Consider the following 45,170-nt stretch of genomic DNA (forward strand, 5'->3'; position numbering starts at 1 on the left):
CAGTGAAGGTGGCGTTGTCCGAAGACGATTCCCACTGGTAGACCAGGGGCAGGCCGGCGTCGCTGGAGCCCCCGACCGTGCTGGTAAGCAGGGCTGGCGTGGTGCCCGCGCACAGGGCCTGGGGGGCACCAATGCTGCCCGGCTCGGGCAAGTTCGGCACCCGAATGATGAGCGTGGTTTCCCGGCAAAAGCAATCAGTAGTAATGCGCAGGGTGACGCGGTAGTCACCGGGTGCTGGGTAAGTGCGAACAGGGTTCTTCAGTGACGAAGTAGTACCGTCATCAAAGGTCCACAAATAGGACAGTGGGCTGAAATCAAGGGAGGGTGGCTGAAAGCTTATCTGCCGGCAAGCCGTGATTCGATACCCGAAACCGGATCTAAGCAAAGAGCTTTGATTGAAGTTGACCAGGCCTAGGCCACTCAGGCGGCCGCCCAACTGCAGGCTATCATCGGCGTAGAGCACTTTTGCTCCTACCGAATCGGGGTAGGCGATGAATCCCAGCGCAGGCTGGTTGTTGCGGGCTATGTAAATCTTATTGTCCGGAGCGGCCTGCATGGACCCCAGCTCGACGGGTGTGGTTTGGTTGAGCGGAATGTCCTCCTTAGCGGGTCTGCCGGGAGTACTGGGAGCGCTGATATCAAATTGCAATAACTTGGGTGGGCTCATCACCGTGGCGTATAACTTACTGCCGGGTACAAACTCCACACCGTAGTATTTGCCTTCGCCGCTATCAACTATAAAAGGGATATCCGGATTTTCAGTCACATTACCCGTCTCCGTATCAAAGTTGAATAGCTCCACGGTGCTGCTGCTGTCGCCCACTACTTCGCTATAGCGGGACACAGCCAGCTGACCGCCATCGGGCGTTATTTTCATCTGGCCCTTGTAGCCCACCGGCGATACGCTCTCTGCGTGCAAGCTGCCCACAGACGAGATGACGGGCGCGTCGATAAGGACTGGGCCTACACCACCGGCTACCAACCGCACACGGTAGGCCAGAAAGGCGTCGCCGCGGTTATCGTTGCCGGATGTCGCATTGCCCCAGCCGTGCGTGATAACCCAGATGTCGCAGCCGTTTTTATGGAATACGCCCGTTAGCTTCTCCGCCGTGCCGCGGGCCAGGGGCGTGTTTTTGGCTACTACCGTGCCCGGGCCCCCACCGGCCGGAATCACAATTTCCGAATAGCTCAGCCCCACGGTGCTATTCAGCGTGAAGAGAAGGTAGCGCGTCTCCCCGCCCGGCGTCGTCGGGGGAGGGCTGCCAGGCAGCCTGATGGGGAGGGGGCCGTCAGTGTTGAAGCGGTTGCCAGCCAGGCCCGTGCCGTTGGTCATCACAGTACCGTCGCCGTTCCAAACGGTTTCGCCATTGCTGTAGAACAGGATTTCGCCGTTGCCATCCGACATTACTCCGGAACCAGCTGGGGCATCCATCGCGCTGTTGGTGAGTACCGTGGGCGGAATGGAATCAGTGGCTTGGTTGAAGTCCAGCCCTGCCTTAAAGCCGAAGTACCAGGTGTTGGCAAACTTTTCATCAGCCGCGCACTCCGGGGGCGGGGTTCCCTGGGCCCAGGCCGGGGTGAGCGCCCCGCTCAGCAGCACCAGCAGCACGAGCAGCCAACCCACCCCGAGCCGGGCCCGCCAGCTTAAGGGCCAGCGGACGCCCGCGAGCGGGCCTGACTTAACAGCCAGGAAGGAAGAAATAGCAGGAGCAGATAAGATAGGACGCGGTAACTCTGCGGGCATAGTGGAGCAGGTAAGAGGCGGACAATCAAGCGGGTAGTGAAGCTCCGCTCGCCGTCCTTTAGGAACGGAGCCGGCGGGCTAGTTATTGCTGCGCACAATACGCGGCCCGCGGGTTTCAGTAAAGCTAGTCACTGCCAGCCAGTTTTGTACCAGGCAATGCCCGAATAGTGCCGTTGGCCGGCAACTGAGCCGGGGAAGCGACGCAATACCGCTGGCCCAAGCCAGGGTCCACCCCTGACCTGAATGCTGCGGGAGAAGTTAATCTGCCCTTTCCCCGCGCTAGCCCGCAGCCCCGGGGCGGGTTGCAGGTTAACCCGCGGCGGTCAAGCTTGGCAGCTTAGAGCGGCCGAGCCCCCGCCCCCCCCCCTGAGCGCTACCCGCCAAAAAACATCTGCCGTCGAGCTGGCGGCGGCCTTGTTTTTTATCCGAGTAAGACAAGCCCTGGGAAAACGAAAAATGCCCCCCAGCGCCAAAATATCCTCCTCCCGGGCTTGTGCCCTAAGCGCTAAAACCCAGCTAACCTCTTCCCTAGACCCAGCGGCTACCCGGGAAAAAAGCTTGCATTACCGGAAAAAGGAAGGATAAATTGGCCAACCATACACCCTATGCGGAGCGCCGGCTGATCGTGAATAGGCAGCTCAGGGTCGGTAGGGCCGCCCCGCGCGCCGGCCCCGGTCGCGTGCTGCTCTCTGCTCCCCGGTACGCCCGCTTCCTCTCCCCTTCCCTACCTAATTTCCTCTATGACCTCTCGCCGTTCCTTTGTGAAGTCCGCCGCCCTGCTGTCCGCCGGCGCCCTGGTTGCCCCCGCGTTGCTGGCCGCGCCCAGGTCCTATATTGGCCTGCAGCTGTACACCGTGCGGGCGGCCATGCAACAGGACCCGGCGGGCACGCTGGCCCGGGTAGCTAAGCTGGGCTACAACTCGGTGGAAGGCGCCACCTACACGGGCAGCCAGAAGTTCTACGGCCTGACGCCCCCGGCATTCGCCGGCCTGCTCAAGCAGCATGGCCTCATTATGCCCAGCAGCCATTACCGCTTAGGCGAGGAGCAGGAAAAAGGGCAGCCCGTGCCGGGCACCATGCTCCACGGCTGGGACAAAGCCGTGGATGATGCCGCCCAGGCGGGCGTCAAGTACATGGTATGCGCTTACCTGTCGGAAGCCGAGCGCGGGGGCCTCGACCACTACAAATACGTGGCCGACCAGCTTAGCAAGGCCGGGGAGCGGGCCAAGAATGCCGGCATCCAAATGTGTTACCACAACCACGACTTCGAGTTTGCCCCCCAGAATGGCCAGGTGCCCTACGATTTGCTGCTCAGCGCCACGGATAAGGGGCTGGTGAAGATGGAGCTGGACTTGTACTGGACCGTGAAAGCGGGGAAAGACCCGGTGGACCTGTTTCAGCAGCACCCCGGCCGGTTTCCGCTCTGGCACGTGAAGGACATGGACAGCACGCCCAAGCAGCACTTCACGGAAGTCGGCAGCGGGGTCATCGACTTCAAAAAAATCTTTGCCCAGGCCGGCAGGGCGGGCCTGAAGTACTACTTCGTCGAGCAGGACCAAACGCCCGGCTCCCCCTTCGACAGCATCCAGAAAAGCATCACCCACATCAAACGCACCCTGGTGTAGCCCCGCCCAGATTCCTGCTTCCATTCCTCTACCCCTTCCCCTATGGAAAAGAAAACCTACGATGCCATCGTCATCGGGTCCGGCATTTCGGGCGGCTTGGCCGCGAAAGAGCTGACCGAGAAAGGCTTGAAGACCATTATGCTGGAGCGGGGCCGCAACGTAGAGCACGTGAAAGACTACGTGAACGCCAACAAGGCGCCCTGGGAATTGCCGCACCGCGGGGGGAAAACCCAGCAGATGATAGAGGACTACCCGGTACTGCAGCGCGACTACACGCTGAACGAGAGCAACCTGGACTTCTGGGTAAACGAGAAGGAAAGCCCCTACGTGGAGGTGAAGCCCTTCGACTGGTTTCGGGGCTACCAGGTGGGGGGGCGCTCTCTGACCTGGGGCCGGCAGTCGTACCGCTGGAGCGACTACGACTTCGAGGCCAATGCCAAGGACGGCATAGCCGTGGACTGGCCCATCCGCTACCAGGATCTGGCGCCCTGGTACAGCCGGGTGGAGAAATTTGCCGGCATCAGCGGCAACCGCGACGGCCTGCCCCAGCTCCCCGACGGTGAGTTTATGCCCCCCATGGAGATGAACTGCGTGGAGAAGGACGTGGCGGCCCGCATCAGGAAGAACTTCAAAAACCGCCACATGGTCATTGGCCGCACGGCCAACATCACCCAAAGCCATAACAACCGCACCAGCTGCCAGTACCGCAATAAGTGCTGGGTGGGCTGCTCGTTTGGCGCTTACTTCAGCACGCAGTCGGCCAGTTTGCCCCCCGCCCTGGCTACCGGTAACCTCACGCTGCGGCCGTTTTCCATCGTCACCAAAATCCTGTACGACAAGGACACCAAGCGGGCCAAGGGCGTGGAAGTGCTCGACGCGGAAACCAACCAGACCTACGAGTACTTCGCCAAGATTATCTTCCTGAACGCCTCCACGCTGAACTCGGCCTGGGTGCTGATGAACTCCGCCACCGACGTGTGGCCCGAGGGCCTGGGCAGCAGCAGCGGGGAGCTGGGCCACAACCTGATGGACCACCACTTCCGGGCGGGCGCCCACGGCACCATGCCCGGCTACGAGGATAAGTACGTGTACGGACGCCGGGCCAACGGTATTTACGTGCCGCGCTTCCGCAACCTGTTTGGCGACAAGCGCGACTACATCCGCGGCTTCGGCTACCAGGGCGGCGCCGGCCGCGAGGGCTGGAGCCGGGAGATTGCCGAAATGAGCATCGGCGGGGACTTCAAGGATGCCCTCACCGAGCCTGGCCAGTGGACCATGGGCCTGGGTGCCTTTGGCGAAACCCTCCCCTACCACGACAACCGCGCTTACCTCGACAAAACCCAGAAGGACAAGTGGGGCCTGCCCGTGCTGGCCATCGACGCCAGCATCCGCGACAATGAGCAGAAAATGCGCATCGACATGATGCAGGATGCGCAGGAAATGTTGGAAAAGGCGGGCCTGGAAAACGTAAAAACCTACAACAACGGCTACAACATGGGCGGCGGCATCCACGAGATGGGTACCGCCCGCATGGGCCGCGACCCCAAAACCTCCGTGCTCAACCAGCACAATCAGGTGTGGGATGCGCCCAACGTGTACGTCACGGACGGGGCCTGCATGACCTCGGCGGCCTGCCAGAACCCCTCGCTAACCTACATGGCCCTGACTGCGCGGGCCGTAGATCACGCGGTAGGGGAGTTGAAAAAGCAGAACATCTAATTCATCATCCGCCGCATTATGAATAGAAGAGACGCATTAGGCCGGGTAGCCCTCATCATGGGCGGCACCATTATCGGCGCCGATTATTTCCTCACCGGCTGCTCCGCCCCGAGCCAGGAAAAGGAAGTCAAAACAGCGAAAAAAAGCCCCCCCGCGGCCAAAGAAGTCAAACCAATTCTCAATCAGGAGCAAGTCGCTTACCTGAATGAAGTGGGCGACACGATTCTGCCAACGACCTCATCCCCAGGCGCCAAAGCCGCCGACGTGGGTGGTTTTATGGCCGTGATGGTGCGCGACTGCTACCAGCCGAAGGATCAGCAGATATTTTTGAAGGGGCTGACGCAGCTGGAAGAAGCTTCCAAGAAGCAGAACGGCAAAGGTTTTCTGGAATCGGACGCTGCTCAGCGCACTGCTCTGCTCACGTCCCTTGATGCCGAGCAAAAGAACTATGGCAAGACCAAAACGCCGGGGGCGCCCAACCATTACTTCCGCATGATCAAGGAATTGACCTTGCTGGGGTACTTTACCTCCGAGGTCGGCAGCACCAAAGCCCTGCGCTATACCCCCGTGCCGGGCAAGTACGATGGCTGCGTACCCTACAAAAAGGGCGACAAAGCCTGGGCTACCACTTAATCTGCGACCTTGGAAGGCATGAAACTACGACTAGGCATGATTGGTGGTGGCCAGGGGGCGTTTATTGGCGCCGTGCACCGCCATGCCGCCGCCCTTGATGGCCTCTACGAGTTGGTAGCTGGCGCCTTCAGCAGCAACCCCGACACCTCCCGCGCCAGCGGCCATCTCCTGGGCCTGTCCGCCGACCGCGTGTATGGGTCGTATCAGGAATTGATCGAGCGGGAGAAAGCCCTGCCAGCCGACGAGCGCGTGCAGGTCTTGTCCATCGTGACCCCCAACCACCTGCACTTCGCCCCCGCCAAGCTGGCCCTGGAAAACGGCTTTCACGTTATCCTAGACAAGCCCATGACCTTTTCGCTGGCTGAAGCCAAGCAGCTGCAAGCGGTGGTCGCCGCCAGCTGCGGCCGGTTCTGCCTAACCCACACCTACACCGGCTACGCCATGGTGAAGGAGGCGCGGCAGCTAATAGCCGCCGGCGAGCTGGGCCCCGTGCGCAAAGCCTACGTGGAGTACCCCCAGGGCTGGCTGAGCAACTTCGCGGAAGGCGCCGACAACAAGCAAGCCGCCTGGCGCACCGACCCCGCCCGCAGCGGCGTGGCCGGCGCCATGGGCGACATCGGCACCCACGCCTTCAACCTGCTGGAATACGTCACTGGTTTATCCGTCACCCAGCTTTGTGCCGATATCAACACGGTAGTACCGGGCCGCCAGCTCGACGATGATGGGGCCGTGCTGCTCCGCCTATCGGGTGGGGCCAGCGGCATGCTGGTAGCTACGCAGGTAGCGGCGGGGGAGGAAAACAACGTGCGCCTGCGAGTGTACGGCGACCGAGGCGGCCTGGAATGGCAGCAGGCCGACGCCAACACTCTCCTAGTAAAGTGGCTGGATCGACCCACGGAAATCCGGCGGACCGGGGCGAGCTACCTGAGCTCCTCCGCCCGCCACAACACCCGCACGCCGGCCGGGCACCCGGAAGGCTACCTCGAAGCCTTTGCCAACCTCTACCGCAACTTCGCCCTGAGCCTGCAAGCCGAGCTGGGAGGCCAAGCGGCCCCGCCCGAAGCCCTCGATTATCCCGGTATTGAGGAAGGCGTGCGGGGCATGGCCTTCATTGAAAACGTCATTGCCTCGGGACGCTCCAATCAGAAGTGGACTGAGTTTACCGTCTAGCCGCCCATGAAAACCATCCAAGGCCCCGCGATTTTCCTGGCGCAATTCATTTCGGATCAGCCGCCCTTCAACAGCTTGGCTTCCATCTGCGAATGGGCCAAAGGTCTGGGCTACCAGGGCGTGCAGCTGCCGACGCTGGATTGCCGCTTTATCGATCTACAAAAAGCCGCCGCAAGCCAAACCTACGCCGACGAGGTGAAAGGCATCGTGCAGGCCGCGGGGCTGGAAATCACGGAGCTTTCTACCCACTTGCAGGGCCAGCTGGTCGCCGTGAACCCGGCGTACGACTCGCTCTTTGATGGGTTTGCGCCCGCTGCCGTGCGCGGCAACCCCCAGGCCCGGCAAGCATGGGCCGTGCAACAGCTAAAGTACGCCGCCCAAGCCTCCCAGAACCTGGGCCTGACAGCCCATGCCACCTTTAGCGGGGCCTTGCTCTGGCCCCTGGTCTACCCCTGGCCCCAGCGCCCCGCCGGCTTGGTCGATTCGGGCTTCGACGAGCTGGCCCGCCGCTGGCTGCCCATCCTGCAAACCTTCGATGAGTGCGGGGTCGATGTGTGCTACGAGATTCACCCCGGCGAGGACCTGCACGACGGCATCAGCTACGAGCTGTTCCTCGACAAGGTGCAGCACCACCCCCGGGCCTGCCTGCTCTACGACCCGTCCCACTTTGTGCTCCAATGCCTGGATTACCTGGCCTACCTCGACATCTACCACGAGCGGATTCGGGCCTTTCACGTCAAGGATGCGGAGTTCAACCCGACGGGCCGGCAGGGCGTGTATGGGGGCTACCAAAGCTGGGTGAACCGCGCCGGCCGCTTCCGCTCCCTGGGCGACGGGCAGGTAGATTTCAAGGCCGTTTTCAGCAAAATGGCCCAGTACGACTTTCCGGGCTGGGCCGTGCTGGAGTGGGAGTGCGCCCTCAAGCACCCCGAAGACGGGGCCCGCGAAGGCGCCGCCTTCATCCGCGACCACATCATCCGCGTCACCGACAAAGCCTTCGATGATTTCGCCGCCGCCGGCACCGATGAAGCCCATAACAAAGCCTTATTAGGTCTTTAACTACCCCGCCCTATCTCCTATGAACAACATCTTGCTGCTCCTGAGCTTGGGCGCCGCGCTCGCGGCCTGCAGCTCCGACTCCCCTAGAGCCTCCCGGGAGAAATACACCCTGGCGGAACCCGCAGAAACCATGAACACCGACAGCACCACGGGCGCCAACGTCAGTGCCGTCGCCCACCAGCCCCAGATAGATACCAGCGTCACCAAAATCGGGACCGGGCCTACCGGGGGAGCGCTGGCCAAGGGCGCCAAGCTCATGGAAAGCAGCGACTGTGCCAGCTGCCACCGCGTAAATGAAAAGCTCCTCGGCCCCGCTTACCAGGCCGTCGCCCAGAAATACCCGGCCACGGAAGCCAACATCACCATGCTGGGGGGCAAAATTATCAACGGCGGCAAAGGCAACTGGGGCGATATCGCCATGACGCCCCACCCCGCTATATCGAAGGCTGATGCCGAGGAAATGGCCCGCTATATTCTTACCCTAAAGTAAGATAAGACCTAGTTCATCATACAGAGCGCAGCATCTCGCATGCTGATGTTGCCAGAGTATTTATTTAAAAAAGTTGTCATCCTGACGAAGGAAGGACCTTCTCACCGCAGCACAAGTCATTGCTATGCTAGTCGTTCATCGGCCATAAGGTCCTTCCTTCGTCAGGATGACAAACGGGGTGAGTAATGTGCTCCGCCTCTACGTGACGCGCTAAAACACATAAGGCATTACAAGCCGCTTCATTTCCTAACCCCACCACCAAACCTTCCCAGCCATGAATTCCTCCATCCGGATTAAGCTGTCCATCATGATGTTCCTGGAGTTTTTCATCTGGGGGGCGTGGTTTGTGACCTTGGGCACCTACCTGCTGCGCAACCTCAGCGCGACGGGTACCCAGGTGGGGGTAGCCTTTTTGACGCAGTCCATCGGCGCCATTGTGGCCCCGTTCATCATTGGCCTGATTGCCGACCGGTTTTTCTCGGCCCAGAAAATTCTGGGGGTGCTGCATCTGGCCGGGGCGCTGCTGCTCTGGCGCGCCTCCTCCTCGCCAGACTTCGGTTCTTTTTACCCCAACATCCTGACATACATGATTCTGTACATGCCCACGCTGGCCTTGGTGAACTCTATTGCTTTCCGGCAAATGCAGAATCCGCAGAAGGAGTTTGCCACCATTCGGGTGCTGGGCACGCTGGGCTGGATAGTAGCGGGCCTGACCATCGGCTGGCTGAACTGGGAGCAAAGCGGCAGCCTGCGGGCCACTTTTCTCATGGCGGCCAGCGCCTCAGCCCTGCTGGGTTTGTTTAGCTTCACCCTGCCAGCCACCCCACCCGTAAAACGTGGTCAGTCCACATCCCTCGGCGATATGCTGGGCCTGGATGCCATCGGGCTGCTGAAAAACCGCTCCTACCTTATTTTCTTTCTGGCTTCCATTGCCATCTGCATTCCGCTGGCTTTTTACTACGGCTTTACCAACCCGTTTCTGAATGAGGTTGGCATGAAAGCCGCCGCCGGCGTGCAAAGCCTGGGGCAGGTTTCGGAGCTGCTGTTTATGCTGCTGATTCCGTTTTTCTTCACCCGCCTGGGAGTAAAAAAAATGCTGGCCATTGGCATGCTGGCCTGGGTGGTGCGCTACGTATTCTTCGCCTACGGCGACGGGCAAAGCAACTACTGGATGCTGATTGCCGGCATCGTGCTGCACGGTATCTGCTACGACTTCTTCTTCGTCACGGGCCAGATTTATACCGATAACCTGGCCGGGGAGCGGTTTAAAAGCTCGGCTCAGGGTTTTATCACCCTGGCCACCTACGGCGTGGGCATGCTGATCGGCACGCTGCTTTCGGGGCGCATTTTTGATAATTACCAGCTCTCCGAGGGCGTGCATGACTGGCGCATGATCTGGCTGATTCCGGCCAGTATCGCCGGGGCAGTGGTGGTGCTGTTCCTGCTCTTGTTCAAGGACCGCCCGCAGGCCCCGGCTACGGAGCCCGCCCCCTACGATGCCGCCCTCGAGCTGGCCCAAGCTAAATAACTGATTGTATGGCCCTCTGGAACCGACGAACTGCTTTGAAAGGCCTCCTCACCAGCACTGCCGCCGTCGGTACGCTGGGCATAGCCAGCGCCGGCACGACCGATGAAAAGCCCCCCGGACAGCATACCCCGGTGAAAAACAACCTCAAACAGTCGGTGTGCCGATGGTGCTTCCAGGATTTGCCGCTCGAAAAGCTTTGCGCGGCAGCCCAGGAAATGGGCCTCCAAGGCATCGACCTGGTTGGCCCCCAGGACTGGCCCACGCTCAAAAAGTATGGGCTGGACTCGCCCATGTGCAACGGGGCCGAAATCAACCTGACCGACGGCTTCAACGACCCGCAGTTTCACGCGCGCCTGCAGCAGCAGTACGCCACCATGATTCCCTTGGTAGCCCAGGCCGGCTACCAGAACCTGATTTGCTTTAGCGGCAGCCGCCGGGGCCTGACGGACGAAGCAGGCTGGACGAACTGCGTGCAGGGACTTCGGCCGCTGGTCAAGCTGGCCGCCCAGCATAAAGTGGTGCTGGTAATGGAGCTGCTCAACAGCAAAATCGACCACAAAGACTACCAGTGCGACCGTACAGCCTGGGGCGTGGAGCTGACCAAGCGGCTGGGCTCCGAGAACTTCAAGCTGCTCTACGACATCTACCACATGCAAATCGATGAGGGCGATGTGATCCGTACGCTCACGGAGTATCACCCCTACATTGCTCACTACCACACGGCCGGGGTGCCGGGCCGCCACGAGCTTGACGAAACCCAGGAGCTGAACTATCCGGCCATTATGCGCGCCATTGTGGCCACGGGCTACAAAGGCTACGTAGCCCAGGAATTCATCCCGCAAAAAGCTGATAAGCTCGCTTCCTTACGCCAGGCCGTTCAGCTTTGCGACGTATAACCGTCATCTTTCTACTTCACCAAGCATTCTATGCGCCTTGCTGTCCTCGCTTCCGCTCTCCTTTTCAACTCTTCATTAATGGCTCAGCAACCGGCAAAACCAAAACCAGAAGACACGGAGGTGTGGGGGCCAGTGCCCAAAGCAGTAGCCGCCAGCCCGCAATTCCTCCCTCCGCCCTCGGATGCGCTGGTGCTGTTCGATGGCAAGGACTTAACGCAGTGGGTTTCGGCCGATGACCGCAACATACCCGCTAAGTGGAAGGTTGCGGGGGGCATTTTTACCGTGGATAAAGCCGCCGGCAACATCGAAACCAAGCGCACCTTCACCAACTACCAGCTGCACCTGGAGTGGCGCGTGCCGGCGGGTATTACCGGTACGGGGCAGGAGCGCGGCAACAGCGGCGTGTTTCTGGCTTCGCTGGGCAAAGGCGACCTGGGCTACGAGCTCCAGATTCTGGACTCTTACCAGAACAAGACCTACGCGAATGGCATGGCCGGCAGCATCTACAAGCAGTTGATTCCCCTGGCGAACCCCACCCGTAAGCCCGGCGAGTGGCAGTCCTACGACGTGCTCTGGACAGCGCCCACCTTTAAGGCCGATGGTTCGGTGCAGTTTCCCGCCCGCGTGACGGTGATTTTCAACGGGGTAGTGGTCCAGAACAACGTCGCTTTGGCCGGTCCTACTATTTATGAAGGCAAGCCCAAGTACCAACAACACGGCCCCGCCCCCATTAAACTGCAGGCCCACGGCGACCCCAGCGAGCCCATCAGCTTCCGCAACATCTGGGTTCGGGAGTTATAAGCTTCTTGGGGGCAAATGTTGGATTACTTGGATGGCTGGTCGCTGAAATACTTGGCGTACTCGGCCGGCATAGCATCCAGGGGCTTGATCATGATGCCCTTGTAGTACACTTCGGCGGCTTCGCTCTGCAGCTGAATTTTGCCGTGCGTGAGTGGCAGGCGCTGGCCATCTTCCGAGTAGCCCGAGTTGTTGACGGCCAGCACTACCCGGCCATTCACGATGTGGACGCTCTTGCCGTTTACATGAATGAGTTCCAACTCATCCCACTGCCCCCTAGGTACGCCGTTGTTGGCTGAGGCCTGGCAAAAGCCGGGGCCTCCCCGGCCGAAGGTGACAGGTACCGCGGTGGGGTCGTATTTCAGCCCGTCCTTGGTTTCGTTTGGCGTGGCCCTAATGTCGGCCGTAGAGTTGGCGATGCACCAGAAGTCGCCCATAGCCTTGCCCTTCGCGTACTCGGATACTTGAAATTCTTGGCTCAGCATCCAGCTATGCCAGTAGTCTACGCCGCACTCGCCCTGGCTGTTGTAGAGAATGCCGCTGTCGCGGGGCTCGTCGATGCGGGGTACCCACTTCTTCTCTCCCCACTTTACTTTCAACTTGAGGGCGTAGTTAGTAAAGTCCTGCTTGGTGAACACGCAGCCGTAGATCTCCCCGCTTATGCGCAGCACCGGCTCGCCCTCCTGCAGCACGACTGAGAAGACGTTTGCCTCGTTTTTGTCGTAGCCCAGGGGCGCAATTTCCTTGCCCTGGGCGTCGGTGGGTTGCTTACCTTTGTAGTCGACCTGGTGGCGGTAGCTTTGGAAGGTCCGCCACTTACTCAATTGCTTATCGAGCAGCGGCTCCCAGCCGCGCGGCGCCGTAGATGAAGTGGAAATAAACAGCAGCGTAGCGCCTAGCACCAGGGTTATGTATTTTCTCATGATACGAAGCACTGCGCAGAGTCTAGGAGGAAATCAAAGCTACTCTTTTGTGGCGCCTAGACAATACCTAGTATTGAGGCGTCCGACCTGATTGTAATGCCGGAGCATCTGGCTTCCAACCTGAAGCACGGCCGCTTCCCCTGGTACGCTGGCTGAGCCGCTAAAAGTAGCCAGTACCCGCAAGCGCACCGGGGCTGCGCTGGGGCGAATTTGCTCGCAGCTATGACACGCCCCGGCACCCTTGCCGAACTGCCGCCGCGGGCTCAGGTGCTCCAGGTGGCGTAGCAGGTGCCTTACCGGTACCCCCGGCCCTGCCTGCTCCTACGCCAAGTCCAGCTGAGCGAACCGCTGCGTCAGCAAGGTGTGGTACTGTACCTGCAGCGCGGGGGGCAAAAAGCTTTGGTCGATGAACGCGTGCCAGGCCGGCCGGGCCTTCACCAGCCGCGTGAGTACCCCCGTCATTACTTTGTCGTCGACCCCGGCCCGCTGGGCGGCCTGCCGAAAATCCAGCTGCCGCAGCCGCTTCTTTTTGCCGTTCAGCGTCAGGGCCAGCTCCTCGGGGTCGGCCGGGTTTACCAGGGCCGTGGCCACCAGGTCATAGGCGGGCGCCAGGCCGTAGCCCAAACTGGGCGTCTGCAGCAAAGAGAAGTTCTTTAAATGCATGTCGGCGTTGCCGGTCAGAAAGCTGAAGAGTACCAGCTCGTAGTAGTTGACCACGTCCAGGCCGGGATTGGCTGAGTACCGCAGCAGGGCCTTGGCCACCTGCTCATGGGAGCCGTCGTACTTGTTTTCGGTCAGGCGCTCGGTGAGCTGGCACATGTCCTCCATGGCCAGCTTACGCCCTTTCAGCCGGTCGATGCGGCGCGTGACGTAGGCCAGGGCCCCGCCTTCCAGGCGCAGCAGGCCGTGGGGCACGGTCGGCAGCCGGGCCAGGGCGGCCAGGTGCATGGTCACATCCTCCACTTCCGGCAAATGCGGGTAATGGGCGGTCGGCGGCTTGAGGATGTACTCGCCGCCCAGGGCCCCGACAATGGTGAAGCGCGCGGGCTGTCCGGCCGGGCCAGTGGGGGCGAGGGTCAGCGAGAGCTTAGGCTGCACGCCCGTGACCGTGATGTGCTGGCGCACGACGGCCTCGGCCAGGGCCAGCATCTCGGCCTCGGTATAGGGAAAGGCCGGCGGCAGCGCCTGACCGAACAGCCGGCGGCTGCAGGCCGGGTGATAGTCCGGGCCGCTGCCCTCGGGCAGGAACTGGTAGCAGGCTAGGCAGCGGCTCATGGCTCGTCGGTTTCCAGGGGGTGAATGCTTACGGCACCGATGCAGTCCCGGCAGCAGGCCAATAGCAACCCCATCCGATCGCGGGCGTTGAGCTTCCAGTTTTTTTCGGCCACCGCCAGCAGCCAGCCCTCCGGGATGAGGCCGTCGAAAAAGGGAAACAGCACGCGCTCCACGTAGGGCGCAGAGCGCAGCGGCAAGGTCAGGCTGACGGGCTCCGCGGCGGCCGCAGCGAGGTAGCACGGGGCGTAGACAAAGGTGTAGCCCTGCTCGTCCTGGGTCAGGTGCCCAGCCAGCTGCCCGTGCCGGTGTACGGCGGCTTTTCTCATGCTGGCGGGTCTAGTAGCCGGGTGCGGTCCAGCGGGGCCGGCGCCAGCTCGTGGCCGAACAACCGTAATACCAGGTTCACCTTATCCAGGCGCAGGGTGGCCTTGCCCTGCTCAAGCTCGCGCACGAAGCGCAGCCCCACCCCGGCCTTGGCAGCCAGATCCGGTTGCGAGAGCTGCAAGAGCTTGCGGCGGTGCTTGACAAAAGCAGCCAGGGGCGATGTCATAAATTATACCCGTTCGGGGTTACGTAGGCAAGCACACTTGCTTTAATACCCGTTCGGGTATAAATATACAATTAAAGGATGAATGTATACCTGAACGGGTATAAAGCTGCTAGCAGGTGTTCATTGACTTAGGTTAACCTCGTCCCCCTAGGCAACCCGAATGCTGGCCCTCAACCTGCTGCACCCACTTTCCCAGGTCACCTTTGCTCGTTTTAAAGTACCCTAACACTAGCCCTTTGTCGTCAGTACGCTTGACGAGAATAAGGGGGATTGTTGCTCGCGCAGACACTGGATGAAGTCTACAACTACCTCCCTAGGTTGGCCGAACTTCGTACTCCGCCGCCGGCCGGACCGGGGCCGGCGCCCCCGCCCGCTGCGGCTTGGGCATGAGCAGCAGGTAGGAGCCGGCAGAGAGAAAGAAGCCCACAAACCAGGCGTAGTCGTACACGGCCACCAGCCAGGGCCACACCGCCGCCCGGGGCAGTGCGCCGATAGTCACTAAGAAGCCGGGAATATTGGGCAAAATGCCCCCCGCCAGCGCCAGCAGGGCCCGGAGGTTGAAGCCGTACTGGTAGGCGTAGCGGCCCGTGTACTGGTAAAGGTCGGGCAGGTGGAGCTGCTGGCGGCGGATGAAGTAATAATCGGCAATCATGATGCCGCCGATAGGACCCAGCAGGGCCGAATAGCCCACCAGCCAGGTAAAAATATAGCCCGAAGGGTCGGCAATCAGCTTCCAGGGAAAAATCAGGATGCCGATGACGCCGGTGATGTAGCCGCCCGTTTTAAAGCTGATGTGGGCGGGCGCGAGGTTGGCAAAGTCGTTGGCCGGACTCACGATGTTGGCCGCGATGTTGGTGGCCAGCGTGGACAAGGCCACGGCCACCATCGCCGCGCTCACCAGCAGCTTGCTGTCAAAGCGGCCCGCTAGCACCACCGGGTCCCAGATCGTTTGCCCGTAAATCAGGAAGGTGGCGGAGGTGACTACCACCCCGATAAAGGCAAACAGGGTCATGGGCAGCGGCAGCCCCAGGGCCTGCCCGACGACCTGGGCGCGCTGGCTCTGGGCGTAGCGGGTAAAGTCCGGAATATTCAGGGATAAAGTGGCCCAAAACCCCACCATGCCCGTGAGCGACGGAAAGAAGAACGCCCAGAACTCCGCCGAAGACCCAAACTTGGCGGGCTGGGCCAGAATGGGCCCCAGGCCGTTTCCGGCCCGGATGGCCCAGAACAGCAAGGCCAGGGCAGCAAACGGCAAAAAGAAGGCCTTGAAGACCAGCAGCTTTTTGATGCTGTCAACCCCGAGGTACACCACGTAGATATTGAGCAGCCAGAAAAGCAGAAACAAGAGCGCGGGCCCCGTTTCCAGGGACCAGGACGCGGGAAAAATCGCGGGCAGGGTGGCAATGGCCGGCACCCAGAGCTTGACCATCTGATAGAGCGCGTACCCGCCTATCCAGGTTTGGATGCCAAACCACCCGCAGGCAATAAGGGCGCGCATCAGGGCCGGAATATTGGCCCCCCGCACCCCAAAGCTCACCCGGGCAAACACCGGAAACGGAATGCCATAGGTGGCCCCGGCCCGGCCGTTCAGAACCATGGGGACCAGCACAATGCTGTTACCCAGGAAGATGGTCAGGATGGCCTGCCACCAGTTCATGCCCCCTTCGATGAGGGAGCTGGCCAGCATGTAAGTGGGAATGCACAAGCTCATGCTGATCCAGAGCGCGGCGTAGTTCCAGGTGTTCCAGGTGCGCTGCCCTAAGGCCACGGGGGCCAAATCCTCACTTATCAGGCCGGGATGCTGCTGGCTGGCAACTGGCGGTGGGGTCGTCTCCATCGAAATAAGGCCTTAAACAAAAGCTACATAAACACTTGATTTATAAACAAATAAACCTTAGCTGCAAAAGCTTTAAGCAAGCTATTCTTTCCGGGCCATAGCTACAGTATCGGGTGCCGGGGGGCCAAGCTGCCGGGCTTTGCCGGGCAGGGTTTTGTGCTTTTCTTTCCCCAGCGCGGCGGTGGGCTCGGGCACCCAGTGGTGCAGGCCCCCGGCCCGCTCGTCGTTGAAGTCAGTGGGAACGGTGCCGGCCAGGGTGCGCTCCTTCCAGGTCAGGTGCTCGGTGCCATCATCCGTCCGATCCATGGTGATGCAGTTCTCGACGGGGCAAACCAAGGAGCACAGGTTGCAGCCCACGCAGTTTTCTTCGATGATAGCGGGCACGCGGGTGCCGGCCCGCAAAGCAATGGCCTGGTGGGCGCCGTCTTCGCAGGCCGTGTAGCAAAGCTGGCAGCCGATGCACTTGTCCTCGTGAATGTTGGCCGTCACCTTATACTTCAGGTTTAGCTCTTCCCAGGGCTTGACATTGGGCAGGGCCTTGCCCACCATGGCATAAATAGTGGGGAAGCCCTTCTCCGTCATGTACTGCTCTAGCCCCGCCGTCATCTCGCGGATGATGCCGAAGCCAAAGTGCATAGCGGCCGTGCACACCTGCACCGAAGAGGCCCCCAGCAGGATGTGCTCCACCGCGTCCCGCCAGTTCTCGATGCCGCCGATGCCCGAGATGGGCAGCTGCACCTGCGGATCCTGGGCGCAGTTTTTCACCATGTTCAGGGCAATGGGCTTCACGGCCGGACCACAGTAGCCGCCATTGGTGCCCTGCCCATCCACAATGGGGTAAGGGGCGAACAAATCTAAATCCACGCCCACAATGCTTTGAATGGTGTTGATCAGCGAAATGGCATCGGCACCCCCCAGGCGAGCAGCCCGGGCGGGCTCCGTGATATCGGATATGTTAGGCGTGAGCTTCACAATGACCGGAATCCGGGCTACTTCCATCACCCATTCCACGATGGTGCGCAGCACGTCCGGCTCCTGACCGACCGCCGAGCCCATGCCCCGCTCGCACATGCCGTGGGGGCAGCCAAAGTTCAGCTCAATGCCATCGGCCCCGGCCGAGGTTACGTCGCGCACAATCTGGTGCCACTCCGCCCGGCTTTGCACCATGAGCGAGGCAATGACAGCGTGGTGGGGAAAGTGCTTTTTCACTTCCTCTATTTCGCGCAGATTGTCGGCCAGCGGGCGGTCCGAAATCAGCTCAATGTTGTTGAAGCCAACCAGGCGCTTGTCGCGGTAGTTGACGCCCCCGTAGCGGCTCGACACGTTCACGACCGGCACGCCCAGGGTTTTCCACACGGCCCCGCCCCAGCCGGCATCGAAGGCCTTCATGACCTGATAGCCCGAGTTGGTCGGCGGGGCCGAGGCCAGCCAGAATGGATTGGGCGACTTAATTCCGGCAAAGTTGATGGAGAGATCCGGCATGGCAGGGTCAGGTAAAAGAACGCCGTTAGGGGCGTTCGGGCGGGAGCTGAATTATAGTCCTAAAGCACGGACAAGGAACGCTGGGGGGCTTTGTTACCGGGCGGACAGGTAGGCGTGAATACCCCGGGCCGCCACCTTGGCTTCGGCGGCGGCGTTCACTACTTCCGCGCCCCCGTTAAGGGCATCGCCCGAGGCAAAATACTGGGGGTTCGTGGTTTGATAGGTGTGCGTATCAGCCACAATCCGCCCTTTACTATCGAGCTGCAAATCCGGAATCAAACTCAGAAAAGTTGTTTGCTTGGCTTGGCCGGTGGCTTTAATAACCATGTCGCAGGGTTCCACGAACTCACTGCCGGCCACGGCCTGCACCTGTCCGTCCACGGTGGCGGTGCAAATAAATTTGACGCCTGCTACCCGCCCCTGGCCCACAATCTCGACCGGGGCCACGTTGAACAGGCCTTTCACGCCCACGCTTTTAGCCAAGTCGTACTCGAAGTCGTAGGCCCCCATATCGTCCTTGCTGCGCCGGTAGGCCAGAATCACATCCTCAGCGCCCAGGCGCGCCGCTTCGGAGGCCGCGTCCATGGCGGTGTTGCCCCCACCCAGCACAATGACCTTGCGGCCCACCAAAATCTGGTGGTGTTCGCGCCGGAGCTGCTCGATGAATTCCACCGCCCCCACGCAGTTTTCGCTTTCCTCGCCCGGCAGCCGCAAAGCATTGGTTTTACCCAGGCCAACACCTAGAAAAATAGCGTCATAGGCTTCTTCCAGGGCCCGCAATTCGGGTCGGGAGGTGATGGGCGAATTGTACTGCACCCGGTAGCCAAACTGCGTTTGCAGGTAGTCCATCTCGGCCAGCACCTCTTCGTTGGTGATTTTGTAGGGTGCCACCCCGTGCACCGTAAGGCCCGAGGGCTGGGACTTAGCCTCAAACACATCCACCGCGTAGCCCAGGGCCCGCAGCTCGCAGGCGCAGGAGATGCCCGCCGGCCCCGCCCCGATGACAGCGACTTTGCGGCCATTGGGCGGGCCCGGCTCAAACAAGTACTTATGGCTTTCAATCACCTGGCGCGTCGCGAAGCTTTGCAGGCGACCAATCTCGATGGGCTTCACCTCCTGCAGGTTGTACACGCACGCTCCCTCGCACAGCACCTCCGTCGGGCACACCTTACCGCAGGCATTCCCGAAGTAGTTGGCCGCGTAAATGGTAAGCGCCGCCCCCGTCACGTTGCCCGTGTTGATTTGCCGGATAAACTGCGGAATGTCAATGCCCGTGGGGCAGGCCTGAATGCAGGGCGCATCAAAGCAGAACAGGCAGCGCGAGCTTTCGTACAGGGCCTCCGTAGTATTCATCCGGGGCTTGAGTTGGGCGAAGTTGGCGTGAAACTCCTGTTCGGAGGTAGGGGCAGAATACTCGGCCATAAGAGGGGGCGATAGTTTTAAGACGCTACTAGGTTCGGTCCGTCAGCCATCATCGGACGGAAGGCTTACAGCTCGACCAGCTTCTCGTAGGTTTCGGGGCGCCGGTCGCGGAAGAACTGCCAGGTGGCGCGCACCTCCTCAATCAGGTCAAGGTCGAACTCGGCGACCAGCAGCTCGTCCTTGTCCTCGGAGGCTTGGGCGAAAATTTGCCCCCGGGGGTCGACGAAGTAAGATGAGCCGTAGAACTTGCCCAGGTTCCAGGGCTTCTCCTCCCCCACCCGGTTGATGCAGCCCATAAAGTAGCCGTTGGCGGCGGCGTGGGCGGGCTGCTCCAGCTTCCACAGGTACTGGGAGAGGCCCGCCACCGTCGCCGAGGGGTTATACACGATTTCGGCCCCGTTCAAGCCCAGCACCCGGGCCCCATCGGGGAAGTGGCGGTCATAGCAGATGTACACGCCTACTTTGGCGTATTTGGTTTGGAACACGGGGTAGCCCAGGTTGCCGGGCTTGAAGAAATACTTCTCCCAGAAGCCGGAGGTGTGCGGGATGTGGTTCTTGCGGTACTTGCCCAGGTAGGTACCGTCGGCGTCGATGACGGCGGCGGTGTTGTAGAGAAATCCTGCCGCCTCCTTTTCGTAGACAGGCACGATAATGACCATGTTGTACTGCTTGGCGTACTCCGCCATGCGCTCGGTCGTGGGCCCCGGCACCGCTTCGGCTGACGCGTACCAGGCGTTATCCTGGCCGGGACAGAAGTAGGGCGTGTTAAAGATCTCCTGCAAACACAGGATCTGCACGCCCTGCCGACCCGCTTCGTCGATGAAAGGCAAGTGCTTTTGCACCATGGCTTCCTTGATTTCGGCGATGGAACCTTCGCCCTCGGTCATGGGCAAACTCATCTGGATAAGACCGGATTTAATCATTCGTGGCATGAGCGGAGGGGTTCAGAAAGTGAAGAAAGGAAGAGAGTGAATGTCCGAGATTCGAGCAGCTACCGCCTTTACTTACCAAAGGCCCAAGCGGCTACTTATAAGTTAGTTAGAAATCTGTTGGCCCGCGCTTGATGAACTGGCCGTAGCCTTTTTCCACCTGGGCTTGACCTTCGTGGATGGCCACCCGCCCGCGCAGCACCACGGTTTCAATTTTGCCCGTCAGCTCCCAGCCTTCGTAGGCCGAATAATCCACGTTCATGTGGTGGGTAGCGGCCGAAATGGTGTGCTTGCGCTCCGGGTCAATAATGACTAAATCCGCGTCGGCGCCGATGCTGATGGTGCCTTTGCGGGGAAACATACCGAAGATCTTGGCCGCGTTGGTCGCGGTCACGGCCACAAACCGCTGGAGGCTGATGCGGCCCTTGCTCACGCCTTCCGAGAACAGCAATTCCATGCGGTGCTCAATGGCGGGGTGGCCATTCGGGATTTTGGAAAAGTCATGCTGGCCCATTTGCTTCTGCTCCCACAGAAAGGGGCAGTGGTCGGTGCCCACCACCTGCACCAAGCCTTGGTTGATACCGGCCCACAGCGTTTCCTGGTCCTTTTTCTGGCGCAGGGGCGGTGACATCACATACTTGGCCCCCTCAAAGTCCTGCTCGTAGAGCGAAGCGTCGAGGAGCAGATACTGAATGCAGGTTTCGACGAACACGCGCTGGTTGCGGCGGGTGGCTTCGCGCACCTGGTTTAGGGCGCCTTCGCAGGTCAGGTGCACGATGTAGGCATTGACGCCCGTGTAATTGGCAATGTCGGTGAAGCGGCCGGAGGCTTCGGCTTCCGTCACTTCCGGCTGGGAGAGGTAGTGGTAGAGCGGGGACAGCTGGCCCTGGGCGCGGTGCTGGGCGATGAGCGTGTCAATCATGTCGCCGTTGGTGGCGTGCACGGTTACTAGGGCGCCGTGCCTTTTCACTTCCTGCATCAAACCTACCAGCTGGGCGTCGTCGATCATGAGGGCGCCTTTATAGGCCATGAACACCTTGAACGACGTGATGCCCTCGGCTACCATGTCCGCAATCTCGGCCCGGGTTTGCTCGTTGAAGTCCGTCACGGCCATGTGGAAGGAGTAGTCGCCGACGGCATTGCCGGTGGCCCGGCCCTGCCACTCCGTGAGGGCTGCGCGCAGGGAGTGGCCCTGCTTCTGGAGCACAAAGTCGATGACCGTGGTGGTGCCGCCGTGCAGGGCGGCGCGGGTGCCCGTCTCGTGGGTGTCGCTGCTGAAGGTGCCCATAAAGGGCATGTCGAGGTGGACGTGCGGATCGATGCCGCCGGGCAGCACCAATTTGCCCCCCGCGTCGATTACCTGATCCGCGGTAGCCGGCAGCTGGCGGCCGATAGCGACGATGGTTTCGTCCTGAATAAGCACATCACAAACACTGTCGGAATCAGCCGTCACAACCCGGCCGTTTTTAAGGAGCAGAGACGCCATTCAGGAAGGGAAAGAGTAAAGTATAGGGACTAAAAATTTAGCATTTTTTCTTTACAAATTCAAATAGCGGCAGTGAGCTAAATTTTTCCCAACCCTTATTTCAGCCAAACCCAGCCCTAGCCTCCAGCTTAAGCAGGAGCTCAACAGCAACCAGATAATCAGCCCAAAACCAAGAAAAAAGCCCCCAAGGCAAGCTATCCAGCGTGCGTATGCTCATCGGCGATGCGGATAGCCTGGGAAAGTATGGCTAACCCTTCTTCTACCTCCTCTTTAGTAATATTCAGCGGCGGGGCGATGAAAATGTAGTTCCAGCGCACGAAGGTGTACATGCCCAGCTCCCGAATCTTGGCGGCCACCTGATTCATGACTTCCATTTGATTCGGCGCCGCGTTCCAGGGAGCCATGGGTTCTTTCGTTTTGCGATTCTTTACCAGCTCCAGGCAGCCCAGCAGACCAGTGTTGCGCCAGTCACCGATGCTGGGGTGCTGGCCCATGAGGTCGCAGATGCGGGCGTCCAGGTAGCGGCCCATTTCGGCCGCGTTCTCCACCATGTTTTCCTCCTCGTAAATGTCGAGCACCGCGACGGCCGCCGCGCACGAGACGGGGTGAGCCGAATAGGTTAAGCCCAGGGGCAGCGGCTTATCATTAAAGGAGTCCGCAATCTTTTCGTCCACCATCACGGCCCCGAGGGGCAGGTAGCCGGCAGTGATGCCTTTGGCCATGGCCATCAGGTCCACTTTCACCCCGTGGTGGTCGGAGCCGAACCACTTGCCGGTGCGCCCAAATCCGCTCATCACCTCATCGGCGATAAGCAGAATGCCATACTTATCGCAGATACGGCGCACCCGCTGCCAGTACGTGGGGGGGTATTTTATGCAGCCCGAAGTTCCTGATTCACCTTCCATGAGGATGGCGGCCACGTTGCCCGGCCCTTCGTACTGAATAACCCGCTCCATGTGGGCCGCGGCCCGTTCGGCGCACTCCTCGGGCGTGGTGCTGTACCAGGGGCAGCGGTAGAAGTAAGGGTTTTCCACGTGCACCACCCCCGGCATGGCTTGGCTGTCGACGGCCAGCTTGCGCGGGTCGCCGCCGGCGCTGATGGCCCCGTAGGACGCGCCGTGAAACGAGAGGTATAAGGTTACAATCTTGTGGCGGCCGGTGTACACGCGGGCCAGCTTAATGGCATTCTCGATGGACTCGGCCCCACCCAGGGTGAAGAAGGCTTTGGTCAGGTTGGGGGGCGTGATTTCGGCCAGCCGCCGGCCCAGGTCACCGCGGGCCTTGGTAATCATGCCGGGGTAGACGTAGCTCAGCTCCTGCATCTGGGCAGCCACGGCCTCGGTCACCTTCTGGTTGCCGTGGCCGATGTTGACGTTCATCAGCTGGGAGGAGAAATCCAGGTAGCGCTTGCCATCCCGGTCGAACACGTACACACCCTCGGCCCGCTCGGCACTGATGGGGTTCAATCCCGCCTGCTTCGACCAGGAGAACAGGGTATAGTCCAGGTTATCCTGCAGGATCTGTTGCTTGTCGTGGGTGAGCGTTTCCATGGCCGAGAAGGGGTTTAGTAGTAAAAGGTGGTTGGTAGAGATTCGTCGCTAGCTCATCCAGTTAGTGCGCGACTCAGGATTCCACTTGGTGGTCACCTTCTTAAGCTGGGTCCAGAACTCGATGGAGCTTTTGCCGGTGATGTCGCAGGCCCCGAACTTCGACTCATTCCAGCCGCCAAAAGAGAAAGGCTCGCGCGGCACGGGCACCCCGATATTTACGCCTATCATGCCGGCCGAGGCGTTTTCCATCACGTAGCGGGCCAGCCCCCCGCTCTGGGTAAACACCGAAGCCGCATTGCCATAATTGGACGCGTTTTCAATGGCCAAGGCTTCATCCAAGTTGTGGGCCCGAATAATGGCCAGCACCGGGCCGAATACTTCTTCGCGGGCAATAGCCATATCGGGCGTCACGTGGTCAATAACGGTGGGCCCCACGTAGTAGCCATCTTCCTGGCCAGGGACTACGGCGTGGCGGCCATCCAGCAGAATCTGCGCGCCGGCCTGCTCCGCCTCGGTGATGTAGCGCTCAATGCGTTCCTGGGCCTGGCGGCTGATGACGGAACCCAAGTTTTTGCCGGGCACAATCTTGCGGGCTTCTTCTACCAAGCGCGCAATAATGGGCTCCACGGCGCCCACGGCCACCATCGCCGAGCCCGCCATGCAGCGCTGCCCCGCGCACCCCGACATGGACGCCGCCACGTTGGAGGCCGTCATGTCCACGTGGGCATCAGGCAGCACGAGCAGGTGATTTTTGGCCCCGCCCAGGGCCACGCAGCGCTTCAAATTAGCGGTAGCGCGCTGGTACACCACCTTGGCAATCTTGGTAGAACCAACGAAGGACACTGCTTTAATATCGGGATGGTCGCAGATAGCTTCGACAATCTCTTTGTCGCCGTGCACGATGTTGAGCACGCCCGCGGGCAGGCCGGCCTCCTGCAGCAGCTCCGCGATGCGGCCCGCGCTCAGGGGCACTTGCTCGGAGGGCTTCAAAATCAGGCAGTTGCCGAGGGCCAAGGCATTCGGCACGGTCCAGTGCGGAACCATGTTAGGGAAGTTGAAGGGCGCAATGGACGCCACCACCCCCAGGGGCTTGCGGTCCACGCGACACTCCACGCCGGCGCTTACTTCCAGCATCTCCCCGGCTACGAGCTGAGGCAGCGAGCAGGCGAATTCAGTCAGTTCAATGGCCTTCTCCACTTCGGCCCGCGCTTCATCGGTCGTTTTCCCGTTTTCTTCGCGCACTAAGGCCGTCAGTTCGGCTATGTTTTTCTCCAGTAAAGTTTTGTAGCGGTAAAAGATTTGCACCCGCTCCTTGATGGGCAGGGCCGACCAGGCAGGTAAAGCCCCCCGCGCCGCTTCCACGGCTTGGTTAAGGGCCGCCATCCCGCTTAAAGGCACCGTCGAAATCACCGCGCCGCTACTGGGACTGAAGACTTCCAGGGTGCGCGCGCGCGCGTCCGCTACAAATTGGCCGGCGATGTAGTTGCGCACCGCCGGGTACTTTAGAACTGCGACTTCCATGGGATGGGGTTTAAGCTACTGCAAGTAAAGAGTTTGCGGCACAAAAGCAACTCTGTCGGCACGGCCCCGCAAGCGCCTACAATTAGCGGGATTGCTTTGCCGTTGGATGGGGGCTGGAGCGCGGCGTGAGGACGGCCGTCAGCGCGAAAGCTTCGCGGCATCGCTTTTAGCCCGCTCCGGCCATCCCCGCAGTAAGGGGGCTGGCCTTCCGGCACGGCCCGCCCGGCTCAGCCTTCCTTCCGGCGCCAGCCGGGCGCGGGCAAGGCCTTATCTTAGGCGCCGGACCCGCGCCTGAGGGCCGGTGACTTTCTTCCCTGCACGCTTACTTTGTAGCATGACTGCCGAACACGAACGATTGGCCGCGGCCGCGGCGGGCCGCGCGCCCTGGCGCCGCTGGGGCCCCTACCTCTCGGAGCGGCAGTGGGGCACGGTGCGCGAAGACTACAGCGCCCACGGCAACGCCTGGGAGCACATCACCCACGATATGGCCCGCTCCTACGCCTACCGCTGGGGCGAGGACGGCCTGGGGGGCATTTGCGACGAGCGGCAGCTGCTCTGCCTGGCCGTGGGGCTCTGGAACGGGCAGGACCCCATTCTCAAGGAGCGCCTGTTCGGGCTGAGCGGGCCCGAGGGCAACCACGGCGAGGACGTCAAGGAGGTGTACTACTACCTCGACAACGTGCCCACCCACGCCTACATGAAGATGCTGTACAAGTACCCCCAGCAGGCTTTCCCCTACCAGGAGCTGGTGGCAGAAAACGCGCGCCGGGGCCGCCACGAGCCCGAGTTCGAGCTGCTCGACACGGCCGCCTTCCGCTCGGACCGCTACTTCGACGTGTTCGTGGAGTACGCCAAGGCCGGCGCCGACGACCTGCTGCTGCAAATTACCGTGCACAACCGGGGCCCCGTAGCGGCCCCGGTGCACGTGCTGCCCCAGCTCTGGCTGCGCAACACCTGGGCCTGGGGCGAGGACAGCTACCGCCCCCGCCTGCGCGCCGCCCCGGCGGGCCAGGCCGTCGAGGTGCACCATCGGCACTTAGCTGGCCTGAGTTTGCACTGCGACCAGCCCGCGGCGCTGCTGTTCTGCGAGAACGAAACCAACGCTCCGCGCCTGTACCAAACGCCCCCCGTACCCGGGCAGTACTACAAGGACGGCATCAACGACTATCTTTTGCACGGGGCTCCCACCGTCAACCCGGCCCAAACCGGTACCAAGGCCGCCGCGCACTATGCCCTGACGGTTCCCGCGGGCGGCTCCCAGCGCGTGCGCCTGCGCCTGGGCCCCGCCGGGCTGGCCCGGCCCTTCGCCGATTTCGATGAGCTGCTCGGCCGGCGCCGGGAGGAAGCCGACCAGTACTACGCGGCCGTGCAAGCCTCGCTCCCGGACCCCGACGCGCGCAATATTCAGCGCCAGGCCTTCGCGGGCATGCTCTGGAGCAAGCAGTTCTACTACTACGACGTGCCCCAGTGGCTGCGGGGCGACCCGGCCTTCCCCCCTCCCCCCGCTGAGCGCCAGCGCGGGCGCAATGCGGGCTGGCCGCACCTGAACAATGCCGACGTCATCTCCATGCCCGACAAGTGGGAGTACCCCTGGTACGCGGCCTGGGACCTGGCCTTCCACTGCCTGCCTCTGGCTCAGCTCGACCCCGACTTCGCCAAGCACCAGCTGCGTCTGCTCTGCCAGGACTGGTACATGCACCCCAACGGCCAGCTGCCCGCCTACGAGTGGAACCTGAGCGACGTGAACCCGCCCGTGCACGCCTGGGCCACCTGGCGCGTGTACAAGATGTGCCAGAAGCACAGCGGGGGCCCCGGGGATCTCGACTTTCTGGCTACCGTGTTCCACCGCCTGCTCCTCAACTTCACCTGGTGGGTGAACCGCAAGGACCGGGCGGGGCGCAACATCTTCGAGGGGGGCTTTTTGGGCCTGGATAATATTGGGGTGTTCGACCGCTCGGCCCCCCTGCCCGACGGCACCTCCCTGGAGCAGGCCGACGCCACGAGCTGGATGGCCATGTACGCCCTGAACATGATGCGCATGGCCCTGGAGCTGGCCCGCACCAAGCCTATCTACCAGGACCTGGCCAGCAAGTTCTTCGAGCACTTCCTCTACATCGCCGGGGCCATGACCAACATGGGCGAGGCCGACCAGGACCTCTGGGACGAGCAGGACGAGTTCTACTACGACGTACTCCACACCCCGGGCCAGGGCCGGCAGCCCCTGAAAACCCGCTCCCTGGTGGGGCTGATTCCCCTGCTGGCCGTGGAAGTGCTGGACGAGGAAGTGCTGCGGTGCGTGCCCCAGTTTGTGAGCCGGCTCAACTGGTTTCTGGACAACCGGCCCCAGCTGGCCCGCCTGGTTTCGCGCTGGCAGGAGCCGGGCCAGCGCGAAACCCACCTGCTGTCGTTGCTGCGCGGCCACCGCATGAAGCGCCTGCTGGCCCGGGCTCTGGACGAGGCTGAGTTCTTGTCGGACTACGGCATCCGCTCCCTCTCGCGCTACCACCTCGCTCACCCCTACCACCTGCGCTACGACGGCCAGGACCTGCGGGTGGGCTACGAGCCGGGGGAGTCAACCACGGACCTGTTCGGGGGCAACTCCAACTGGCGGGGCCCGATCTGGTTTCCTCTCAACTTCCTGCTTATCGAGGCCCTGCAGCGCTTTCACCACTACTACGGAGACGAGTTCCGGGTGGAGTACCCCACCCACTCGGGCCAGTACGCCACCCTGCTCGACATTGCCGACGCCCTGAGCGGGCGCCTGACCAAGCTGTTCCTGCGCAACGAGGCGGGCCAGCGCCCCGCCCTGGGGCCCGACCAGGCCCGGCAGCGGGATCCCCATTTTAGCGACTACCTGCTCTTCCACGAGTACTTCCACGGGGAAACCGGCCAGGGCCTGGGCGCCAGCCACCAGACCGGCTGGACGGGCCTGATCGCCAAGCTGCTCCAGCCCCGGGCCTAAGCCGGGGGCCGGGGCTGGCCTGACCCCTGCCCGGGGGGCATTTTCCCGGTAAAGCGCACCTGCACAAAGGAGGCCGTAAAAACCTAAGGATAAGACTGGTAGCGCACCCGAAAGGAGCCCTGGGTGAAGCGGGTGGTTGCGGGGCCGGGCGGGGGCCAGCGCGCCGCGCGCCGCAGGGTAGCCTCGAACGTGCCTTCGAGGATGCGCTCTACGGTGTCGAGGCGGGTGATGAGCAGGCGCGTGGCGCCGGAATCCGCCGCGTAGCTGTCGACGAGCACGTCCCCGCCGACCACCACCTGCCACTCGGCCGGGAGCACTCTCGCGTCCGCCGCTCCGGCCGGGGTGAGAGGATGCTCCGGCTCCCAGGTGAAGCCCAGGCGCAGGTAGGACTGGCGGCTCGTGCCGTCGTTGCGCTCGCCGAACACGTACACGGTGCCCTGCTGGGGCAGGTAGGTCGCCTCGCCCGGCCCCAGCCAGGCCTGGCCGTCCTGGTCGGCGCGGACGTAGAACTCGGGCTGGGGCGCGGCCTCCTCCCGGGTGCAAGCCGGGGCGCTCATTAGCAGCAGCCCGCCGAACAAGGCAGCGGTAAGGGTACGAATCATGGAAAGTTAGCGTAGGTACCCTTAGAAGAGGCCGGGGGCGGCGCTAAGGTTGCATGCCCCCGGCCGGGATAAGGCCGGCCCCGGCGCAGCGTCAAGTGCGGATCACGTCGGTATCCACCGGGGGGGCTGACCAGGCGCCGGCTCATGGTCAGCCCCTGGCCTCACGCTAAAACACGGGGTGAATACGGGGGGCAGCAGGCTCAGGGGCGAAGGGGAGAGTGGATCCCGCCCCGACCCGGGCTGGCGGCGGCGTAGGGCGGCTACGTCGGGCACCGCAGTCGGGTCCGCCAGGGCATGGGTCGGCCTGGGCAAGGCCTGCCCCAGCCACCAGCCAGTAGTGGTGGTAGACATTGGTTCGGTGCCCGAGCAGGTCGCGGATGCGGGGTTGGGAAAAACCTGGCCCGGGCGTTCTGGGCGGGTTTACTGGGCCTCGCGCACCACGTACTTCTTGCCCCCCTCTTCCACCACTCGGAAGCCCTTGGCCAGGTACTTGCGCTCGAGAAAGGCGGCGAAGGTTTCGGCCGTGCGCTTGCTTTTCTGCTCGTCCTGGTAGAAGCCCTCCACCTCCCAGTACTGGAACACCACCCGGGGCCAGCTCCGCCCGGGGCCCGGACTCGGGGCGGGCGCGGGGTCCGGGGCCGCTGGCAAGGCCTGGTGGAGGTAGTCGGGCAGCATGTGCTTTTCGATGATGCCCTTGTAGAGGTAGTCCTTGGCCGACTTCTTGATTTTGCCCAGGGCCTGCTGCTTTTCCGTGATGCGCACCACGTAGTAGAGGTAGCCCTCGTCGTACTCCTGGGCCGCGAGCTGGGCGCGGATGATGGGCAGGCTGCTGGGGCCGATACCAGCCCGCAGCAGGGCCTCCTCCCAGGCCGGCGGGGCCTCCTCCTCGGGTGTTTTGGTAGCACCCTCCTCTTCCCGGCTTACCAGCTGAAAGTGGAAGGTGATGCTCACGGGCACGCCCCGCTCCCGGTTTACCCGGTAGCTGAAGGGCAGGTCGGTTTCGGCGCAGGCCTGCTGGGCCTTAAGCAACACCTTGCTGTTGAAGTTGTTGAAGCGGCCCGCGTACTCGCCCTTGGTCATGCCCAGCATAAACTTAAGCTTGTCGAGCTCAATGGTGCGCTCGCTGCGCCCGAAGTTCACCCACTCCATGCACCACCAGTATAGGCGGTGCCCGTAGGGGTTCTTGATCTTGCGCACCTGGTTGAGGCGGGCCGAAGTGAAGTTGCCGTTGGCCTTGAGCCGGAGCAGGTAAGGCACAATCAGGGGGTTGAAGCAGGCAATCACCCCCCCCGCCTGGGTGTCGTAGTACACCCGGGCCATGAGGGGGATGACTTCGTAGTCGGGGTTTTTGCGGCGCTTAAGCTTGCCCCCGTCCTCCACCAGGCGCTCGATTTTCAGCATCTGGGCGCCGATGGAGTCCACCATGCGGCGCACCTCCTGGTAGATGGCCCCCCCGCCCCGCTCGGAGATGAGCTCCTTGGTGTGCACGAAGTGGTAGTGGAAAGAGTCGTCGTCGGGGCCGATGCGCGCCAGCAGGCTCACGAACAGCCTCATTTCCAGAGTGATGAGGTTGAAGGAGGCGTTAATCAGGGCGTTGTGCTGCTTGACGAAGGCATCCGGCTCCACGCTTACGGCCACCACGGCCACACCCGGCTCGGCGTCCGGGGTTTCCTGGAGGGTTGTTTTGGTAGCAGACGTAGCTTTTTCGGCCATAGTCACTCGGGTTGATTTGGTAGCACTTGGCCCGCCCCGGGGTTGTTCTGGTAGCAGCAGCGGGTTGTTTTGGTAGCAGGCTGAGGTTGTTTTGGTAGCAGCAGCGGGTTGTTTTGGTAGCAACTTGAAGCTATAAATGAATGATTGTCAATTACTTGTGACCCCCTTAAGTAGTAAGATATATAAAGCATAAAGAAGACTAGTCTGTTTTTTTGAGGAGGGTGTTTTGGTAGCAGGAGTACCTCCGGTCTTGATAGTACAAAAAGGCACAAAATTTATTGAAAACTAGTACCATTTTGTACCACAATAGGCTGGCTAGTAAGGCTTTCAGGACAGAGTTGCTAAAACTACGGAAAACAGCGAAGTTTAGCGGGGGAAAAGTGGAGAAAAAGGGGGTGCTACCAAAACAACCCGCCCGCCTAAGAGTAAATAGATGGTATAAAACTGCTACCAAAACAACCTGAACCGGACAAAAGCGAGCCTCTTTCCTGCTCTGCAGCGCCAGGTTGCTACCAAAACACCCTGAGCCCTGGTTCACTTCCCCCTGCTACCAAAACACCCTAAAAAGCGGGATAAAAAATTTGGATGCCCAACGGAAATTAGCGTAAGCATTGCTCGGGGTGCTACTTAATCAACCCACTCCTGCTACCAAAACACCCTACCATGGCCTGCCAGGAGCGCTGTGAAATACCCGACTCGGCGCAAGCGTTCATTAACTGCCTAGTGGTAAAGGAGTTAGAGAACAGATTCGGAGTCCCGGGCCCCTCGGTATTGCTTTAGCCAGCTGCTACCATTGGCGGGCTCTGCTACCAACTGCCCCAAGGGCACTTTTGGCCGGTAGCATGCCCGCTCTTACCACCTTGACTTGGTTACTCCTCGCCGCGGCATGCAATACGCTTGTTTTGCCCGGGAGGCCGGGAAAGCAAGGGCATTGGATTGGCCGGCGGCTTCACAGCTACTCCCACCTCAACGAACGTACCCTGCGCTGCCCAACTGGCCCTTAGCGCTCCGCAACAAACCGCTCCCTCATCTTCACCGCCGTAAAAAGTATTTTTATTTTTAGGTGTAAATATGGGTGTAGTCTTGGGTTTGCTATCACACCTATTAGTAAGGAACGATTAATTTCTTTGGCAGCGGGCAAACAGCAGGCGGCCACGCTGCCCATCAAGGCAGCCGGAGAGGGTTTCCACCTGCGCCGTGTCGTGTAGATGCGCCAGCAAGAGGGGAAAGCCTGTGCCGGTAGCGCGCCGGGCGGGGCCCGAAAGGCGTCGCACCGCACGACCCCACTAGTATGGTGAGTCAAGGCGACGAGTTCGGCGTCGGTAGCCTGCTGCTGCAAGCGTTCGTACCCGGTCCATTAGGCCGGTAGTTCGGCAGCTTCGCCTATATACTGCCCCGTGACTCGGCCATCAGCCATTAGGGCCGCGACTACGCGGGCGAGTGACGGGCGCAGCGGGGGCGGAAGGGCCGCCGGCGCGGGCACCCGCCCCTGGTTTAGGGGCGGGCGGATTACACGACCACCCCAGCAGGGCAAGGAAGGCCCAAAGCATCGTTTTGGCGTTCATCGACGGGCTAGGCGAAAATGCCAGGCCGAGCACCCGGACGGGGGCCGGCTAACACAAGCGGCTCCCGAGCCCTAGCCCGGCAGTGGACGCCCCCTGACACCGGGGCTGACCGTCCGTTCCAGGACTTCAGCAACCGCCCCGCTCGTTGGGGGGGCGAGCCGCATGAGACCTTGTGGCAGAGGTAAAATCCGGTTATCTTTCCGGGCCATTCGCCCACGACGGACCCTTCGCCGCCGAAGGGTCCTGGTCGTTGCTTCCGTCGACTGCCATGCGCTACGTGTTCCTGTTGCTCGCCTTGCTCGGCCTGAGCCGCCCGGCGCGCTCGCAAGCCCTGCCGGCCCCCGACAGCCTGCAACTGCTGGCCCAGCTCGCCGACTGGGACCGCGCCTGGGCCACCAAAGACCCGGTGCTGGCGGCGCAGGCCTACGCCCCGGACGCGCGCTTCACCAACGCCTTTGGGGACCAGCGAACCGGCCGCCGGGCCATCGAAACCCTGCTGCGGGAGGTGTTTGCCTTGCCCTTCGTCATGGCGGGCACCAGCGACACGCACGCCCACCGCTTCCAACCCGCGGGGCCGGCCACGGTCCTGGTGCATACGGCCGTGGTCCGGGCCGGGCAGCAGCTGCCCGACGGCACCGTGCTGCCCGACCGGCACACCAGCCACTTGCGCGTGTTCCGCAAACGCGGCGGCACCTGGCAGGTGGTCGCGCACCTGATTTCGGACGCTCGCAACAAGCACGCCCCCGGGCATTGACCACGCCCCGTCCGAGCGGGCAGCGACTGGCTGCTTCGGCCCGCGAACGGGTCCGAATCTCTTAAACGCAATAATTCAGTTGGAGCATCGGCGCCGCTACGATTCCGCGGTGAGCAAGAGTTCCGCGGCGCGCTGCTCGTACAATTCTTCTACCCCCAATGTTCTGAACTCTCCAGCAGTAGGTATTACACTAAACGTTTAACAAGTCCCGATGAGCTAACAGAAAGGAGAAACATAACCGGAGTAGTGGTTGCAAAACGCTGGCCGAAAGTTGACAACAGGGTAGTCGAGCCCCACCAACCGCTATCGAGGCAAAATTCTCCCGCCGGTTTACATCTTCCTTCGGTACTGAGGCGACCCAGCCGATTCCCGGTCGAGACTTTTGCAACAGTCACCGATCTTTCCGGACACCTCTTGGCAGAAGCCTACGCCGGTGAACGCGGATTAGTAGGACAAATTTAAGTCGGCTATAACCCTTGTTATGGTAAGAAAACATTCCGCGAAATCGGACAGCCTGACATACAAGCCTTGTCTGCCTTTTGCCTACTTTTAGTGGTAGGTCAAAAAGCAAGCCTAATGCCAAGAAGCATGCGTACCCGTCTATTCCACTTGGTTTCCCTCGTGGTTGGCTTGGGCCTTGGAGCGTGCCAGCGTGAACGCCCACCCACCTCAAGCCCCCTCACTCCGTCGAAAGAAGTCTACCACGTCCTGCAACAGTTTCTGGCTGCCGATACGCTCAACCAGTATCCCAAATTCCACGCGGCCTACCTGCGGCAAGATTCGCTGGCGGGTGACTTGTCGATTTACCTGCTGGACATGTACAACTCGAATGGCGATGTCAAGGCCTTGCCCCTGACCACCTGGCAGGTGGACCAAAAAATCATCTTTGTCTTTACCGGCTTAGAAGCCGTCGCCTCCGGAGGGGACACCACGCACCATCATATCATCCGCGAAACCGAAGCGGCAAATAGGGGCAAGATATGGTCCCCCGCTTTTCGGTGCTGGCGCCTTGATGTGCAAGACCAGAAAGTGACCCACATTGACAGGCAAGTCCCTATTTCTTCCTCTTCGTCTTCCTATCCTTTCCTTCAATTGGCACCGCCACCACCCCCTCCAAAACTTCAGTAACCTGCTGGGCTAAAGATAAACTACTCAATAGTCTATCAGACACGTGTTTTTGCATAATTCATTTCTTGCCCTATGTTCATTGAGGGGATATCCATCTTCCTTCCGTCCTTTAACATAATGCGGATTATACTACTAACAGCCCGGCAGCACCTGTTTATTCGTGCCCGGTGGGCCCCGGATTCGGCGTACTAACTACCCCTTTTTCGACCTTATCGGGCTGCGGAGGTGCTCCCCTTACTGCTTGAGAAAGCGGGCCCGCTGCCCCCCCGCTTGCACCTGGTACAGGCCCCCCGCCAGGGCGGAGACATCGACGACAAAGGACGCCCCCGGTGCCAGCTGCTGGTGCACGAGCCGCCCGTGCATATCCCACATCAGCACCGGCGTATGTCGCCCTACCCCCTGCACCGTCAGCCTCTCCTGGGCCGGGATGGGGCTTACCACCAGCGTACGGGGGGCAACGCCAGGGGTATTGCTCAGCGGCAGCCGCGCGCCCAGCAGTTCGGGTGCCTGCAGGGCCTGGTACCAGCGGGCGGCCAGCTTATCTTCCCCCCGGGCATTGGGGTGGGCTCCGTCGTAGAAGTCCTCGTTTGCCTGCCGGCTGAAGCCCGTGTTGTGGTCCACCAGGACTACGGGGGACGGGGCGCTCGTCTTCGCCTGGGCCAGGGCGGGCAGCAGGGCGTTCAGGGCCGTAATCTTGGCGTTAAGCTGCTCGTAGGGCGGGGCCGTGGGGATGAGCTGGGCCAGCAGCACTTTCACCTGCGGATTTCCCGCCCGTAGCTCGTCAATCAAGTGGCCCAGGTTGTCGCGGATCTCCGCCACCGGCTTTTCGCTGAAGCAGTCATTCGTGCCCGCGTGCAGCAGCACAATGTCGGGCTGGTGCTCGCGGGCCCACTGCCGCGTTTCCGCCAGCAGCATCGCGGTCGTCCAGCCCCAGTGTCCCTGGTGGTCTAAGTCAAAGTCGGGATTGGGGGGTGGGCCGCCCTCGTTCTGCGTGCGCCCGCCCACGAAGTTCACGTCGTACTGGGCCTGCTGCAGCTGGAGCCACAGGGGCCGGCGGTAGCTATTGTAGCGGGCGCTGCCCTGGGTGATGGAGTCGCCCAGGGGCATAATTTTCACTTGCCCGTAGCTGCAGGGGGCCAGGACGCTGCTGTGCGTGAGCAGCAGACCCACGACCCAGGGAGTGGGGGCGCGGAGAATCGTACGCAGGGGGGAATAAGGCATAGGAAAGGCAGAAGCAGGAGCAGCGCCCGCACCAGCGCGGGGGCCTAAACATAGTTCTATTTTGCCGCTAACCCACGGTAGGCTCCTAGGGCCAAGAGGAAGGAAAACCAGCCGGTTAGGCTGGCCGCCGGGCGCGGCGGCCAAGAAATTGGCGACATTGTTGCGTTTACCACGCAGGAAACGCCCCAGTGGTATTGCGCGCGCGATGTGGGGGAGTTTAAACGGTAAGTAGCCTAGAAGCCAGGAGGGGGTAGCCAGCAGCCTATGCGTACGTGGATTAGTCTTCATCAAGCCGGGTTGCTGGGTCTGCTGGGCATTCTGGCCGCCATCCTGCTCATTAACTGGCAGCTGGGCCCCGGCCCTCCATCTACCCGGAGCCCCGGGCGCCGGCCGCGCGGCCGTTCGGGGCGGGCGGCGGCAGCATCGGAGCCCCCGCAGGAGAACCGAGCCGCGCGCCGCCGCGCTGCCGGTAAAAGAGCCCACCGTTGACCTTGCCCTAGCGGCGGGTTTTGCCCCGCACACTTGTTCCCGAACTGTACTCCTGCGGGCAGAGACTCGCGTTGGCTATCAGCTACCGGTAATCGTCGATCTGCGTAAAGCCTCTGGCAAATAAGAGCAGCAAGGCCGCCGTTTTGTGGCCAATGCTCGGAACAGCGCACCGTAAGGGCATTTCTTGGGCCTAGTGCTGCGCTTTCGTTGGCAGCACTTATGTTCGAACGCCTGCACTTGGAGATCCAGGTGTTGCCGCCGTTGACGAGCGTGAGGATTCACCACGGGTTGTAGGTCAGGGCTTGCCAGCAATTAGCTACCCTCGCACGCCGCGCCCTTCGCCCCGAAAATGCCCCCCGGTTGGCTATGATTCAACTGGAGCCTTCGCAGCGCTAGTAACTAGTGGCTGATCTTGAGCCGGGGCAGCTAGGCTCGGGAAAAGGAGTTGAAAGGATGACCCTAAGCCCTCAATGGAGTTCACCTCCAGCTGAATGCTGTGCAGCTCGGCAATCGTCTTCACGATGGATAAGCCCAACCCGTAGCTATCCTGGTTGGCGCTGGCTCCTTTATCAAACGGGTGAAACAGCCGCGGCAGCTGCTCTTTGGCGATGCCCTGGCCCGTGTCGCGCACTTCCAGAAGGTAGCCCCTGCCGGCCGGAGCTGGTCGGCCCAACAGGTGAATTTGCCCGCCTGCGCGGTTGTATTTTACCGCGTTGCTGACCAGGTTGAACACCAGCGTGAACAGCAGCCCGCGGTTGCCCTGCTGCACTACAAAGTCCGGCTGCACCACGCAGGTTAGGGTCAGGTCGTAGACTTCCAGTCGCTCGTAGAGCTCCTCGGCTACCTCGGCTGTCAGCTCCTGCAGCGACACCTTATCGGTGCGGGCGAACTGGTCATTCTCAATTTTGGAAATCATCAACAGCGACTTGATGATGGTGCGCAGGCGGTGCACGGTGCGCTGCGACTCCACTACGCGCAGCAGGTTTTCCTCCGACAGCGTATCGTCGACGAGCATGTTATCAAAGCGGTACTGCAGGGCGGCCAGGGGCGTGAGCAACTCGTGGGAGGCATCGGCAATAAACTTGCGCTCCTTGGTAAAGGATTCCTGCAGGGTGCGCATCATCGTGAGCAAGCTTTCGTCAAGGTGCCGGAAGTCGTCGGTACTTGTAGCGATAGGATCTAAGTTGAAGGAGGCCGGGTGACGCACGTTGCGCAGGCGCCGGCTAATAATGGTGCTCAAGGGCTTCAGTAAGTAGCGGAAAAAAGCCAGGTCGGCCAAGGTGGTCAAGCCAATGGCCAGCAGCAGAATATAGAAAGCATACTGACGGAAGTTGCGCTCCGTCTCGCCAATGCTGCCCGTACTGCGACCTACTTCCAGCAAGTAATTCTGTCCGTCTTGCGCAAAGGAGTAGCTGAGTACCCGATACGCCACAATCTCGTCCTCCACGGCCCGCTTCGAGTCTTCAATGAGGTCGATGGTGGGGCCGGCCGGGATTTCTTCCAGCGAGATAAACTCCTCCTTTAGCAGGTTGTAGCTACCATACGAGGACTGGTCGTCGTCCAGAAACGTGGAAGCAGCCCGTTGAAGACGCGTCGCTGCTTTACATAATCAGTTGTATCAGCGGCGCGCTAGATTCCTAGAGATGGGTATGGTAGCTTCGTAGCGGCTCGGCTTGAGTGGGGCCGTCTCCGCTAAATCCTTTCCTTGCTGGTATATGCCCCTTTCTTCTGCTACTGACTTACCGGCCTTTACCGCCCTGTTGGCCCACGTGAAACAGGAGATTCGCACGGCCCAGACCCGTGCGGCGCGGGCTGCTACGAGCGAGCTACTCGTGCTGTACTGGCGCATCGGCCAGTTAATTCTGGCGCAGCAGGCCGAGCAAGGGTGGGGAGCAAAAGTCATTGACCACTTGGCTACCGAACTCCGGCGCGAGTTCTCAACGATGCAGGGGCTATCGGCCCGCAATCTCAAGTACATGCGCCGCTTTGCTCAAGCCTATCCCAACGAAGCCTTTGTGCAAGCGACGCTTGCACAAATCCCCTGGTATCATCACTTGACTTTGTTGGAGAAAGTGAAAGACGAGCCGACCCGCCTGCTCTATATCGAGGCGACAGCCCGCCACGGCTGGTCACGGGACGTGCTAGTGCATCAGATTGAAAACGGCTACCATCGGCGTCAAGGACAAGCCGTGACCAACTTTGCGCGCACAATGCCGGCGGCGGATTCTGAGTTAGCTCAGCAGACGCTCAAGGACCCCTATCTATTCGACTTTCTCACCCTTACTGCTGACTTCAAGGAGCGGGACTTGCAACGGGGGCTGCTTGAGCACATTACTACGTTCTTACTCGAATTGGGGAGTGGCTTCGCCTATGTCGGCCAGCAGGTGCCATTAGTAGTTGGGGGTCAGGATTACTTCTTAGATCTGCTCTTCTATCACTTACAACTACGTGCCTACGTCGTTGTCGAGCTGAAAATCACGGAGTTTAAGCCCGAGTATGCGGGCAAACTGAACTTTTACCTGGCGGCTGTGGATGAGCAGCGGCGGCATCCCCAGGATGGGCCTACGATTGGGTTACTCTTGTGCAAAAGCCGCAATCAGGTGGTCGCCGAGTATGCGTTACGCGATATGCACAAACCCATCGGCATTGCCGAATACGGATTGACGGAAGCCCTGCCCGAAGGCCTGCAAGCATCCCTTCCCAGCATCCAAGCCTTAGAGCAGACCCTACGCACTAGTGCCGCACCACCCAACCCGCCAGCCGAGGAGAACGACGTTCTCCCCCAATGACATTCTAGCCCCTTAGGAAATCGGCAAACTCAGTGCTTGCTTGGCGCTCAGCGCAGTCGCTAACAGCAACTCCCGTTTCAGTGGCAGTACGGATGTGTAAGCCAACCCGTACGAACTATCTTCCTGGCAGCCTGACCGACAAATCGGTGTAGTTGAAGCATGACTTAAGACAAGGGACAGTTGCCTTTCTATTTATGACACGTTACGAGGATGAACCAGCTGCTCCGCCCTAATATATACGTCTGCTGTCTCGTTTGCTTGTATTAACGGTTACATCCTTGCTGCTTCTAGGGGTAACGGCTTGCCGGAGTAGAAGCGAAGGCGTTGCCGAGACACCTAAGGAGAAGAAGGCAGTCGGGCCCTCCCCAGCGTACAACGCGGAGGAAGATAAGGTCTTAGCGCAGGTTCTGCACCCGTTGTTAGGGCAGTCCTATTTGGCCGATTTAGGCTCGCTTCGCTTGGAAGATGGTTCCCCATGGATACCACTCCCACCGGCTTCACTGACTAAACCAGCAGAGAAGTGGGCGTACTATGAGGCGTACCTCGCCTCGCACCCGGACCTCCACCTCGACGACTCCTTCATTCTGAATTTATCCCCCCTGTTGCGCGATTTGCCTGCGCATTTCGCGGAAAATGGAGGCATTTTATCCGATACGGCTCATCCCGCCCGAGAAAAGGGGCTAAAGGCCCTCGCCCAAGCTCCCGTATTTGCGACCTTAGCGGATCGGCCGTATAAGCCTTTACCCCCTCCTTCCGTCTGGAAATATACCCTTTACTGGCGCTATGAACCCTACCGGCAGTACGCGGACCCAAAGGGCAGTACGGGTACTCAACTTGGGCTCCAACTCTCGCGGGTATGCTTCAATGCCGCCCGCGACTCAGGCTTCTTCCTGTATGATTTAGACTATCATCAATATATTGAAGGAAAGGTTGCGCTCGTCTGCAAGCAGCAGGACCGATGGATAGTGCAAGAAGTGGAGTAATACCTACCTCTCTGTCTTCCGCCCCTTGGCTTTTCTAGAGGTGGAAATGCCTTGAGCCTAGTTAGCAAGTGGATGTGGGACTCACAGTGGTGAGTTTTATATAAAGCCTCCTCAAATGCTACCATTAGCAACCGGTACCCCAGTCATATTAATATAGGGACGCTGCTCCTAATATTGTATGTATTGAATAAATAATTGCATAAATTTAGTAACTGTGTAGGCTTATACACATGAGTCCTTGTTTATACTTCTCCGGCTATGATACGGAATCGCATTCTCTGGTTTACGTTAGTCCTAAGCCTAATTAGCCAGCAGGTGCTGGCCCAGCGAAACAGCTTTCTGACTGATTTTCTGGAGCGCTGGGAAACTTCCCGGGAGTATGTGGTAGCCGTGGCGGAAGCGATGCCCGAAAGTGACTATCGCTTTAAGCCCACGGCCGAGGAGATGTCCTTTGAGCAGCAGCTCCTACACATTGCCGTCATCATCGACTGGCATGCGTTCGCCAAAGCGGACGGCCAGGAGTTTACACCCCGTTGGGATGATTTTCAGGCGCAGGGGCGGTCAAAAAAGGAAATGATTGCCCTCCTTAATAGCGAGTTTGCGCGGGCGGCCGAATTAGTGAAGAATTTTGATCCGCAGCGCCTAGAGCAGCAAGGCACGTATTTTAAGCTTACCCGTACCCGTCGTCAGTTCTTGCTGCTCATGAGTGACCATGTGACGCACCATCGGGCGCAAATGCTGGTGTATCTGCGGCTAAAGGGAATTACTCCGCCTAAATATGTGGAGTTTCAATAACCAGGCATCACCACTTATATCCCCTTTTGGAATGTCTTCCTCCAAAGTAGAACGCAACAGCGGGGCTATAGCGACAACTGATCGCCGAAACCGAAAGCCCTTGTTGAAAGCCCTGTTCTTAGCTGTAAGTACACCAACGAAGAAATAAACTATTCCCAGCGGCTGTTGGCGTTCGACTCCTATGGCCCCACCTAGTGCGATACTGACTAGCATGCAGGCAAGTAGCCAGGGTTGCGCTACCCGCTGCCGTCGCTGCCGCCTGCCCTAGCGCAAAGCAAAGTAACGTGATGGATATCTTAATTCGGTTCTTGAAGAATACAGGGCATGAAAAAACAATCGTTTTACGTCTGGGTGTGGGTGATCCTAATTGGCCTTAACCTTTTTTATATCTACACTTTTCCCCTAAAATATTTTACCTACGCTTCATTGCAGAAGGCCTTCGGGCCCTTGCTCCTACTTCATATCATCTTCGCCATGGTTGCCCTGCTGATCGGGCCCCTGCAGTTCTTTGCTTCTATTCGAAAAAGATACTTATCCCTCCACCAATGGGCCGGGAGAATTTATCTTTTTTCTATTCTGGTAGCGGCCCTAGCCGCTATCGTTCTGGCTATCAAGCACAATATCCAGGTGCAGCACAACCTAATATTCGGAACCGGTATGCTAGGGCTGGCGGCGGCCTGGCTGCTGACGTCGGGCATGGCCTTGTGGGCGATTAAAAACCGAAACTTCGGGCAGCATCAGGAGTGGATGATTAAAAGCTACGTGGTGACCTGTGGGTTTACTACGTACCGTCTATTTGCTGTTACCCTGAGTGGTTTCGTTTCCTTCGACCATGCCGTGATGAGTGGTATTATGGCATGGGCTTGTTGGTCGGTCCCTTTATTACTTACGGAGGTCATCTTAGAAGCTAGAAAAATACAGGCGTCCGGTTTGGTGAAAGAAAGGCCCCCGCGACCCGTTGTTCTATCCAAAGTGGTTTCAGACGGATGAGATTCTAAGCAGAGGCAGAGCCCGTCGACACGCCCAGCAGGGTCAAGTACCGGTAGACAGTGGAGCGGCCTAGGCCCAGCAGTTGCCCAATCTCCTCGGCTGTTTTGTCTTTCTGCAGGTAAAGCGTCTTCACGGCTTCGGCTTTGCTTTGCGCTTGCTTGCTTAGGCCCGGGGGCCTTGCCCCCTGCCGGCCTCGCGCCCGAGCGGCGGCCAGCCCCGCTTGGGTGCGCTCGCGGATCAGGTCGCGCTCAAACTCGGCCAGGGAGGCAAACAGGTTAAACACCAAACGTCCCTGCGCGGTGGTCGTGTCCAGGTGATCCTGCAGGCTGACGAACTGGATCTGCGTCTCGTGAAAGCCGAGCACCAACTCCACTAAATGTTTCAGGGAGCGACCGAGCCGGTCGAGCTTCCAGACCACGACCGTATCGCCGGGCTGGACCTGATCCAGCAACTCGCGCAGGGCCGGCCGTTCTTTCAGCGCGGAGGCCTTTTCCTTCACGACCTCCTGGCAGCCATACGCCCGCAGGGCATCAAGCTGTAGGTGCAACTGTTGCTGCTGGGTGGACACCCGCGCGTAGCCCCAGATCATGGCTCAGTCTCAAAAGGTCAGCAAACCCTAAGATACTGACGCATTGATTATTGAGACAACAATTCGAGACTTTTTATCGGCCTTAGTAGCCATTTCTATAAACCCTGCCCAAGCGTTATTTGGGTCCAGGAAAACGGTGGTTTTTGGCTCACTATACCCTCCATTACTAAGACGAAGCTGCTGGACCTTTGGCTGTCCAAATTCTGGCCAGTTTATCATGGCTGGCTAAGGCCCGAAGCAACGAAGAGGTCGTTAGCTGGCAGGCGGAAGGTTTGTAGCCCAGCCGGTCGGGAAGGAAGAAGTCAGCGCGATGCCCATTAAGGTTAGGGAGACCTGAAAATGGTTGGGCGATTACCCCAACTGGTACGAGGTCTGGGGTTTTCTGGGTAGCTTTCCGAGTCAGGTAACTACTATGATTATTCGTTGATGGCCCATCGCCAACTTTCGTCCGGGCTACGGCTCGTCCTGCAGCTGGGGCTGCTCTTTCTCTGCCTGGCGCTGCGCCTGCCAGCGGTCGCCCAAGCTCCCGTCTTGCTGCCGTCCACGGCCCTGCGCAATGCCCCCGCCGTTGCCCCAGCGGGTCCCTTATCGCTGACTTTTTCCTCCCCCGTTGACCCCCGAACGGTTGGGGCCATTACCTTGACCGGTTCGCAAGGGCAGGGGCGCCGCCCCCTTAGCCCCACCGTCACGGGCAGCACGGTCACGCTGGCCTTCTCCGGCCGCCTGTTGCCCGGCGAGCCGGCCAGCGTGACCGTGCCCGCCGCTGTGCAGGACCCGACGGGGCTGTCCGTCGCGGCCCAGGTGCTGCAGTTTACGGCCGCCGTGCGCGGACCGGGACGGGGCCTCTTTACGGCCGGGACGGATATTGGGCAGGAGTTTACGTCGTCCAGTCAAGCATTAGGCGATGTAGACGGCGATGGCGACCTGGATTTGGTCGTGCCCCAGGGATCGAACTTTGGCCCCGTATCCCGCGTGGTCGCCGTGTACCGCAATGACGGCCAAGGCGCGTTTCCCAGTAGCGCGACCGTAAGCGTGGGCACGGGCGGGGCTCCGTTCGCCGTCGCGCTGGCCGACGTGGACGGGGATGGCGACCTGGATTTGCTGGCCGCCTGCAGCCCCGGTCAAGCCGTGAGCCTGCGCTTGAATGATGGGCGGGGCAATTTCAGCGGCGGCACGGAAATTCCGGTCCAAGTCACGGCCTTTTACTTGCTCCTCGGTGACGTGGACGCCGATGGGGATCAGGATCTGATCGTCCACACCAATACGGCCGGCCAGACCGTGGCTAGCATCCGCCTGAATCAAGGAAACGGCACCTTTGCTGGGGGGTCGGAAGTCGCCGTCGCCGGGGGCACCGGCGCCCTCACGCTCGGGGACGTGGATAGCGACGGCGATATGGACCTGTTGACAACGGGCTTCACCACTGGCCAAGTCTATACGTGCCTGAACCAGGGAAACGGCACCTTTGGGCGCCCCTCCTCTTTCTTGATGGGGAACGCTCCCGCTAGCCTGGCGCTGGCCGACGTGGACGGGGATGGCGACCTGGATCTGGTCGTAGGCTGCGCCGGGACCAATACCGTAGAAACCCGACTCAACAACGGGCAGGGCCAGTTCGCGGCCCTTGGTGCATCGGTCGCCGTGGGCAACTACCCCCAGCAGCTCCGCCTTACGGACGTGGATAGTGACGGGGACCTGGACCTGCTGAGTGGCAATATGATGGGGGGCAGTGTGAGCGTGCGCCTGAACACGGCCGGCCGGTTCGGGGGGGGCTCCGACGTGGCGCTGGGCAAACTCACCTACGGGCTGGCAGTGGGCGACCTGGATGGGGATGAGGACATGGATTTCCTGACCTGCGCCGTTGATACGCGCGCCCAGTTGCGCATTGGCCTGAACCAAGCCCCGCCCTGCAGCTCCGGCGACCCGGGGGCGAATGCCGCCCCGGTACTGGTGAGCACGGCCGAGCAGCCCCTGGTAGTGCGTCCTGGGCAGCTAGTTCTTTTTACCCTGACGGGCCATGACCCGGACAATGATCCGATGACCCTGACATTGCGGGGCCAGGGCTTCTCCGTGGAGGAGGTCGGGGCCAGCATGCCCACCCTGCATACCACGCGCCTGATCCGGGGCTCCTTTACCTGGACCGTCCCCTGCCGGCCCGCTGGCCCGGACCAGTACACCTTTGAGTTCACGCTCGCCTCCACCGGGTACGGGCGGGAGCAAACCACGCGCCTGGTCATCCCCTTCGCCTGGACCGGAGCAATGGCCCACCCGTGCTGACGACCACCGCCGGGCCGGGCCAACCCCTGCGGGCAACACCCGGCCAGCTGCTCACCTTTGACGTGCAGGCCACCGATCCAGAAAACGATCCGGTGCGCCTGACGCTGGCCGGCCGCGGCTTTGACGCGGCCGCTGTGGGCGCCCAGCTCCTTGCTAGCCCGTCGGGCACTGCTGGTCCGGCTCGCTTTAGCTGGCGCGTGCCCTGCCCGGCGGCGGGTCAGAACCTATACGAGTTTCTCTTCACGGCCACCGACGCGCCCTGTGGGCCGGCGGCCACGACCACCGTGGTGATTCCTATTCAGGTGGAGGATCGTAATGCGCCGCCGTCCTGGTCCTCAGCGTTGTTTGTTGCGGGTTCGGCCCCGCTCGTGCAACTGATTCCCGGCAACACGTTTGAAACGACCGTCGAGGGCGTGGACCCCGACCGCGACCCGCTCACGCTTACGCTTACGGCCACGGGCGTGGGCTTCGACTTAGCCGCGGCCGGTATGGCCTTTACCACGCGGCAGGAAGCAGGCCGCACGATTGGTTTGTTTCGCTGGGAGGCGAGCTGTGCGGCCCCCTTTCCCGGTCCGGTGGCCGTGACCTTTACCCTGCAGGAGGCCTCCTGCCGGCCCGTGCTACAACAACGCACGGTGCAGTTTGTCGTCGTCAACCCGGAAGCGGTGACCTTTTTGCCCCCCACCATCTTCACCCCCAATCAGGACGGCAAGAACGACGCGTTTGAGCTGCTCTCCCTGCCCCCCGACTACTGCGCCCAGCGCTTTACTTCCATTACGGTATTTAACCGCTGGGGCAAGCAAGTGTTCACCTCTCCCGATCGCCGCTTTCGCTGGGACGGGCAGGGCCTGCCGGCCGGGGTGTATTACTACGTGATCGACTATTCCAACCAGCGCCAGTTCAAGGGCCACGTCACGCTGGCCTATTAACCTAAAGCCTTTTGCCCACTACGCAGGCGCGCGCAGCCGGGACGGCGGCTACTTGGTGGGAGGCATGTCCAGGTCTGGCATTTCGGGTGATAAAACCCAGCCCCACCGGGGCAGTACCGACTACTGGGTAGGAGCTCCGTGGGAATGACTATTTTTTCATGAAGGAGGGTTGAGGATGCTGCTACACGGGCGTCCCCGCCGCGCTGTAAAGCAAGCCCGGCCTTATTAAAGTCATATTAATATGACATTATAGTTGAGTTAAAAAGGGTAGTTGCCAAAATAATGTACCTACATGGGTATATTTTTACATAGCGAAACAGCAGTAGCATCTGACCCATAGTACTGCAGGTAGCGCAGGTCAATAAGCCCAGCGGTATGGCACCCCATTTCGAGACCTTCCACAGCCACTTTCTAGTCTAGGGGGCATCCTCAAGTACGCGCCAAGACACTGCCCTAACGGCGACCATCCACGTATTACTTATCAAACGATAGCTTTTCTGCTTGCTCCGGCGAGGCCAGCACCGGGCTATCGCCAAGTACATATTCGGGCTCTACGACGGGGTCCTCTAGCGCGGAAGCTAAGAATAGGAAGCTACTCCATTCCTCATCGAGTTACCCGAATGGGTCATTGTATTACTTTTGCGGCTTCCTCGTCTAGCACCGGGAATGGTTGGACAACCTTCCGCCCAGCACCTGCGGCAGCTAATCAAGGACCAATTGATTGCCGCTATTTCTGTTCCACGCCTTCGCTTA

General features: G+C 60.7%; 38 protein-coding genes (1 of these 38 only partly in view). 19 read left to right on the forward strand and 19 right to left on the reverse strand.

Going from position 1 to position 45,170, the window contains the following annotated elements; all coding sequences use genetic code 11:
- Positions 1–1,744: the 5' end (the start) of a T9SS type B sorting domain-containing protein gene (locus tag ACW9KT_RS20340; protein WP_457083840.1), read on the reverse strand. Its footprint begins 2,894 nt before the window's first position; only the first 1,744 of its 4,638 coding nucleotides appear in the window; the start codon lies at positions 1,742–1,744; the stop codon falls past the left edge of the window.
- A 740-nt stretch (positions 1,745–2,484) separates the two neighbouring features.
- Here ACW9KT_RS20340 and ACW9KT_RS20345 point away from each other — a divergent pair.
- The 9 genes from ACW9KT_RS20345 (at position 2,485) to ACW9KT_RS20385 (ending at position 11,665) form a co-directional block, all read left to right on the forward strand.
- Positions 2,485–3,369, forward strand: coding sequence for a sugar phosphate isomerase/epimerase family protein (locus ACW9KT_RS20345; protein ID WP_457083842.1), 885 nt, complete (start codon positions 2,485–2,487; stop codon positions 3,367–3,369).
- A gap of 42 nt (positions 3,370–3,411) precedes the next feature.
- Positions 3,412–5,088: a GMC oxidoreductase gene (locus tag ACW9KT_RS20350; protein ID WP_457083844.1), complete on the forward strand. Its 1,677-nt coding sequence runs from the start codon at positions 3,412–3,414 to the stop codon at positions 5,086–5,088.
- An 18-nt stretch (positions 5,089–5,106) separates the two neighbouring features.
- Positions 5,107–5,721, forward strand: coding sequence for a gluconate 2-dehydrogenase subunit 3 family protein (locus ACW9KT_RS20355; RefSeq protein WP_457083846.1), 615 nt, complete (start codon positions 5,107–5,109; stop codon positions 5,719–5,721).
- An 18-nt stretch (positions 5,722–5,739) separates the two neighbouring features.
- Complete coding sequence (locus ACW9KT_RS20360) at positions 5,740–6,891, forward strand: Gfo/Idh/MocA family protein (RefSeq protein WP_457083848.1); 1,152 nt, start codon at positions 5,740–5,742, stop codon at positions 6,889–6,891.
- Between the two features lie 6 nt (positions 6,892–6,897).
- On the forward strand, positions 6,898–7,950 hold the full coding sequence (locus tag ACW9KT_RS20365) for a sugar phosphate isomerase/epimerase family protein (RefSeq protein WP_457083850.1): 1,053 nt from the start codon (positions 6,898–6,900) through the stop codon (positions 7,948–7,950).
- A 19-nt stretch (positions 7,951–7,969) separates the two neighbouring features.
- Positions 7,970–8,440: a c-type cytochrome gene (locus ACW9KT_RS20370; RefSeq protein WP_457083852.1), complete on the forward strand. Its 471-nt coding sequence runs from the start codon at positions 7,970–7,972 to the stop codon at positions 8,438–8,440.
- Between the two features lie 274 nt (positions 8,441–8,714).
- Positions 8,715–9,968 carry a nucleoside permease gene (locus ACW9KT_RS20375; protein WP_457083853.1) on the forward strand — a complete coding sequence of 418 codons (1,254 nt, stop codon included), beginning with the start codon at positions 8,715–8,717 and terminating at the stop codon, positions 9,966–9,968.
- Between the two features lie 8 nt (positions 9,969–9,976).
- The gene (locus ACW9KT_RS20380) at positions 9,977–10,864 is read left to right on the forward strand and encodes a hydroxypyruvate isomerase family protein (protein ID WP_457083855.1); all 888 of its coding nucleotides are present in this window, start codon (positions 9,977–9,979) and stop codon (positions 10,862–10,864) included.
- A 30-nt stretch (positions 10,865–10,894) separates the two neighbouring features.
- Positions 10,895–11,665, forward strand: coding sequence for a 3-keto-disaccharide hydrolase (locus tag ACW9KT_RS20385; RefSeq protein ID WP_457083857.1), 771 nt, complete (start codon positions 10,895–10,897; stop codon positions 11,663–11,665).
- A gap of 23 nt (positions 11,666–11,688) precedes the next feature.
- Here the strand turns inward: ACW9KT_RS20385 and ACW9KT_RS20390 are convergent, their stop codons facing one another.
- From ACW9KT_RS20390 to ACW9KT_RS20440, 11 genes are all read right to left on the reverse strand, one after another.
- On the reverse strand, positions 11,689–12,585 hold the full coding sequence (locus ACW9KT_RS20390; RefSeq protein WP_457083859.1) for a 3-keto-disaccharide hydrolase: 897 nt from the start codon (positions 12,583–12,585) through the stop codon (positions 11,689–11,691).
- Between the two features lie 321 nt (positions 12,586–12,906).
- Entirely contained in the window at positions 12,907–13,710 is an 804-nt protein-coding gene (locus ACW9KT_RS20395; RefSeq protein ID WP_457083861.1) for a HipA domain-containing protein, read from the reverse strand.
- Positions 13,711–13,856: 146 nt separating this feature from the next.
- On the reverse strand, positions 13,857–14,186 hold the full coding sequence (locus ACW9KT_RS20400; RefSeq protein ID WP_457083863.1) for a HipA N-terminal domain-containing protein: 330 nt from the start codon (positions 14,184–14,186) through the stop codon (positions 13,857–13,859).
- Positions 14,183–14,410: a helix-turn-helix transcriptional regulator gene (locus ACW9KT_RS20405; RefSeq protein ID WP_457083865.1), complete on the reverse strand. Its 228-nt coding sequence runs from the start codon at positions 14,408–14,410 to the stop codon at positions 14,183–14,185. The genes ACW9KT_RS20400 and ACW9KT_RS20405 overlap by 4 nt, the downstream gene beginning before the upstream one ends.
- Before the next feature lie 313 nt (positions 14,411–14,723).
- Entirely contained in the window at positions 14,724–16,247 is a 1,524-nt protein-coding gene (locus ACW9KT_RS20410) for an NCS1 family nucleobase:cation symporter-1 (protein WP_457083867.1), read from the reverse strand.
- Between the two features lie 81 nt (positions 16,248–16,328).
- Positions 16,329–17,729 (reverse strand): NAD-dependent dihydropyrimidine dehydrogenase subunit PreA, encoded by a 1,401-nt coding sequence (preA, locus tag ACW9KT_RS20415; RefSeq protein WP_457083869.1) that lies wholly within the window; start codon positions 17,727–17,729, stop codon positions 16,329–16,331.
- Between the two features lie 93 nt (positions 17,730–17,822).
- Positions 17,823–19,151, reverse strand: coding sequence for an FAD-dependent oxidoreductase (locus ACW9KT_RS20420; protein ID WP_457083871.1), 1,329 nt, complete (start codon positions 19,149–19,151; stop codon positions 17,823–17,825).
- A 65-nt stretch (positions 19,152–19,216) separates the two neighbouring features.
- Positions 19,217–20,083 (reverse strand): nitrilase-related carbon-nitrogen hydrolase, encoded by an 867-nt coding sequence (locus tag ACW9KT_RS20425; RefSeq protein ID WP_457083873.1) that lies wholly within the window; start codon positions 20,081–20,083, stop codon positions 19,217–19,219.
- Positions 20,084–20,189: 106 nt separating this feature from the next.
- Positions 20,190–21,566, reverse strand: coding sequence for a dihydropyrimidinase (gene hydA / locus ACW9KT_RS20430; RefSeq protein ID WP_457083875.1), 1,377 nt, complete (start codon positions 21,564–21,566; stop codon positions 20,190–20,192).
- A 194-nt stretch (positions 21,567–21,760) separates the two neighbouring features.
- On the reverse strand, positions 21,761–23,116 hold the full coding sequence (locus tag ACW9KT_RS20435; RefSeq protein WP_457083877.1) for an aminotransferase class III-fold pyridoxal phosphate-dependent enzyme: 1,356 nt from the start codon (positions 23,114–23,116) through the stop codon (positions 21,761–21,763).
- A 48-nt stretch (positions 23,117–23,164) separates the two neighbouring features.
- Positions 23,165–24,637 (reverse strand): CoA-acylating methylmalonate-semialdehyde dehydrogenase, encoded by a 1,473-nt coding sequence (locus ACW9KT_RS20440; protein ID WP_457083879.1) that lies wholly within the window; start codon positions 24,635–24,637, stop codon positions 23,165–23,167.
- A gap of 334 nt (positions 24,638–24,971) precedes the next feature.
- Here ACW9KT_RS20440 and ACW9KT_RS20445 point away from each other — a divergent pair, with 334 nt between their 5' ends.
- On the forward strand, positions 24,972–27,599 hold the full coding sequence (locus ACW9KT_RS20445; protein WP_457083881.1) for an MGH1-like glycoside hydrolase domain-containing protein: 2,628 nt from the start codon (positions 24,972–24,974) through the stop codon (positions 27,597–27,599).
- Positions 27,600–27,682: 83 nt separating this feature from the next.
- Here the strand turns inward: ACW9KT_RS20445 and ACW9KT_RS20450 are convergent, their stop codons facing one another.
- From ACW9KT_RS20450 to ACW9KT_RS20465, 4 genes are all read right to left on the reverse strand, one after another.
- Positions 27,683–28,201, reverse strand: coding sequence for a hypothetical protein (locus ACW9KT_RS20450; RefSeq protein ID WP_457083883.1), 519 nt, complete (start codon positions 28,199–28,201; stop codon positions 27,683–27,685).
- Positions 28,202–28,303: 102 nt separating this feature from the next.
- Positions 28,304–28,552 (reverse strand): hypothetical protein, encoded by a 249-nt coding sequence (locus tag ACW9KT_RS20455; protein ID WP_457083884.1) that lies wholly within the window; start codon positions 28,550–28,552, stop codon positions 28,304–28,306.
- A 69-nt stretch (positions 28,553–28,621) separates the two neighbouring features.
- Positions 28,622–29,914, reverse strand: coding sequence for a replication initiation protein (locus ACW9KT_RS20460; protein ID WP_457083886.1), 1,293 nt, complete (start codon positions 29,912–29,914; stop codon positions 28,622–28,624).
- A 1,118-nt stretch (positions 29,915–31,032) separates the two neighbouring features.
- On the reverse strand, positions 31,033–31,188 hold the full coding sequence (locus tag ACW9KT_RS20465; RefSeq protein WP_457083888.1) for a hypothetical protein: 156 nt from the start codon (positions 31,186–31,188) through the stop codon (positions 31,033–31,035).
- A 559-nt stretch (positions 31,189–31,747) separates the two neighbouring features.
- Here ACW9KT_RS20465 and ACW9KT_RS20470 point away from each other — a divergent pair.
- Both ACW9KT_RS20470 and ACW9KT_RS20475 read left to right on the forward strand, forming a co-directional pair.
- Positions 31,748–32,233 carry a YybH family protein gene (locus tag ACW9KT_RS20470; protein ID WP_457083890.1) on the forward strand — a complete coding sequence of 162 codons (486 nt, stop codon included), beginning with the start codon at positions 31,748–31,750 and terminating at the stop codon, positions 32,231–32,233.
- Between the two features lie 588 nt (positions 32,234–32,821).
- Entirely contained in the window at positions 32,822–33,361 is a 540-nt protein-coding gene (locus ACW9KT_RS20475) for a hypothetical protein (protein ID WP_457083892.1), read from the forward strand.
- Positions 33,362–33,595: 234 nt separating this feature from the next.
- Here the strand turns inward: ACW9KT_RS20475 and ACW9KT_RS20480 are convergent, their stop codons facing one another.
- A complete protein-coding gene (locus tag ACW9KT_RS20480) occupies positions 33,596–34,582 on the reverse strand; it encodes an SGNH/GDSL hydrolase family protein (protein WP_457083894.1) in 987 nt (328 codons plus the stop codon).
- 264 nt (positions 34,583–34,846) lie between these two features.
- On the opposite strand from ACW9KT_RS20480, the gene ACW9KT_RS20485 reads away from it, so the two are divergent.
- Positions 34,847–35,071, forward strand: coding sequence for a hypothetical protein (locus ACW9KT_RS20485; RefSeq protein WP_457083896.1), 225 nt, complete (start codon positions 34,847–34,849; stop codon positions 35,069–35,071).
- 364 nt (positions 35,072–35,435) lie between these two features.
- Here ACW9KT_RS20485 and ACW9KT_RS20490 read toward each other — a convergent pair whose 3' ends face one another.
- On the reverse strand, positions 35,436–36,518 hold the full coding sequence (locus tag ACW9KT_RS20490) for a sensor histidine kinase (protein ID WP_457083898.1): 1,083 nt from the start codon (positions 36,516–36,518) through the stop codon (positions 35,436–35,438).
- A gap of 268 nt (positions 36,519–36,786) precedes the next feature.
- Here ACW9KT_RS20490 and ACW9KT_RS20495 point away from each other — a divergent pair, with 268 nt between their 5' ends.
- The 4 genes from ACW9KT_RS20495 to ACW9KT_RS20510 all read left to right on the forward strand — a co-directional run bounded on the left by ACW9KT_RS20495 (position 36,787) and on the right by ACW9KT_RS20510 (position 40,628).
- Positions 36,787–37,860: a PDDEXK nuclease domain-containing protein gene (locus ACW9KT_RS20495; RefSeq protein ID WP_457083900.1), complete on the forward strand. Its 1,074-nt coding sequence runs from the start codon at positions 36,787–36,789 to the stop codon at positions 37,858–37,860.
- Between the two features lie 278 nt (positions 37,861–38,138).
- Positions 38,139–38,843 carry a hypothetical protein gene (locus tag ACW9KT_RS20500; protein ID WP_457083902.1) on the forward strand — a complete coding sequence of 235 codons (705 nt, stop codon included), beginning with the start codon at positions 38,139–38,141 and terminating at the stop codon, positions 38,841–38,843.
- Between the two features lie 258 nt (positions 38,844–39,101).
- Entirely contained in the window at positions 39,102–39,638 is a 537-nt protein-coding gene (locus ACW9KT_RS20505) for a DinB family protein (RefSeq protein WP_457083904.1), read from the forward strand.
- A 324-nt stretch (positions 39,639–39,962) separates the two neighbouring features.
- Positions 39,963–40,628: a DUF2306 domain-containing protein gene (locus ACW9KT_RS20510; RefSeq protein WP_457083906.1), complete on the forward strand. Its 666-nt coding sequence runs from the start codon at positions 39,963–39,965 to the stop codon at positions 40,626–40,628.
- A gap of 4 nt (positions 40,629–40,632) precedes the next feature.
- Here the strand turns inward: ACW9KT_RS20510 and ACW9KT_RS20515 are convergent, their stop codons facing one another.
- On the reverse strand, positions 40,633–41,217 hold the full coding sequence (locus tag ACW9KT_RS20515) for a recombinase family protein (protein ID WP_457083908.1): 585 nt from the start codon (positions 41,215–41,217) through the stop codon (positions 40,633–40,635).
- A 426-nt stretch (positions 41,218–41,643) separates the two neighbouring features.
- On the opposite strand from ACW9KT_RS20515, the gene ACW9KT_RS20520 reads away from it, so the two are divergent.
- Positions 41,644–43,488 (forward strand): FG-GAP-like repeat-containing protein, encoded by a 1,845-nt coding sequence (locus ACW9KT_RS20520; RefSeq protein WP_457083910.1) that lies wholly within the window; start codon positions 41,644–41,646, stop codon positions 43,486–43,488.
- On the forward strand, positions 43,482–44,417 hold the full coding sequence (locus ACW9KT_RS20525; RefSeq protein ID WP_457083912.1) for a gliding motility-associated C-terminal domain-containing protein: 936 nt from the start codon (positions 43,482–43,484) through the stop codon (positions 44,415–44,417). Before ACW9KT_RS20520 ends, ACW9KT_RS20525 begins: the two co-directional genes overlap by 7 nt.
- Positions 44,418–45,170: the final 753 nt, after the last annotated feature.

This window comes from Hymenobacter sp. HD11105, from assembly GCF_054051685.1.

Coding starts and splice junctions, on each gene's coding strand:
- ACW9KT_RS20345 (WP_457083842.1), top strand. CDS start 2,485: ATGACCTCTCGCCGTTCCTTTGTGAAGTCCGCCGCCCTGCTGTCCGCC.
- ACW9KT_RS20350 (WP_457083844.1), top strand. CDS start 3,412: ATGGAAAAGAAAACCTACGATGCCATCGTCATCGGGTCCGGCATTTCG.
- ACW9KT_RS20355 (WP_457083846.1), top strand. CDS start 5,107: ATGAATAGAAGAGACGCATTAGGCCGGGTAGCCCTCATCATGGGCGGC.
- ACW9KT_RS20360 (WP_457083848.1), top strand. CDS start 5,740: ATGAAACTACGACTAGGCATGATTGGTGGTGGCCAGGGGGCGTTTATT.
- ACW9KT_RS20365 (WP_457083850.1), top strand. CDS start 6,898: ATGAAAACCATCCAAGGCCCCGCGATTTTCCTGGCGCAATTCATTTCG.
- ACW9KT_RS20370 (WP_457083852.1), top strand. CDS start 7,970: ATGAACAACATCTTGCTGCTCCTGAGCTTGGGCGCCGCGCTCGCGGCC.
- ACW9KT_RS20375 (WP_457083853.1), top strand. CDS start 8,715: ATGAATTCCTCCATCCGGATTAAGCTGTCCATCATGATGTTCCTGGAG.
- ACW9KT_RS20380 (WP_457083855.1), top strand. CDS start 9,977: ATGGCCCTCTGGAACCGACGAACTGCTTTGAAAGGCCTCCTCACCAGC.
- ACW9KT_RS20385 (WP_457083857.1), top strand. CDS start 10,895: ATGCGCCTTGCTGTCCTCGCTTCCGCTCTCCTTTTCAACTCTTCATTA.
- ACW9KT_RS20390 (WP_457083859.1), bottom strand. CDS start 12,585: ATGAGAAAATACATAACCCTGGTGCTAGGCGCTACGCTGCTGTTTATT.
- ACW9KT_RS20400 (WP_457083863.1), bottom strand. CDS start 14,186: ATGAGAAAAGCCGCCGTACACCGGCACGGGCAGCTGGCTGGGCACCTG.
- ACW9KT_RS20405 (WP_457083865.1), bottom strand. CDS start 14,410: ATGACATCGCCCCTGGCTGCTTTTGTCAAGCACCGCCGCAAGCTCTTG.
- ACW9KT_RS20410 (WP_457083867.1), bottom strand. CDS start 16,247: ATGGAGACGACCCCACCGCCAGTTGCCAGCCAGCAGCATCCCGGCCTG.
- preA (WP_457083869.1), bottom strand. CDS start 17,729: ATGCCGGATCTCTCCATCAACTTTGCCGGAATTAAGTCGCCCAATCCA.
- ACW9KT_RS20420 (WP_457083871.1), bottom strand. CDS start 19,151: ATGGCCGAGTATTCTGCCCCTACCTCCGAACAGGAGTTTCACGCCAAC.
- ACW9KT_RS20425 (WP_457083873.1), bottom strand. CDS start 20,083: ATGCCACGAATGATTAAATCCGGTCTTATCCAGATGAGTTTGCCCATG.
- hydA (WP_457083875.1), bottom strand. CDS start 21,566: ATGGCGTCTCTGCTCCTTAAAAACGGCCGGGTTGTGACGGCTGATTCC.
- ACW9KT_RS20435 (WP_457083877.1), bottom strand. CDS start 23,116: ATGGAAACGCTCACCCACGACAAGCAACAGATCCTGCAGGATAACCTG.
- ACW9KT_RS20440 (WP_457083879.1), bottom strand. CDS start 24,637: ATGGAAGTCGCAGTTCTAAAGTACCCGGCGGTGCGCAACTACATCGCC.
- ACW9KT_RS20445 (WP_457083881.1), top strand. CDS start 24,972: ATGACTGCCGAACACGAACGATTGGCCGCGGCCGCGGCGGGCCGCGCG.
- ACW9KT_RS20450 (WP_457083883.1), bottom strand. CDS start 28,201: ATGATTCGTACCCTTACCGCTGCCTTGTTCGGCGGGCTGCTGCTAATG.
- ACW9KT_RS20455 (WP_457083884.1), bottom strand. CDS start 28,552: ATGTCTACCACCACTACTGGCTGGTGGCTGGGGCAGGCCTTGCCCAGG.
- ACW9KT_RS20460 (WP_457083886.1), bottom strand. CDS start 29,914: ATGGCCGAAAAAGCTACGTCTGCTACCAAAACAACCCTCCAGGAAACC.
- ACW9KT_RS20470 (WP_457083890.1), top strand. CDS start 31,748: ATGCGCTACGTGTTCCTGTTGCTCGCCTTGCTCGGCCTGAGCCGCCCG.
- ACW9KT_RS20475 (WP_457083892.1), top strand. CDS start 32,822: ATGCGTACCCGTCTATTCCACTTGGTTTCCCTCGTGGTTGGCTTGGGC.
- ACW9KT_RS20480 (WP_457083894.1), bottom strand. CDS start 34,582: ATGCCTTATTCCCCCCTGCGTACGATTCTCCGCGCCCCCACTCCCTGG.
- ACW9KT_RS20485 (WP_457083896.1), top strand. CDS start 34,847: ATGCGTACGTGGATTAGTCTTCATCAAGCCGGGTTGCTGGGTCTGCTG.
- ACW9KT_RS20495 (WP_457083900.1), top strand. CDS start 36,787: ATGCCCCTTTCTTCTGCTACTGACTTACCGGCCTTTACCGCCCTGTTG.
- ACW9KT_RS20505 (WP_457083904.1), top strand. CDS start 39,102: ATGATACGGAATCGCATTCTCTGGTTTACGTTAGTCCTAAGCCTAATT.
- ACW9KT_RS20510 (WP_457083906.1), top strand. CDS start 39,963: ATGAAAAAACAATCGTTTTACGTCTGGGTGTGGGTGATCCTAATTGGC.
- ACW9KT_RS20515 (WP_457083908.1), bottom strand. CDS start 41,217: ATGATCTGGGGCTACGCGCGGGTGTCCACCCAGCAGCAACAGTTGCAC.
- ACW9KT_RS20520 (WP_457083910.1), top strand. CDS start 41,644: ATGGCCCATCGCCAACTTTCGTCCGGGCTACGGCTCGTCCTGCAGCTG.